Annotated in this window: 53 protein-coding genes and 1 other annotated feature (1 of these 54 running past the window's edge); of the genes, 1 reads left to right on the plus strand and 52 read right to left on the minus strand. The window is 42.7% G+C overall.

The genetic code is table 11. The features are described from left to right. Positions 1-130: 130 nt before the first annotated feature. The 5 genes from rpoZ to V7201_RS01650 all read right to left on the minus strand — a co-directional run bounded on the left by rpoZ (position 131) and on the right by V7201_RS01650 (position 5,164). Positions 131-355, minus strand: coding sequence for a DNA-directed RNA polymerase subunit omega (rpoZ, locus tag V7201_RS01630; protein ID WP_335375031.1), 225 nt, complete (start codon positions 353-355; stop codon positions 131-133). Continuing rightward, the gene (gene gmk / locus V7201_RS01635) at positions 356-970 is read right to left on the minus strand and encodes a guanylate kinase (RefSeq protein ID WP_335375032.1); all 615 of its coding nucleotides are present in this window, start codon (positions 968-970) and stop codon (positions 356-358) included. A 9-nt stretch (positions 971-979) separates the two neighbouring features. Beyond that, complete coding sequence (gene remA, locus V7201_RS01640; RefSeq protein WP_023614949.1) at positions 980-1,243, minus strand: extracellular matrix/biofilm regulator RemA; 264 nt, start codon at positions 1,241-1,243, stop codon at positions 980-982. Positions 1,244-1,299: 56 nt separating this feature from the next. Next, positions 1,300-2,175, minus strand: a complete 876-nt coding sequence (locus V7201_RS01645; protein ID WP_335375033.1) for a YicC/YloC family endoribonuclease — start codon at positions 2,173-2,175, stop codon at positions 1,300-1,302. 298 nt (positions 2,176-2,473) lie between these two features. After that, on the minus strand, positions 2,474-5,164 hold the full coding sequence (locus V7201_RS01650; protein WP_335375034.1) for a cation-translocating P-type ATPase: 2,691 nt from the start codon (positions 5,162-5,164) through the stop codon (positions 2,474-2,476). A 293-nt stretch (positions 5,165-5,457) separates the two neighbouring features. Here V7201_RS01650 and V7201_RS01655 point away from each other — a divergent pair, with 293 nt between their 5' ends. Then, positions 5,458-7,167, plus strand: a complete 1,710-nt coding sequence (locus V7201_RS01655) for an Rqc2 family fibronectin-binding protein (protein WP_335375035.1) — start codon at positions 5,458-5,460, stop codon at positions 7,165-7,167. Between the two features lie 56 nt (positions 7,168-7,223). Here the strand turns inward: V7201_RS01655 and pyrE are convergent, their stop codons facing one another. The 47 genes from pyrE to V7201_RS01890 all read right to left on the minus strand — a co-directional run. Next, the gene (gene pyrE / locus V7201_RS01660) at positions 7,224-7,862 is read right to left on the minus strand and encodes an orotate phosphoribosyltransferase (protein ID WP_335375036.1); all 639 of its coding nucleotides are present in this window, start codon (positions 7,860-7,862) and stop codon (positions 7,224-7,226) included. Next, on the minus strand, positions 7,859-8,575 hold the full coding sequence (pyrF, locus tag V7201_RS01665) for an orotidine-5'-phosphate decarboxylase (RefSeq protein WP_335375037.1): 717 nt from the start codon (positions 8,573-8,575) through the stop codon (positions 7,859-7,861). Before pyrF ends, pyrE begins: the two co-directional genes overlap by 4 nt. After that, positions 8,547-9,488: a dihydroorotate dehydrogenase gene (locus V7201_RS01670; protein WP_335375038.1), complete on the minus strand. Its 942-nt coding sequence runs from the start codon at positions 9,486-9,488 to the stop codon at positions 8,547-8,549. Before V7201_RS01670 ends, pyrF begins: the two co-directional genes overlap by 29 nt. Then, positions 9,485-10,258, minus strand: a complete 774-nt coding sequence (locus V7201_RS01675; RefSeq protein ID WP_335375039.1) for a dihydroorotate dehydrogenase electron transfer subunit — start codon at positions 10,256-10,258, stop codon at positions 9,485-9,487. Before V7201_RS01675 ends, V7201_RS01670 begins: the two co-directional genes overlap by 4 nt. Continuing rightward, on the minus strand, positions 10,255-13,467 hold the full coding sequence (carB, locus tag V7201_RS01680; RefSeq protein WP_335375040.1) for a carbamoyl-phosphate synthase large subunit: 3,213 nt from the start codon (positions 13,465-13,467) through the stop codon (positions 10,255-10,257). The genes V7201_RS01675 and carB overlap by 4 nt, the downstream gene beginning before the upstream one ends. Further along, a complete protein-coding gene (locus V7201_RS01685; RefSeq protein WP_335375041.1) occupies positions 13,454-14,551 on the minus strand; it encodes a carbamoyl phosphate synthase small subunit in 1,098 nt (365 codons plus the stop codon). The genes carB and V7201_RS01685 overlap by 14 nt, the downstream gene beginning before the upstream one ends. Then, the gene (locus V7201_RS01690) at positions 14,548-15,831 is read right to left on the minus strand and encodes a dihydroorotase (protein WP_335375042.1); all 1,284 of its coding nucleotides are present in this window, start codon (positions 15,829-15,831) and stop codon (positions 14,548-14,550) included. The genes V7201_RS01685 and V7201_RS01690 overlap by 4 nt, the downstream gene beginning before the upstream one ends. Next, positions 15,794-16,738 (minus strand): aspartate carbamoyltransferase catalytic subunit, encoded by a 945-nt coding sequence (locus V7201_RS01695; protein WP_335375043.1) that lies wholly within the window; start codon positions 16,736-16,738, stop codon positions 15,794-15,796. The genes V7201_RS01690 and V7201_RS01695 overlap by 38 nt, the downstream gene beginning before the upstream one ends. A gap of 180 nt (positions 16,739-16,918) precedes the next feature. Beyond that, the gene (locus tag V7201_RS01700; protein ID WP_335375044.1) at positions 16,919-18,238 is read right to left on the minus strand and encodes a solute carrier family 23 protein; all 1,320 of its coding nucleotides are present in this window, start codon (positions 18,236-18,238) and stop codon (positions 16,919-16,921) included. A 150-nt stretch (positions 18,239-18,388) separates the two neighbouring features. Further along, positions 18,389-18,931 (minus strand): bifunctional pyr operon transcriptional regulator/uracil phosphoribosyltransferase PyrR, encoded by a 543-nt coding sequence (pyrR, locus tag V7201_RS01705; protein ID WP_335375045.1) that lies wholly within the window; start codon positions 18,929-18,931, stop codon positions 18,389-18,391. A gap of 214 nt (positions 18,932-19,145) precedes the next feature. After that, a complete protein-coding gene (locus V7201_RS01710) occupies positions 19,146-20,057 on the minus strand; it encodes an RluA family pseudouridine synthase (RefSeq protein ID WP_335375046.1) in 912 nt (303 codons plus the stop codon). Then, positions 20,029-20,520, minus strand: coding sequence for a signal peptidase II (gene lspA, locus V7201_RS01715; protein WP_335375047.1), 492 nt, complete (start codon positions 20,518-20,520; stop codon positions 20,029-20,031). The genes V7201_RS01710 and lspA overlap by 29 nt, the downstream gene beginning before the upstream one ends. A gap of 420 nt (positions 20,521-20,940) precedes the next feature. Continuing rightward, a complete protein-coding gene (locus V7201_RS01720; RefSeq protein WP_335375048.1) occupies positions 20,941-21,228 on the minus strand; it encodes a TraR/DksA family transcriptional regulator in 288 nt (95 codons plus the stop codon). Between the two features lie 181 nt (positions 21,229-21,409). Beyond that, positions 21,410-24,169 carry an isoleucine--tRNA ligase gene (gene ileS, locus V7201_RS01725; RefSeq protein ID WP_335375049.1) on the minus strand — a complete coding sequence of 920 codons (2,760 nt, stop codon included), beginning with the start codon at positions 24,167-24,169 and terminating at the stop codon, positions 21,410-21,412. Between the two features lie 157 nt (positions 24,170-24,326). After that, positions 24,327-24,567 (minus strand) — a binding site (T-box leader). A 49-nt stretch (positions 24,568-24,616) separates the two neighbouring features. After that, the gene (locus V7201_RS01730; RefSeq protein ID WP_335375050.1) at positions 24,617-25,138 is read right to left on the minus strand and encodes a DivIVA domain-containing protein; all 522 of its coding nucleotides are present in this window, start codon (positions 25,136-25,138) and stop codon (positions 24,617-24,619) included. Between the two features lie 91 nt (positions 25,139-25,229). Beyond that, complete coding sequence (locus V7201_RS01735; protein WP_335375051.1) at positions 25,230-26,003, minus strand: RNA-binding protein; 774 nt, start codon at positions 26,001-26,003, stop codon at positions 25,230-25,232. 86 nt (positions 26,004-26,089) lie between these two features. Next, positions 26,090-26,350: a YggT family protein gene (locus tag V7201_RS01740; protein ID WP_335375052.1), complete on the minus strand. Its 261-nt coding sequence runs from the start codon at positions 26,348-26,350 to the stop codon at positions 26,090-26,092. A gap of 6 nt (positions 26,351-26,356) precedes the next feature. Next, a complete protein-coding gene (locus tag V7201_RS01745) occupies positions 26,357-26,797 on the minus strand; it encodes a cell division protein SepF (protein WP_335375053.1) in 441 nt (146 codons plus the stop codon). A gap of 1 nt (position 26,798) precedes the next feature. Further along, on the minus strand, positions 26,799-27,485 hold the full coding sequence (locus tag V7201_RS01750) for a YggS family pyridoxal phosphate-dependent enzyme (protein ID WP_335375054.1): 687 nt from the start codon (positions 27,483-27,485) through the stop codon (positions 26,799-26,801). Next, positions 27,486-28,313 carry a peptidoglycan editing factor PgeF gene (pgeF, locus tag V7201_RS01755; protein WP_335375055.1) on the minus strand — a complete coding sequence of 276 codons (828 nt, stop codon included), beginning with the start codon at positions 28,311-28,313 and terminating at the stop codon, positions 27,486-27,488. It lies immediately after the preceding gene. Between the two features lie 66 nt (positions 28,314-28,379). Beyond that, on the minus strand, positions 28,380-28,652 hold the full coding sequence (locus V7201_RS01760) for a YlmC/YmxH family sporulation protein (RefSeq protein WP_335375056.1): 273 nt from the start codon (positions 28,650-28,652) through the stop codon (positions 28,380-28,382). Between the two features lie 298 nt (positions 28,653-28,950). Then, positions 28,951-29,730, minus strand: coding sequence for an RNA polymerase sporulation sigma factor SigG (gene sigG / locus V7201_RS01765; RefSeq protein WP_335375057.1), 780 nt, complete (start codon positions 29,728-29,730; stop codon positions 28,951-28,953). A gap of 179 nt (positions 29,731-29,909) precedes the next feature. After that, positions 29,910-30,629, minus strand: coding sequence for an RNA polymerase sporulation sigma factor SigE (gene sigE, locus V7201_RS01770; RefSeq protein ID WP_207498508.1), 720 nt, complete (start codon positions 30,627-30,629; stop codon positions 29,910-29,912). A 44-nt stretch (positions 30,630-30,673) separates the two neighbouring features. Next, positions 30,674-31,612 carry a sigma-E processing peptidase SpoIIGA gene (spoIIGA, locus tag V7201_RS01775; protein ID WP_335375058.1) on the minus strand — a complete coding sequence of 313 codons (939 nt, stop codon included), beginning with the start codon at positions 31,610-31,612 and terminating at the stop codon, positions 30,674-30,676. Between the two features lie 357 nt (positions 31,613-31,969). Next, on the minus strand, positions 31,970-33,112 hold the full coding sequence (gene ftsZ / locus V7201_RS01780) for a cell division protein FtsZ (RefSeq protein ID WP_335375059.1): 1,143 nt from the start codon (positions 33,110-33,112) through the stop codon (positions 31,970-31,972). A 40-nt stretch (positions 33,113-33,152) separates the two neighbouring features. Then, positions 33,153-34,436 carry a cell division protein FtsA gene (gene ftsA, locus V7201_RS01785; protein ID WP_335375060.1) on the minus strand — a complete coding sequence of 428 codons (1,284 nt, stop codon included), beginning with the start codon at positions 34,434-34,436 and terminating at the stop codon, positions 33,153-33,155. Between the two features lie 135 nt (positions 34,437-34,571). Next, positions 34,572-34,922, minus strand: a complete 351-nt coding sequence (locus V7201_RS01790) for a small basic family protein (RefSeq protein ID WP_207498512.1) — start codon at positions 34,920-34,922, stop codon at positions 34,572-34,574. Further along, positions 34,922-35,656: a DUF881 domain-containing protein gene (locus V7201_RS01795; RefSeq protein ID WP_335375061.1), complete on the minus strand. Its 735-nt coding sequence runs from the start codon at positions 35,654-35,656 to the stop codon at positions 34,922-34,924. Before V7201_RS01795 ends, V7201_RS01790 begins: the two co-directional genes overlap by 1 nt. A gap of 148 nt (positions 35,657-35,804) precedes the next feature. Beyond that, positions 35,805-36,539 (minus strand): DUF881 domain-containing protein, encoded by a 735-nt coding sequence (locus tag V7201_RS01800; protein WP_335375062.1) that lies wholly within the window; start codon positions 36,537-36,539, stop codon positions 35,805-35,807. Continuing rightward, a complete protein-coding gene (locus V7201_RS01805; protein WP_335375063.1) occupies positions 36,487-37,278 on the minus strand; it encodes a cell division protein FtsQ/DivIB in 792 nt (263 codons plus the stop codon). Before V7201_RS01805 ends, V7201_RS01800 begins: the two co-directional genes overlap by 53 nt. 292 nt (positions 37,279-37,570) lie before the next feature. Further along, positions 37,571-38,479, minus strand: coding sequence for a UDP-N-acetylmuramate dehydrogenase (gene murB / locus V7201_RS01810; RefSeq protein WP_335375064.1), 909 nt, complete (start codon positions 38,477-38,479; stop codon positions 37,571-37,573). A gap of 61 nt (positions 38,480-38,540) precedes the next feature. Further along, positions 38,541-39,635, minus strand: a complete 1,095-nt coding sequence (gene murG, locus V7201_RS01815; RefSeq protein ID WP_335375065.1) for an undecaprenyldiphospho-muramoylpentapeptide beta-N-acetylglucosaminyltransferase — start codon at positions 39,633-39,635, stop codon at positions 38,541-38,543. A 322-nt stretch (positions 39,636-39,957) separates the two neighbouring features. Next, a complete protein-coding gene (gene spoVE, locus V7201_RS01820; protein WP_335375066.1) occupies positions 39,958-41,058 on the minus strand; it encodes a stage V sporulation protein E in 1,101 nt (366 codons plus the stop codon). Positions 41,059-41,159: 101 nt separating this feature from the next. Further along, entirely contained in the window at positions 41,160-42,512 is a 1,353-nt protein-coding gene (gene murD, locus V7201_RS01825) for a UDP-N-acetylmuramoyl-L-alanine--D-glutamate ligase (protein ID WP_335375067.1), read from the minus strand. Next, positions 42,513-43,487 (minus strand): phospho-N-acetylmuramoyl-pentapeptide-transferase, encoded by a 975-nt coding sequence (gene mraY / locus V7201_RS01830; protein WP_335375068.1) that lies wholly within the window; start codon positions 43,485-43,487, stop codon positions 42,513-42,515. A 1-nt stretch (position 43,488) separates the two neighbouring features. Continuing rightward, the gene (locus V7201_RS01835) at positions 43,489-43,938 is read right to left on the minus strand and encodes a hypothetical protein (protein ID WP_335375069.1); all 450 of its coding nucleotides are present in this window, start codon (positions 43,936-43,938) and stop codon (positions 43,489-43,491) included. Between the two features lies 1 nt (position 43,939). Then, positions 43,940-45,400 carry a UDP-N-acetylmuramoyl-L-alanyl-D-glutamate--2,6-diaminopimelate ligase gene (locus V7201_RS01840; RefSeq protein ID WP_335375070.1) on the minus strand — a complete coding sequence of 487 codons (1,461 nt, stop codon included), beginning with the start codon at positions 45,398-45,400 and terminating at the stop codon, positions 43,940-43,942. Positions 45,401-45,832: 432 nt separating this feature from the next. Continuing rightward, positions 45,833-47,746: a stage V sporulation protein D gene (locus V7201_RS01845; protein WP_335375071.1), complete on the minus strand. Its 1,914-nt coding sequence runs from the start codon at positions 47,744-47,746 to the stop codon at positions 45,833-45,835. Between the two features lie 209 nt (positions 47,747-47,955). Further along, complete coding sequence (locus V7201_RS01850) at positions 47,956-50,169, minus strand: penicillin-binding protein (protein WP_335375072.1); 2,214 nt, start codon at positions 50,167-50,169, stop codon at positions 47,956-47,958. Next, positions 50,169-50,528: a cell division protein FtsL gene (gene ftsL, locus V7201_RS01855; RefSeq protein WP_335375073.1), complete on the minus strand. Its 360-nt coding sequence runs from the start codon at positions 50,526-50,528 to the stop codon at positions 50,169-50,171. Before ftsL ends, V7201_RS01850 begins: the two co-directional genes overlap by 1 nt. A 149-nt stretch (positions 50,529-50,677) precedes the next feature. Beyond that, positions 50,678-51,616, minus strand: coding sequence for a 16S rRNA (cytosine(1402)-N(4))-methyltransferase RsmH (rsmH, locus tag V7201_RS01860; protein WP_335375102.1), 939 nt, complete (start codon positions 51,614-51,616; stop codon positions 50,678-50,680). 57 nt (positions 51,617-51,673) lie between these two features. Next, complete coding sequence (mraZ, locus tag V7201_RS01865) at positions 51,674-52,105, minus strand: division/cell wall cluster transcriptional repressor MraZ (protein ID WP_335375103.1); 432 nt, start codon at positions 52,103-52,105, stop codon at positions 51,674-51,676. A gap of 217 nt (positions 52,106-52,322) precedes the next feature. Then, entirely contained in the window at positions 52,323-53,957 is a 1,635-nt protein-coding gene (gene bshC / locus V7201_RS01870; RefSeq protein WP_335375074.1) for a bacillithiol biosynthesis cysteine-adding enzyme BshC, read from the minus strand. A 494-nt stretch (positions 53,958-54,451) separates the two neighbouring features. Continuing rightward, positions 54,452-54,841: a DUF3397 domain-containing protein gene (locus V7201_RS01875; protein WP_335375075.1), complete on the minus strand. Its 390-nt coding sequence runs from the start codon at positions 54,839-54,841 to the stop codon at positions 54,452-54,454. Then, entirely contained in the window at positions 54,841-55,737 is an 897-nt protein-coding gene (locus tag V7201_RS01880; RefSeq protein ID WP_335375076.1) for a 2-dehydropantoate 2-reductase, read from the minus strand. The genes V7201_RS01875 and V7201_RS01880 overlap by 1 nt, the downstream gene beginning before the upstream one ends. Before the next feature lie 249 nt (positions 55,738-55,986). Further along, positions 55,987-57,528 (minus strand): acyl-CoA carboxylase subunit beta, encoded by a 1,542-nt coding sequence (locus V7201_RS01885; protein WP_335375077.1) that lies wholly within the window; start codon positions 57,526-57,528, stop codon positions 55,987-55,989. Between the two features lie 21 nt (positions 57,529-57,549). Further along, on the minus strand, positions 57,550-57,671 hold the 3' portion of the coding sequence (locus tag V7201_RS01890; RefSeq protein WP_335375078.1) for an acetyl-CoA carboxylase biotin carboxyl carrier protein subunit. Its footprint extends 91 nt past the window's final position; 122 of the gene's 213 nt are visible here — the last part of the coding sequence; its start codon lies off the right edge, out of view — the gene reads right to left on this strand; it ends in the stop codon at positions 57,550-57,552.

A 57,671-nucleotide genomic window follows, 5' to 3' on the forward strand; every position in this document is an offset into this window, starting at 1 on the left:
CGAGGAGGCTCAGCGCCAGCCCCTAGAAGAATTTCCCCATGAAAAAGCCGGCAGTTGAAATCAACAGTCTTGTTTAACAGCGCCAAAAACAAAAAAATAACAACCCAATAAATAGGTTGTTATCGCGGAATTATTCGTTGATATTTAATTCTTCATGGCTTGCAGCTGTTTTGAAATGAAGCTTTTCAGCGTTGATTTCTTCAAGTGCCTTGCCAACGAACTTATGTGACACATACTTATCGATTTTCGGGTCCATGTGAACCTGCATGCTGCGTGCACGCTTTGCAGCGACTGACACCAAAGAATATTTTGAATCAATTTTTGTCATTAAAGAATCAATAGAAGGATAAAGCATTTAATCTACCTCCAGCATTTTTTTATAGCGATGTTGAACTCGTTCCCTGCGGCAGTGCTCTGCAACCACGATTGCTTTCACACGCTCAGCAGCACTTTCCACATGGTCGTTCTCAACAACATAATCATATAATTCCATCATTTCGATTTCTTCTCTAGCGGCTCTCATTCTGCCTTTAATGATATCCTCCGTCTCGGTTCCCCGCGTAACGATTCGGTTTTCAAGCTCTGAAAGGCTAGGCGGTGCAAGGAAAATGAACAAACCTTCGGGAAACTTCCTGCGGACCTGGCTTGCGCCCTGGACTTCAATCTCGAGGAAAACATCCTTCCCAGCATCAAGAGTTTCGCGGACATACTCGACAGGCGTTCCGTAATAATTACCGACAAACTCTGCAAATTCAAGCAGCTGGTCCTGCTTGATCATCTCTTCGAATTCTTCCCTTGATTTGAAGAAATAATCTACTCCATTTTTCTCACCTTCCCGCGGGATCCTGGTTGTAGCTGAAACGGAGTATTCAAAAGCTGTATCCGGCTGGGAAAACAATTCTTTCCGGACCGTTCCTTTCCCAACTCCTGATGGCCCTGAAAGAACAATTAACAATCCTTTTTCCTGCATTAAAAAGTCCTACCCTTCATCAATAATATCATCCCGGTCATTCAAACGGTGGGCAACTGTCTCTGGCTGTACCGCAGAGAGAATGACATGGTCGCTGTCCATTACGATAACAGCCCTGGTCCTTCTTCCATATGTAGCATCTATTAATGACCCTCGGTCACGCGCATCCTGAATGATCCTTTTAATCGGAGCGGATTCTGGACTTACGATTGAAATGATCCTGTTCGCTGAAACAATATTGCCGAAGCCTATATTTATAAGCTTTATTGCCATGATGGTCCCCCAATCATCAGTTATTTATTTTTGCCTTGCAAAGCTCATTCTAAACGCTATTCTATATTCTGCACTTGTTCTTTAACCTTTTCAAGGAGACTTTTCATTTCGACAACTTCTCTGGCAATTCTAGAATCATTGGCTTTGGATCCAATCGTGTTGACCTCGCGATTCATTTCCTGAAGCAGAAAATCAAGTTTTCTGCCAAGAGGTTCATTCGCCTTCATGATTTCTGTGAATTGGACAACATGGCTTTCAAGCCTGGTGATTTCTTCACTGATGTCGGCTTTGTCCGCAAAAAAAGCTACTTCAGTGAGAATCCGGTCTTCATCAGCCTGCCCATCAAAAAAATCAGCCATTTTCTTGCTCAGCCTGTCCCTGTATTGCTCTACGACGTCTGGAGCGAATTGTTTTACCTTGCTGAGATTGCCTTTTAACTGCTGGATGTATTGAGCAACATCTTTCTCTAGTGCCGCTCCTTCGAGCAGGCGCATCTGGACCAGCTGTGTTCCCGCGTCCTGGATCGCAGCCAATACAAGCTGTTCAAGCTCTTCATTCTCTGTCTCATTTTCTTCAATATGAATGATTTCGTCCCGGTTGACAAGGTCACGAAGCTCGATTTCACCGCCAATGCGGTAACGGTTTTTAATCTCAGATATTTGGTGGACTAATTCGTCCAGGGCTTGCCAGTCAATATGTACACTACGGCTTACTATGCCTTCACCTTCCAAAGTTACAAATACTTCGACTCTCCCTCTTTTTATGTGTTCGCCAAGTTTTTTCTTTATTTTTTCTTCTGTTTTCAGGAGCTGGCGAGGCATGCGTATATGGAACTCACAAAAACGGTGGTTCACCGTCTTCACCTCAACATTAACGCCGAACCTTTCCGACTCAGCCTTACTCCTTCCAAATCCAGTCATACTGACGACCATTCAAGACACATCCATTCTCTATAAAAAGTCGAGTTGATCCGTGAAGGTATTTTATTTTAAGTGATAATTTAATAACAAGGCTCTTTAAACAAGGCTGTTGATTTCGTTCCATTCGCTGAGTCCGCAGGACACTGTATAGCTTCCCCGAGTCAGACCGCGCACGATGAAAATGCGTTAGCATTTTCGTAGGAGTCTGCACGCCTTCCACTACAATCAACATATTAAAAATCAACATTCAGTTTTCACAGTGCCTAATAAAAAAAGAAAGGCAATAGAGCCTTCTCTATTACCTAACGGATTATATCATATTTCTTTTTGTTTTTCTTGCAAAAAATGTTCCGGCAAGCAAAAATGTAGGAACTGCAGATAATCCAATGATCAACAGCCAGTCAGCAGGCAGGATGGATACAGTATGGAAGATCGGCTGGAGCATTGGAGAGTATATGACCGCAAGAACCATAACAAGTGAAGATATTACTGACCATACAAGATATTTATTGCCAAATGGATTGCGGGCAAATACAGATTTTTCACTTCTGCAATCAAACACATGGATTAGCTGTGCCATCACGAGTGTGGCGAATGCAATTGTCTGGGCATAGGCAAGCTCTTCTGGATTTCTTCCGTAAACAACCATAAACGCGATCAGCGTCACTAAACCGATTAAGAATCCTCTTGAAACCACTTTCCAGCCTAACCCCCGGGCAAATACCCCTTCTTTTGGATGGCGGGGCGAGCGCTTCATCACATCTTCTTCGGGCTGGTCCAAACCAAGTGCCATAGCAGGCAGTCCGTCGGTCACGAGATTGACCCAAAGGATTTGAATCGGTACGAGGGGAAGTGGTAACCCCAAAATCATCGCGAATAACATGACCAGAATCTCCCCTACATTTGACGCAAGTAAATACCGGATGAACTTTCTAATATTTTCATAGATGTTCCGGCCTTCTTTGATCGCAGCTTTGATGGTTGCAAAGTTATCATCGAGCAGTACCAAGGATGATGCTTCTTTCGCTACATCTGTACCCGTGATCCCCATGGCTACTCCAATATCAGCAGCCTTAATCGCCGGGGCGTCATTGACCCCATCTCCGGTCATTGCCACAATATGTCCTCTATTTTGAAGAGCCTTAACGATTTTCAGCTTATGTTCTGGTGATACTCTAGCAAAAACAGAAACGTCATCTACAACATCTTCAAGCTCGGTAACTGACATCTCCGTCAGTGTCTTGCCATCAATGACTTTACTGTCCTTTGTCAGAATTCCAAGCTGTTTTGCAATTGCTTTTGCAGTGATTACATGGTCCCCGGTAATCATCACCGTTTTTATTCCTGCATCACGGCATTCTTTTACCGCCGTTTTAACCTCTGGTCGCGGCGGATCAATCATTCCCTGCAATCCGATGAATGTCAACCCTTTTTCAGCTTCATTTTCATGAAGGACCACTGTATTATCAGAAACAGGCTTGAATGCGATCGCAATCGTCCTCAATGCGTTTCCAGCGAGTTCATCAATCGCTGCCTGGACTTTGGACGTCATTTCCTTGGAAAGCAATTGCTGTCTTTGATCCCAAAGAATTGATTCACTCAATCCGATCAACACATCAGGGGCTCCTTTAACGACAGCGAACTTTCTTCCATTTTTGTCTTTAACAATCATACTCATCATTTTCCGCTTTGAATCAAATGGGAATTCATTAACAATTTCAAACTGATTCAGCAGGCTTGGCCTTCGATAGCCAGCTTTCATCGCTGCCACCAAAAGTGCCCCCTCGGTGGGATCGCCATCAATGGCATATTCATCATCTTTCTCAATGATTTCAGAATGATTGCAGATCATGCCAAACGTCAAAAGCTGCTGAAGTGATTTTTCAGACTGAGGATCAATGCTGCTTCCTTTGTGAAAGAATGAGCCTGTTGGTGAATATCCTACACCATCGACAGTCCAGGTTTTACCTCCGCTCCACAAATGTGTTACGGTCATTTTGTTTTGAGTCATCGTGCCTGTTTTATCCGAGCATATAACAGAAGCACAGCCAAGCGTTTCTACCGCAGGCAGTTTCCTGACAATGGCATTCTTCCTGATCATCCTCTGGACGCCAAGCGACAATGCAACGGTAACGATTGCCGGCAGTCCTTCTGGTATCGCTGCAACCGCCAAACTGACACCTGCAAGGAACATTGTGTATAAATCGTGCCCTTGGAGGACTCCGATCCCTACCACTAATAAAGTAAGGAATAAAGCAGCAGTTATCAGTATTTTCCCAAGCTGTTCAAGTCTCCGCTGCAATGGGGTTTCTTGGATTTCAGCTGTTTGCAGAAGATCGGCAATTTGGCCCATTGCTGTTTTCATTCCTGTAGCTACAACAACGCCAGTACCGCTTCCCCTTGTAACCATCGTACCCATGAAAGCCATATTTTCCATATCACCCAGACCTGGATTAGGAATTCTTAATGGGCTTGTATTCTTTTGAACCGGGACAGATTCACCCGTAAGCGCTGATTCTTCTATCTCCAGACTCCAGGACTCAATCAACCGGATATCTGCACCAATCCGGTCACCAGAGGTGAATTTCAATATGTCACCTGGCACTGTATCCTTAGATGGGATTTTAACCCATCCGCCATCCCTTAAAGCATGAACTTGCGGCGCTGACAATTCTTTAAGAGCATCTAGTGATTTTTCCGCTTTCCTTTCCTGAAAAAAGCCTAAAATGCCATTCACAAGCACAATTGCAATAATCGCGATGGCATCAACCATTTCACCGAGAAGGCCAGAGATCAAAGTGGCCGCCAGCAATACAAGTACCATGAAATCCTTGAACTGACTAAAGAATAATAACAGGGCTGATTGCTTTTCCCCTTCAGCTAATATATTAGACCCATGCTGCTCTCGTCTGCTTTTTACTTCCTTTTCATCCAATCCTTCTGTAAAATCTGTTCTTAAGGCGCTGGCAATTTCGTTTTCATTCATTTCATGGAACTTCATGGGGCCATCACACTTCCTCCTTCAAAATAGAACCTGTTTGTCCTCATATACAGAAATCATATTCAGCCCTGTCCTAAAAAATGCTAATATGGATAAGAAAAGCGGAAACAGAAGTACGTAGTAAAAGGAACGGCGACTAACTACGCCACCGGAGTTTCCAGGAGGCGAAATAGACAACCGGCCCATGGGCTAAGCGCTTGAGCTAGCCAACTTAAATTCTTTTAATAAGAAACACTCCACCGCCTTGCGAAATGGCGATGGAGCAAGACATAAACAAAAAGGATGTATTGCCAATGTCATTTGATGGATTGTTTACAAGAGCTATAACGAATGAACTTTCCTCCCTTCTAAAAGGAGGGCGTATCAATAAAATCCACCAGCCTTATAAAAATGAGATTATCCTGGCTGTCAGAGCGAACGGAGTGAACCATAAATTGCTGTTGTCCGCGCACCCGAGCTATGCCAGGGTCCAGCTTACAAATGAGCAATATGACAATCCCAATGAACCGCCAATGTTCTGCATGTTATTGCGGAAGCATCTCGAAGGCTCCATAATTGAAGATATTCAGCAATCTGGTCTTGACCGGATGATTATTTTTGAAGTAAAAGGAAGGAATGAACTCGGGGATGTATCTTACAAGCAGCTGATCGTAGAAATCATGGGCCGCCACAGCAATATCATCATTGTTGATAAGAACAGGAATGTCATTCTCGATAGCATCAAGCATATTTCCTTTGCGGTAAATACACATCGCGCCATTATGCCTGGTCAGGAATATATCATGCCTCCGCAACAGGACAAGTTAAATCCTTTGGAAGCAAATGGCGATGATGTTTTGAGAGCCATCGATTTCAACTCAGGCAATCTCGATAAACAGCTTGTTTCAAGATTTGCTGGAATATCGCCTATTTTAGCCAGGGAGATCGTCTTCAAGACAGGCCTTGCGAATCGGTTGACACTTCCAGAAACGTTTATCGCTGTTATGAATGATATAAAGAATCATATTTACAAGCCATCTATAACCTACGGAAATACGAAGGAAGCTTTTTATCTCCTTCCCCTCGAACATCTGAAAGGGGAAGTAAAAACTTACGATTCGTTAAGCAGCCTTCTTGACCGCTTTTATTTTGGCAAGGCTGAACGTGACCGGGTAAAACAGCAGGGAAATGATCTGGAACGGTTGATCATTAATGAAAAAGAAAAAAACGAGAAGAAAATCAAAAAGCTTGAGTCTACTTTGGAGGATGCAAAGAAGGCTGAGCAATTTCAGTTATATGGTGAACTGCTGACTGCAAATATTTTCATGGCTCAAAAAGGCATGAAGGAACTGACCGTGGTGAACTATTATGATGAAGATGGCGCAACAATTACCATCCCGCTTGAGCCAAGAAAAACACCATCAGAAAATGCACAAAAATATTTTACAAAATATCAAAAAGCCAAGAACTCTGTCAATATCGTTATCGAGCAAATCGAACTTGCTAAGGCGGAGGCCGCTTATTTCGATGCCCTTCTCCAGCAGGTAGAGGCAGCATCGCCAAAGGATATCGAGGAAATCAGAGAAGAGCTTGTGGAAGGCGGCTATATTCGGGCACGTCAGAAAAAATCATATAAAAACAAACAAAATCAAAAGCCAGTACTTGAGAAATATCAATCTTCAGATGGAACAGAAATCATTATCGGCAAAAACAATAAGCAAAACGATTATTTAACAAATAAGGCAGCCGCAAGAGATGATATTTGGCTCCATACAAAAGATATACCTGGATCACATGTTGTCATCCGGAGTAAGGAGCCTGCTGAAGAAACCATACTTGAAGCAGCACAGATTGCCGCCTATTTTAGCAAAGCTCGTAATTCAAGCTCTGTGCCAGTCGACTTCACAAAGGTCCGCCATGTGAAAAAACCGGCTGGAGCAAAGCCTGGTTTTGTGATTTATGACCAGCAGCAGACTGTGTACGTCACACCTGATGAAGATATGATTTTGAAATTAAAACAGTAAGATATGCAAAACCCGCCTTGAATTTTGTTCAGGCGGGTTTGTCATTTAAAGCTTTATTATCGTTTATTCATTGCTCCGCCCCACTCAGCAGGGTTCTTTCTCCACTCTGCCAAACTTTCCAAATTTTCTTTAGAGATAAGCCCTTTTTCCTCCGCTAAATTTGAAAGAGTCGTAAAGTCTGTCAGGGAATGGGCTGATATTCTTGCTGACTGCAATTGCTGCTTACCTTTTTCAAGCTCGTATGTAAAGATCGATACTACTCCGAGTACTTCACAACCTGCTTCACGTAATGCATCGACAGCTTCGATCACGCTGCCTCCTGTTGAAATCAGGTCTTCCACTACGACAACCTTCTGCCCTGCAGTAACCCTGCCTTCTATCTGGTTGCCCTTACCGTGCTCTTTCGCTTTAGAACGGACATAGCTCATTGGAAGGTCCATAAGTTCACTGACCCATGCTGCATGAGGAATTCCCGCTGTTGCTGTTCCTGCGATGACTTCTGCATCTTGAAAATGCTCTACTATCAGGTTTTTCAATCCATCAGCAACTTTCCTGCGAACTTCCGGGTATGATAGGGTCAGGCGGTTATCGCAATAGATTGGGGACTTTAAGCCAGACGACCATGTGAATGGTGAGTCTGGCTGTAAGCTAACGGCTTCAATTTCGAGCAAAGCTCCTGCTATCTCTTTTTTCATTTATAAACACCCTTCCATTCATTTTTGATCGTCAAATAGCTTTCAAGAGGATTGACAGACCTTGTAATTGGCCTGCCGACGACAATTGCCGATATGCCCTGTTCTCTGGCAAACTTCGGCGTTGCGACTCTCTTCTGGTCCTGCAGCTCATTGCTAGTCGGGCGGATCCCGGGTGTCACTGTCAAAAATTGTGACCCTAACCGGCTTTGAATCAATTGCGCCTCATGTGGAGAACAAACTACTCCATCAAGTCCAGAACTTTGAGCAAGTCTGGCATAGTTCATTACTGAATCTATCAGGGACACTCCAATCAGCTGTTCTTGGCTTACTTGAGCATCTGATGTACTAGTGAGTTGGGTGACAGCAATACAATGCGGCCGCTTTCTGCCTGCCTCAGTTCCTGCAACCAGTCCTTCCATAGCGGCAGCCATCATGGCTGAGCCGCCGGCCGCATGAACGTTTACCAAATCGCAGCCAAGTCTCGCTATAACCTTCATCGCACTTTTGACAGTATTGGGTATGTCGTGAAGTTTCAAGTCCAGAAATATTTTGTGGTTCAGCATTTTCAACTCTTCGATGATCGCTGGGCCTTCTGAGTAGAACAGTTCCATACCGACCTTCACAAAAAGCTGCTCTTGTTCAAATGGCTGAAGGAACTCCAGTACCTTAGCTTTATTCGGGAAATCAAGGGCGATAATAAGTGAGTCTCTCATTCTTCTTCCAGCTCCTCCCTGTCAATTCTGAAATATGGTCAACCCAAAGCTTTGTAAGTATTTCTGGTAATTCATCAATAATTTTCGGACAAATAAATGGATCAACAAAATTTTGCGTTCCAACTGCTGTAGCACTTGCCCCGGCCAGGAAAAATTCGACTACATCCTCTGCAGACTGAATTCCTCCCATTCCGATAATTGGAATTGATACATGCTGACTCACCTCATAAATCATCCTGATTGCCACTGGTTTAACGGCAGGACCTGACAACCCTCCGGTCTTATTTGCAAGAATTGGCTGGCCTGTCATTAAATCAATCCTCATACCAAGCAATGTGTTGATCATGGTAAGTCCGTCAGCACCGCCATCTTCTACTGCCCTGGCTATTTTCACAATATCGGCAACATTAGGAGACAGCTTCACATACACAGGAACATCTGACACATTCTTTACCTTTTTTGTGAGTGCCTTAGCCATATCGGGATCAGTCCCAAATGCAATCCCGCCTGTTTTAACATTCGGGCAGGAAATGTTTAATTCCAGAGCTTTTACATTTAGCGCTTTTGACAACTTTTCAGCTACAGCTATATAATCATCCTCTGTGGAACCTGCTATGTTCGCAATAATCGGGACTTCAAACTTCTCTAGCCATGACAATTCTTCGTCGTACACTTTATCTAATCCAGGGTTCTGCAGGCCAATTGCATTTAGCATTCCGCCAGAAGTCTCTGCTACCCTTGGAGTAGGATTGCCAAACCGAGGCTCGGGAGTCGTTGCTTTCACCATGATTGCCCCAAGCTTGCTTAGGTCGTATAACTGGCTGAATTCTTTCCCAAAACCAAAGCAGCCCGATGCAGGCATGATTGGATTTTTTAAATTCAAGCCAGGCAATTGAATGGCTAATGGATTCATATGACAACCTCCCCTGCCGCGAATACCGGACCATCGCTGCATACTTTTTTATATGAGAAGCCATTTGGATCTTCTTTCGTATGGCAAACACATGCGAAGCACGCCCCGATACCGCAGCCCATCCGTTCTTCTAGAGAAAGATAGATTTCAGGAGCATATTGTCCCGACTCTATTGCCCTCAGCATTGGAGTCGGGCCGCAGGCAAACACGATGTCTGCATGGATTTCTGACAGAATATCGGTTACATAACCCTGCGTTCCATATGATCCATCTACTGTCGCAACATAAACTTCCCCGTATTTAGCTAACTCTTTTTCATAAAAAACCGCACTAGCAGACTGGAATCCTATGATACTCATAACCGATACTCCATTTTGTGCAAGCTGTTTCGCAAGTTCGAACATCGGAGGCACTCCTACTCCTCCACCAACCAGGACTGCCGTGTCTCCCGGCCTCGCTTCATTTACAGGGAATCCATTTCCTAAAGGTCCAAGTACATCCACTTCTTCTCCAGCTCTTTTTTCAGCAAGCAGGGATGTGCCTTTTCCCTGCTTACGGTATATGATAGTGAATGTTCCGTTATCCTGATCGATTGCTGCAATGCTGATTGGCCTGCGAAGGAGCGGATCAAAACCATCCGCCACCTTTACATGGACAAATTGCCCTGGGTCAGACATCTCCGAAGTAATGGCACCTTTTAAAATTAATTCATAGATACTTTCAGCAATTTGCCTGTTACTTATAACCATGCACTTTTCTTGCCTGATCATGTAAGGACACCCACTTTACCCGCTTTCATTGGCGCTAGTGCCTCCGCTGAAAATGTCATTGATTCAATGACTTTGAGGATTGCTGCCGCTGTATCGAGTGAGGTTAAGCATGGCACACCATTTTCTACCGACTCACGGCGGATGCGGAAGCCATCCCTCTGAGGCTGTTTTCCTTTAGTCAGTGTATTGATTACAAACTGCGCTTCACCGCTGCGGATGACATCCAATAGGCTATGGCCTTCTGAACCAATTTTGCCTATCGTTTTAACTCGGACTCCCGCATTTTCCAGATAGTTTGCCGTTCCCTCTGTCGCCATCAATTGGTAGCCTATATTCGTGAACCTTTTGGCAAGTGACAATGCTTCTTCCTTATCCTTATCAGCAACCGTCAACAAAACTGTACCGAATTCCTGGATTTTCATTCCAGCAGCAATCATCCCTTTATAGAGAGCTTTTTCAAGTGTGCTGTCCTTACCCATCACTTCACCAGTCGATTTCATTTCAGGCCCAAGCGTAATGTCAACGCGACGCAATTTTTCAAAAGAGAACACCGGTACCTTAACAAACACTCCGTCTTGTTCCGGTACAATGCCTGAATCATAGCCCTGCTCTTTCAGGTTTTGTCCAAGTATCACTTTAGTTGCGATCCTTGCCATTGGCACGTTCGTGATTTTGCTTAGGAAGGGAACGGTGCGGCTTGAACGCGGGTTGACCTCAAGCACATAGACTTCATCATTGGTGATGACATACTGAATATTCAGCAGTCCGACGATATTCAAGCCTCTTGCAAGATCCATTGTGTAGGAAACAAGCTTTTGTTTCACATTTTCGCTTAGACTTTGAGGAGGGTATACACCGATAGAATCGCCCGAGTGTACTCCCGCTCTCTCGATATGCTCCATGATTCCCGGAATCAGCACTGTTTCACCATCTGATATCGCATCGACTTCTACTTCTTTTCCTGTTAGATAGCGGTCAATCAATACAGGGTATTCAGGATTAATTTTTACTGCGTTCTTCATGTAATGCAAGAGTTCGGATTCCTTATAGACAATTTCCATTGCCCTGCCGCCAAGCACATAAGAAGGGCGGACAAGTACCGGATAACCGATTTCAGCAGCGATTTTTGCTGCTTCTTCAACAGACATCGCTGTTTTCCCCTTTGGCAGAGGGATATTAAGGTTTGTAAGTGCATGTTCAAATTTATCGCGGTCCTCGGCACGATCAAGATCCTCAAGGCTCGTTCCAAGTATCTTTACGCCTCGCTCTACAAGCTTTGAAGCTAGATTGATCGCTGTTTGTCCGCCAAATTGAACAACCGCCCCGATTGGATTTTCCAGGTTAATGATATTCATAACATCCTCGATTGTCAGCGGTTCGAAATATAATTTATCCGAGATGCTGAAATCAGTGGATACTGTTTCGGGATTGTTATTTACAATGATTGCTTCATAGCCTGCTTCCTTGATAGCTTTTACAGAATGGACAGTTGCATAGTCAAACTCGATGCCCTGACCAATGCGGATTGGGCCAGATCCTAGAACAATCACGCTCGGCTTGTCGGTCACTACAGACTCATTTTCTTCTTCATAGGTGCTATAAAAATATGATGTTTCCGACTCAAATTCTGCCGCACACGTATCAACCATTTTAAAGACGGGAATCAGTCCATTCTTTAATCTCCATTGATAAACATCATTTTCGTCTACTTCCCATAGCTGGGAGATGACTTTATCTGAAAAACCTTTCTGTTTTGCTGTTCTCGCTGTCTCAATATCAAACGGGTTTTGAGTGATTACCTGCTCAAAATCTATTAATCTAGCTAATTTATGAAGGAAGAATAGGTCAATTTTGCTCCAGCTGTGCAGCGTTTCAAATGATATTCCTCTTCTGATTGCCTCTGCAAGGTAAAATAATCTTTCGTCCCCAGCTTTGCGAATTCTTTTTTCCAGCAGTTCATCATGAATGTCACTGCTATTTTTCAAAGAAAGATGTGTGACGTCCGCTTCAAGGGAACGGATTGCCTTTAAGAGTGATTCTTCGAAATTCCGGCCAATCGCCATTACTTCCCCAGTTGCTTTCATCTGGGTTCCAAGTGTACGGTTGGCAGATTCGAACTTATCGAATGGCCAGCGCGGGATTTTTGTTACCACATAGTCAAGCGCAGGCTCAAAACAAGCGTATGTTTTACCTGTAACTGGGTTCAGCATTTCATCAAGAGTCAACCCTACCGCAATCTTAGCTGCAAGCTTTGCGATGGGATATCCAGTTGCTTTTGATGCAAGGGCTGAAGAACGGCTGACACGTGGATTGACTTCGATAACATAATAATTAAAGCTGTCTGGATCAAGTGCTAGCTGAACGTTACAGCCACCCTCAATCTTTAGTGCCCTGATAATTTTCAAACTCGCGTTACGAAGCAGCTGATATTCTCTGTCACTTAATGTCTGGCTCGGTGCGACGACAATGGAGTCTCCTGTATGGACTCCGACTGGATCAAAGTTCTCCATATTGCAGACAACAATGGCATTGTCATTACTGTCCCGCATCACTTCATACTCAATTTCCTTGAATCCGGCAATGCTTTTTTCAAGTAAGCATTGACCTACTGGACTGTTTTTTATACCGCTAGTCACAATTTCAATCAGTTCTTTTTCATTGCTGCAGATTCCGCCGCCAGTTCCGCCCATAGTGAATGCAGGTCGGACAATGACCGGATATCCGATTTTTTCTACAAAAGCATATGCTTCTTCAAGGCTGTGGATGATATCACTGTCAGGAACAGGCTGGCCTAACTCATTCATCAGGTTTCTGAATAGCTCCCTGTCCTCGGCCTGGTTGATCGCGTCAAGTTTCGTGCCAAGGATTTCAACACCGCATTCTTCTAGCACTCCTGACTTTGCCAGTTCCACCGCCAGATTCAGTCCAGTCTGCCCTCCCAATGTTGGCAGGATGGCATCAGGACGTTCCTTGCGGATGATTCTTGATACAAACTCGAGAGTAAGCGGCTCGATGTACACAACATCGGCGATTTCAGTATCAGTCATGATTGTCGCTGGATTGGAATTGACGAGGATGACTTTATAGCCTTCTTCCCTCAAAGCGATGCACGCCTGAGTTCCGGCATAATCAAATTCTGCAGCCTGCCCGATGATGATTGGGCCTGACCCAATTACTAAAATACTGTTTACATCTTTACGCTTTGGCATTTGCGACAGCCTCCCTTTTCTCTGCTTCTACGATGTCTAAAAATTGATTGAATAATCCGTTTGCATCTTCTGGACCAGGAGACGCTTCCGGGTGGTACTGGACTGTAAATGCCGCAGCATTTTTATGCGAAAGTCCTTCTATTGTTCCGTCATTCAAGGCGATATGTGTGACTTCCAGCTCTGTCCCCATGACTGAATCTTCTTTTACGGTATAGCCATGGTTCTGCGATGTAAGAGCAATTTTTCCGGTATTTAAATCCTTGACCGGATGGTTAGAGCCGCGGTGACCAAACTTCATTTTCTCTGTGTCAGCTCCGCATGCCAGTGCGAATAGCTGATGTCCCAGGCAAATTCCGAACATCGGTATCTTGCCAATCAAGCCCTTGATCATTTCGATTGCTTCAGGAACATCCTTTGGATCCCCAGGGCCGTTAGAAAGCATTATGCCATCCGGGCTTAAACTAAGGATTTCCTGGGAAGTTGTGTTGTAAGGCACAACAATCACATCACAATTCCGATCATTCAATTCTCTTAAAATGCCGTGCTTCAGCCCAAAGTCAACCAGTACGATACGGTGCCCCCGGCCAGGGCTTGGGTACGGAGTTTTCGTTGATACTTGCCTTACCTGATCGTTTGGCAATGTTTTGCCTCTTAGTGAAGCAATAATATCTTCAGGATTTTCTTCTATTCCGCAAATCGTACCCTTTAATGTACCGTGCTGACGGATGATTTTCGTCAGTTTCCTAGTATCAATGCCTGCGATTGCAGGGATGTTCTTCATTTTCAAGTATGTGTCGAGCGGCAATTCAGATCGCCAGTTTGAAGGGAATTCAGCATTTTCTTTTACTACGAGTCCTTGGACAGCAGGACTGATCGACTCAAAGTCGTCACGGTTTATTCCGTAATTTCCAATCAACGGGTACGTAAGGGTAACAATCTGTCCGCAGTAAGATGGATCTGACAGTATTTCCTGATAGCCAGTCATGCCAGTGTTAAAAACAACCTCGCCTGCAGTCGATGCTTCACTTCCGAATCCTTCTCCAATAAATATCGTTCCATCCTCTAAAATCAGCTGTTTCTTCATGCTGTTACACATCCTTTATCCCAGACTATTTTTCCTTCGGCAATCGTTAATGTTGGCCATCCTTTACAGCTCCAGCCAGCAAATGGTGTGTTTTTTCCTTTTGATAAAAATTCATCTGGATTGATTTCTCTTTTCTCTTCCAGGTCGATCAATACTAAGTCCGCAGCTGCCCCGACCTTTACTTCACCGTACGTGAGCCCGAAAGCAGCTGCAGGTTTTACCGTCAAAAAGTCAATTAGCTGGTTCAGTGTAAGAATGTTTGTTTCTACTAAATGTGTATATAAGAGCGGGAATGCTGTTTCCAGTCCCACTATACCGAAGGGTGCAAGTTCTATGCCCTCTGCTTTTTCCTCGCTCGTATGTGGTGCATGGTCAGTGGCGATAAAATCAATCGTGCCATCGAGCAAACCCTCGATTAATGCTTCTTGATCCGCTTTCCCTCTCAATGGAGGATTCATTTTATAATTACCATCGTTTCCTGGTATGTCTTCTTCATTTAAAAGCAAATGATGCGGTGTGACCTCAGCAGTGACTTTAATGCCATATCTCTTAGCATCCCTTACAGCTCTGACCGATTCTTTTGTGCTGATATGGCATACGTGATAATGGCATCCCGCCTTTTCAGCGAGAAGGATATCCCTTGCAATATGTACGGACTCACAAACAGAAGGAATTCCGTTGAATCCTAGTTCTGCAGATTTCTTCCCTTCGTGCAGGGAGCCTTTATTAATTAATGTATTGTCTTCACAGTGAGCGACGACGGCCATGTCCAGCTCTGCTGCCCTTTTCATTGCCTCAAGCATCATTCCAGCTGACTGTACTCCTACTCCATCATCGGTTAATGCGAATGCTCCAGCGTCCTTTAATTCTGCAAAGTCTGTAAGTTCCTGTCCAAGCTCTCTGACCGTAATCGATGCATACGGCAGGACTCTGACTGAAGCCGTGTCCTTGATTTTTTCCTGCAGCCACTCCATCTGAGCTTTTGAATCAGGAACTGGCCTTGTGTTTGGCATGGCAGCTACGGTAGTGAAGCCGCCTTTTGCCGCGGCAAGTGTACCTGTAGCGATTGTTTCTTTCTTCTCACCGCCTGGTTCTCGTAAATGGACATGGAGATCAACAAATCCCGGAGCAATTAATTTTCCACCTGCATCGATGATTTGACTGGCATTGGTTGTCAGATTAACGCCTATATGTGCTATTTTCCCATCTTTTATTAAGATATCTATTGCTTCAAATCCGGTTTCAGTAAGCAATTTGCCATTTTTGATTAACATCGACATGTACGTTTCCCCCATTCCTATTTTCAAGTGCCCTTTTCAAGACTGCCATTCTTACATGAACTCCATTTTCCATTTGCTTAAAAATCCTTGATCTTGGGCTTTCAACCAATTCATCAGCGATTTCTACTCCGCGATTGACTGGCGCTGGATGAAGGATGATACTTCCAGGCTTCATCTTCTTTTCTCTTTCAATCGTTAAACCGAATCTTTTATGATAAGCTTCTTTTTCAAAAAGCGCAGTGCCATCATGCCTTTCATGCTGGACGCGAAGCAGCATTACTGCGTCTGCTTTCTGGATTGCCTCATCTGTTTCCATATAACAGCAGCCAGCAGGAAGCTCATTTTTCCCTATCCATTCTTTCGGTCCTGAAAAAATCACTTTGGCTCCCAGTCTTATTAGGGCATCAGCATTTGACCTTGCGACACGGCTGTGAAGGATATCGCCGATAATCGCCACTTTAAGGCCCGTGAACTTTCCAAACTCCTGCTGGATTGTCAATAAATCAAGCAATGATTGGGTTGGGTGATGCCCACGCCCGTCCCCGGCATTAATGATCGGTATTGAGATACCTTTTTCAAGTTCATTGAAATAACTGTCGGCGCTATGCCTGATGACCAGGGCGTCCAGGCCGATTGCTTCGAGCGTCCTGACCGTGTCATATAATGTTTCACCCTTTAGGACACTTGAGGTTTGAACCTCGAATGGTATCACTTCGAGACCTAGCTTCCTTTCTGCCATCTCGAAGCTGGATTTTGTCCTCGTGCTTGGCTCGAAAAACAAATTGCTGATAAATGTTTTTTTGGTGGGCTGCCATGATTGCCCTTTTGAAAATTCACTCGCTGACATTAAGATGTCCTCGATTTCTTTTATACTCAACTGTGAGGTCGTAAGAAGGTCCTTTTTCATTTTTATATCCTCCCGTTCAGCAAGAATCCCGATAAAAAAGCACCCTGTCATTTAAACAGGGTGCTTTGCCATGAACTTGCCGGCATAAAACCAGTTGATGCTGGTTTTATGTGTAGTCGAATAAGCCGGTTCGCTCATAACACCCTTCTAAGCCTCTCTGGACTTTATTAAAAGGTGATACTATGCTACATCGTTCTTTTTCTCAGTTTTTTTTTCTGCTTCAACTTCAAACATATCTTCTTCAATTTCCGGGCGGCCAGGCAGGATGATGTTCAACGCTACACCAATGATAGCTGCCAGCGCCATACCCTGAATTTGGAATTGCTCAGATACCTTTATGAATGCTCCGCCGATTCCGATTACAAGAATGACGGAAGAGATGATCAAGTTTCTCGTATTACCAAAATCAATTTTGCTGTCGACCAGCATCCTCAGACCAGATGAAGCGATGATTCCGAAAAGCAGGATGGATACGCCGCCCATGACTGGCGTTGGGATTGAGCTGATCAAGGCAGTGATTTTACCGACGAATCCGAAAACAGTTGCGATAACCGCTGCTCCTAGCAGCACATAGACACTGTACACCCTTGTGATTGCCAGGACACCGATATTTTCACCATATGTTGTTTTGGGCGGTCCGCCGATCAACCCAGAAATCATTGTTGCCATTCCGTCGCCAAGGATGGAGCGGTGAAGGCCTGGTTCTTTGATATAGTCACGGCCGACTACCTTGCTCAGGACAAGCTGATGGCCAATGTGTTCAGATAAAGTTACGATGGCTACAGGTACCATCAGGAGGATGATATCCAGGTTGATGCTTACTTTATAATCCACAAATGGGAAGATGAAGTCAGGCATTTCAAACCAGCCGGCATTTTGTACAATTGAGAAATCTACGATTCCAATTGCTAGTGAATAAACATACCCTACAATGATTCCAGCAAGGATTGGAACCATGCTCAGCATTCCTTTTGCGTATATTGAGAACACGATTGTTGCAGCAAGTGTTACAAGTGCTGCTGAGAAGTGAAGCAGGCTGTATTCTGTTGTGCCAGGGACGTTCATTGCCATGTTTACTGCTGTACCCGCAAGCGCAAGTCCAATAACGATGATGACTGGTCCGACTACTACTGGCGGCAATAATCTCATGATCCAGTGATAGCCAGCCTTTTTGATTATCAAGGCTACGATTCCGTAAACAAGACCCGCAAGGAAGGTTCCAACCATCGCCGATCCTGGTCCGCCAGCTGCTTTCGCTGCGATGATCGGCGCGATGAAAGCGAATGAAGAGCCAAGGTAAGCTGGGACTTGGAATTTGGTGATGATCAGGAATGCGATTGTTCCTAGTCCGCTTGAGATCAAGGCGATTGCCGGACTTAGGCCGACTAAATAAGGTACAAGGATTGTGGCGCCAAACATGGCGAATAAGTGCTGAAGACTTAATGTGAACCATTGAATGGGTGCTGGTCTATCTTTGATATCGAGTATTGGTTTGTTCATTGTTTTTCCCCCTTCGTTTTATGACACTATTTAAACAAAAAACCCTCTTTGCCAGAAGGTGCAAAGAGGGTATGGGTAAGAAAACCCGCACAAACCAACGCTTGTGCTCCCCCTTTTCAGCCTCTCTGGACTGTATTAAAAGGGCGCTATTTATTTTTCGTAAATGCTTACGCGTTCTTCTTCATCCACTTCCTGCAGTTCGACAACAATTTTTTCTGAGCTGGAAGTCGGAATGTTTTTTCCTACAAAATCAGCTCTGATCGGCAGCTCCCTATGGCCCCGGTCCACAAGCACCGCAAGCTGGATTGTCGCAGGGCGGCCAATGTCGATCAATGCATCCATTGCAGCGCGGACTGTCCTGCCTGTATACAGTACATCATCCACAAGAATAACCTTCTTATTCCCAATATCCACCGGGATGTCAGAACCTCTTACTTCTGGTTCAAGGTCATTTGTCTTCTTCGTCAGGTCATCGCGATAAAGTGTGATGTCCAGTTCTCCGACCGGCATTTCAGCTCCTTCAATCTCACGGATTCTATCTGCCAGCCTTCGGGCAATATAAATTCCTCTAGTGCGAATCCCAACTAGGACACAATCTTCAATTCCCTTGTTTCTCTCAATGATTTCATGGGCTATTCTCGTTAGTGCTCTTCTAATTCCCTGATTGTCTAACACAACTGCTTTTTCAGTCATTTGTTTTCACTCCTTCTCTCTTTACGGTTGAAAACGGATCTAAAAACCAAAAAACCCTCCTGCCTGTAAAGGCAAGAGGGTAAACGACGTTGTAAGTATGCAGCAGAACATCCAGTGATGACTGTTGCAAATCCGTTTCCTTCTCAGCCTCACGGGACTGTCTCTTAAAGGACTTATTAAACTATAGTCATCTTAAGATACTTGTAGAACTTTGTCAACGATTTTCTCTGAAATCATTTAAAAGCTCTTCGAAATATGATGGCAGCGGTGCCTCAAATTCGACGTACTCACCGGTTCTTGGGTGATTAAAGCCAAGGAGTCCCGCATGAAGAGCCTGTCCCCCAATATCAAGAGTCTTTTTAGGTCCGTATTTCGGGTCCCCAGCAAGCGGATATCCAATATATTTCATATGGACGCGAATTTGGTGAGTGCGGCCAGTCTCAAGCTGACATTCCACAAACGTGAAATCATTGAAACGCTCAAGTACGTTAAAATGAGTAACGGCATGCTTCCCATTATCAACGACCGTCATACTCTGGCGGTCTTTCGTATCCCTGCCAAGCGGAGCGTCGATCGTGCCAAAATCATGCTGGATGTTACCATGAACCAGCGCCTTATATTTCCTGGTTACAGTCTTGGCAACAAGCTGGTTCACCAGGCTTTCATGAGCTAAATCATTTTTGGCAACCATAAGCAAACCTGATGTATCCTTATCGATTCTGTGGACAATTCCCGGTCGCAGCACGCCATTAATCCCAGATAAATCCTTGCAATGTGCCATCAAGCCATTTACCAGTGTTCCTGTCATATGCCCTGGAGCAGGGTGAACAACCATTCCTTTAGGTTTGTTTACAACAAGGACATCCTGATCCTCATAAAAAATCTCTAAATTCATTTCTTCCGGTACAACATCCAATGCTTCAGGTTCTGGAATGCTGATTACAAGCCTGTCTTCCAAGCTGCATTTATAATTTGTTTTTACCGGAGCACCATTAACAAGGACATTGCCATCCTTGATCCATTGCTGCACCTGGCTTCTTGACCATTCCGGATCAAGCGTTGATACAACTTTATCTATTCTGTCACCAGCCTGAGTATCACTGATGATGTGTTCCATTTTCTCCATATGCTTTTCTTTTCGCCTCTCTCTCTTCCCTGATCATATCAATCATCAACAAACCTACACCAATAACAAGTGCAGAATCAGCTATATTGAAAATTGGGAAATCGTACCCGAAAATATATGTGTTAATGAAATCAACAACTTCTTTTCGGAACAGCCTGTCTAAAAAGTTCCCGATCGCTCCCCCCAGCATAAAGCCAAGTGAAACACCGAGCAGGAGCTTTCCTTTAGCTGCTTTCTGAATATAAATGACAAGGCCAACAATTACAACGATGGTTATAACATAAAAAAACCACATTTGCCCCTGCAGGATTCCCCATGCTGCACCACGATTGCGGTGAGAGGTGATGTAAAAAAAGTTTTCAATAACCTGGATGCTATCTCCAAGTTCCATGTTTTTAACGATCATCCATTTTGTCAGCTGGTCAAGCAAAATAACAAAAAGTGCAATTATGTAATAAAACACAAAGGTAACCTCCACATTCAGCAATTCATTACCTTTGCATTTTAGCACATATAAGACGAAAACGACAGATATTCTAGAGTACAGGTGTTGATTATAGTTGTTCACAAATCCTAATTTATATTCTTAAGGATCTGTTTAACAAGTCTGTTGATTTCTGTTCCAGGAGCTTCGCTTTCCGAGGGACTGGAGCTGAGCCTCCTCGTCGCTTCACTCCTGCGGGGTCTCACCTGACCAGCTGCGACAGCAGGACACTGATTTGCTTCCTCGAATCTGCCCACGCACGATGAAAATGCTTAAGCATTTTCGGAGGAGTCTTCGCACCCTCCACTACAATCAACAGCGTTTATAAATCAACATTTAGCTATAACAGAGCAATTAAAGCTGCAACTTGAAATCTTTCCCCTTATATGGGGGGCATTTTTAAGAATATAGCGGCTTTCGGCAATATTGTTCCAATTGGGCAATTTCATATGAAGATTTTGCTGTTGGTATACTTTGTAAAACCTCAGGCGGCAAAATCTCTCCAGATATTTCACATTTTCCATATTCACCATTTTCAATTTTCTGAAGCGCTGAATCGATATCATCAAGTTCAGCCTTGATATACTGTAAAATCCTTTCATTTGTGTTTTCAGAATTCAGGTACGCTAACAGTTCTGTTTTCGTTTCACGGAGTTCATTGTAAATGTAATCAAGATTACCTTCCATATATCTGCCCCCGTTCCTGTTTACAGCTATTATTTCCCCGCGCATAATGCTGACTCAGGAAAACTTTTTACATGTACTGCAGGAATTCCCGAAGGTGGAAGATATTTGTTTGTTCAAGGGATCAATTCACATTATCTAAAGATCGAAAAAAGCTCCGGGCAAGCCCGGAGCTTTCATCAATCTAATAATTTTCTTTTAACACAGTTGCACATCGTGGGCAAAGTGTTGGATGGTCCTCAACCTGGCCTACTTCAGGAGTGACAACCCAGCATCTTTCACAAGTTTCGCCTTCAGCTTTTGTTACCGAAATAGCAGCATTTTCAAGCTTAATCGCGTTTTCAGGTGCTTGATCGTAGCTGCCTGCCACTTCAAAGCCTGAAACGATGAATAGCTGGCTCAGATTTTCAGAAATGGAGTCCAGAAGCTCCTTAGTGTTGTCATTAACATATAAAGAAACCTTTGCTGTCAATGACTTGCCGATTACTTTTTCATTCCTTGCTTCTTCAAGTGCCTTGAGGACATCATCCCGAAGCTTCATGAATGCATTCCACTTTGTTTCAAGTGCCACTGCATTCGGAATTTCTTTGTATTCTGGCATATCTGTAAGCTGGACGCTTTCTTCTTTCGCGGATGGAATGAAGTTCCATACCTCATCTGCTGTATGAGAAAGAATTGGCGCAGTCAACTTAACTATTGCAAGGAGACTCTCGTGCAATACAGTCTGGATCGCACGTCGTTCTGCGTTGTCAGCAGCTTCGATATACAGTACATCCTTAGCGAAATCTAAGTAGAAAGCACTTAAATCAAGAGTGCAGAAATTGTTCACCGCATGGTAAACGCCTGCAAACTCATAATTATCATAAGCGTTCCGTACATATTTAATTAATTTATTTAGCTTCACCAGCATAAATTGGTCTACTTCACGAAGCTGCTCAAACGGCACAGCATCTGTTTGAGGGTTAAAATCTGCCAAATTGCCAAGTAAGAATCGGAAAGTATTGCGAATCTTTCTGTACACTTCAGCAACCTGTTTAAGGATGGCATCAGATACACGAACGTCTGACTGATAGTCAACAGACGCAACCCATAAGCGAAGGATATCGGCACCAAGTTGGTTCATGACCTTGGCAGGTACAACGACGTTGCCAATGGATTTACTCATTTTGCGTCCTTCGCCATCAAGAGCAAAACCATGGCTTAATACTCCCTTGTATGGCGCTTTGCCAGTGACCGCTACAGCTGTAGAAAGTGATGAATTAAACCACCCGCGATATTGGTCAGAGCCTTCAAGGTAAAGGTCTGCAGGACGCTGGAGATCATCTCGCTCTAAGAGCACTGCCTGATGTGAAGAACCTGAATCAAACCAAACATCCATGATGTCTGTTTCCTTTGTGAAAGTACCGTTAGGGCTTCCAGGGTGGCTAAAGCCTTCAGGAAGCAAGTCCTTTGCATCTTTTTCAAACCAGATATTTGAGCCTTGTTCACGGAATAAATTTGAAACATGGTCAATTGTTTCATCAGTGATGATCGCTTCGCCATTTTCTGCATAGAAAACCGGAATTGGAACACCCCATGCACGCTGTCTGGAAATACACCAGTCGCCGCGGTCGCGAACCATATTGAATAATCTTGTTTCTCCCCATGCTGGAACCCATTTCGTTTCCTCAACAGCCTGAAGCAGCTCCTTACGGAAATCTTTAATGGATGCGAACCACTGAGCAGTCGCACGGAAGATTACTGGCTTCTTCGTTCTCCAGTCATGCGGGTATGAATGTTTGATAAAAGAAAGTTTCAGCAACGCGCCAACTTCTTCAAGCTTTTCTGTGATCGGCTTGTTTGCTTCATCATAAAATAATCCTTCAAATCCTTCAGCTTCAGCAGTCATAACGCCTTTATCATCTACTGGGCATAGAACCTCCAGACCATACTTTTGACCAACGTAGAAGTCATCTTCCCCGTGGCCAGGCGCGGTGTGGACGCAGCCAGTTCCAGCATCTGTCGTAACGTGCTCCCCAAGCATAACGAGTGAATCTCTAGAATATAAAGGGTGGCTTGCAAGAATGCCTTCAAGCTCTTTACCGGTAACCTTTTTAAGAGTTACTGGATTTTCCCAGCCGATTTCGTTCGAAACCGCTTCAAGCAATTCTTCAGCAACAAGGAATTTCCTATCGTTTGCTTCAACTACAACGTATGAAAGGTCTGGGTGGACAGAGATTCCAAGGTTTGCAGGAATAGTCCATGGTGTTGTTGTCCAGATGATGATTTCAGTATCTTGGTCAAGAACTCCTTTTCCATCCTTCACCTTAAAGCCAACATAAATCGATGCAGAACGCTTATCCTGATATTCAATTTCAGCTTCAGCCAAAGCAGATTCACTTGAAGGAGACCAGTATACTGGCTTCTTACCTTTATAGATGTAGCCCTTCTTTGCCATCTCACCGAAAACCTTGATCTGTTGTGCTTCATATTCAGGCTTCAATGTGATGTATGGATTTTCCCAGTCTCCCCTGACACCAAGACGCTTAAATTGCTCGCGCTGGTTGTCGACCTGCTGGTAGGCATACTCTTCACAGAGCTTCCTAAACTCAGCGACAGTCATTTCTTTACGCTTTACACCTTTGTTGGTAAGCGCCTGTTCAATCGGCAAACCATGTGTATCCCACCCAGGAACATATGGTGAACAGAAACCGCTCATTGATTTGTAACGCACGATGAAATCTTTAAGGATTTTATTCAACGCGTGACCCATATGAATATCTCCGTTTGCGTATGGAGGGCCGTCATGCAGGATGAACAGCGGGCGGTCTGCCGTGTGTTTCTGCACTTTTTCGTAAATATTCATTTCTTCCCATTTTGCCTGGATTTCCGGTTCCCTGTTTGGAAGGTTTCCGCGCATTGGAAATTCGGTCTTCGGCATAAGCAACGTATCTTTGTACTCCATTAAATTAATCCTCCCTATTTTTTACCCTGGCAATCATGATCGCGATGTTAGGAAATGGCTGCATTAAACTTTCCTGTTGATTTAAGCTTCAATCAACAGGTGATAGACATTGTCCTTTAACACAGCCCAGAAAAATAAAAAAACCCCCTCATCCCTGAAAAGGGACGAGAAGGTTTATTCCCGCGGTACCACCCTAAATAGACAAGAATGAATCATTCTGTCCTCTTAGCATTCTTAACGCGAATGTTACGCCTGCGCTTACTTATTCTGATCGAATGTTCAGCTCGGAACTAAAGGGTGATTTTCAGGCTACTCGCTCGCAATGGGCTTCCACCTTCCCCATTTCGCTTTTTTGGCAAGCATTTGAACAGCCGTACTGTCCCTATCAACGTTTCTTTCATGTATTGCACTTTGTTATGAAATTATATGCGAAATGACCTGCTTGCGTCAAGCCAGTGAATCTTCTTCTTCTCTCTGAGCAGTCTTTAATTCAGTTGAATCAAGTTCGTATTCGAGTAAGTGATCCCAGTCATCTGTGTTCAGCATATCAAGCTGTGCTTCGATCAGCATCTTGAATCTGGTCCGGAATACCTTTGACTGCTTCTTCAGTTCCTCAATTTCCAACGCGATTTTACGTGCTTTGGATAGTGATTCATTGATGATTCTGTCAGCATTTTTCTCTGCTTCCTTTACGATCAGCTTAGCCTCTTTTTGCGCGTTGCGGCGAACTTCTTCTCCGGCTTCCTGGGCAATTACGATTGATTTATTAAGGGTTTCTTCAATATTCGTAAAATGGCCAAGCCTGGAATTCATTTCGTTGAGCCTTTCATCAAGCTCTTTTTTCTCACGGATAATAAGTTCATAATCTTTGATGACTTGATCAAGAAACTCATTTACTTCATCTTCATCATACCCGCGGAATCCCTTGTTGAATTCTTTGTTGTGTATATCTAACGGCGTTAAAGGCATGACGCCACCTCCCATTAAGTTATAATCCTATATGTACTTAAAGCAATGATTCGACAAAAAAACTAAAAATCCTTCTTTTATAACTATATAATTATTTTTTCCTTCCGGCAATAACTCGATATTTATCTTTTTTCGTTTTGCCTTCTATACTGATAATTTTCGCACGGCCAAATCCGCGCGCAGAAAGGACGTCACCTTCCCCACATTCAAAGGCCGTGTTTTCAATAGCCGTCCAGTTTACTTTCACATGGCCATGCTGGATCAAAAGCTGCGATTTCTGTCTAGAAAGATTGAAGAGGGATGACATAACCGTATCAAGCCGTAAGGAAGACACTGTCGCATTCATTTCATTCCATTCCTCTGCAGTCGCTATGGCTTCGCCAATATCCAGTTCTGTCAGGTTTATAGAAGCCCTTCCGACCGATTCAAGCTGCATTCTTATATAATCTGCAATTTCTTCAGCCGCAAAAAACTGAACGGTGTCGCCTTCAATGAGGATATCACCAAACTTCCCGCGCTTTAATCCGAGCGACATCAGGCTTCCAAGTACCTGGCGATGTTCGATGGTAATGAATTTCTTCGCATATTCAATTCCAAATAGCTTGATTTGAAAATCCTCCTGCTGGGCTTCCATATATTCTGGATATAGATAAGCCCGCTTTCGTTCAGATCCATTAGCACCGCCGAAAAGCTCCCATTTGACATCAGGATGTTTTCCAATGACGGTTGCTAGGATTTGCTGTTCTCTAGGATCGAGAAAGTCGGTTAATTTTGGCGCATAGCTCTGTTCCACGTATTCTTTCCAATTGATGACCTGGTCAATAAATTCACGTTCCTCAGGACGAAAATGCTGATAAATGTTCATTGTGATCTCCTTTGTTACAAAACCTTATATCCCCAAATAGAAAATAAACAGGGTCTGAAACAGACCCTGCAAAAATAGTCATATTTTTAAAACCAATGAGCCAGCTGATACAAGCCTGATATCGCGAACCTTAATACCAGGAAAGCAACAATCGGCGAAATATCGATCATACCAATTGATGGCACGATCCTGCGAAACGGCTCAAGAAATGGCTCACAAATTCGGGCTAAAAACTGACCAATCGCTGTCTCTCTTGCATTCGGGAACCATGACATGAAAATATAGATAATCAATGCCCACTGGTAAAGACTAATTAATTGCGCTAAGATACCAACTACAACATCCATTTACACCTACCACCTCGACTCTTGAATATCCCGCTCCTGCATCAGTTCAGAAATATTCCCTGTCACTTCCACATTATCCGGGGTACATAAAAAGATATTCATACCAATACGCTGAATATCACCACTGATCGCATAGACTGTTCCGCTAAGGAAATCTACAATACGCTTAGCCTGGTCATGTTCAATCCGCTGAAGGTTAACAACTACGGCTCGGCGATTTTTCAGGTGATCAGCGATTTCCTGCGCCTCCGCATACATCCTAGGCTCCATCAGGATTACTTTTGATGATTTTTGCACACTCTGGAGGCTTACAACATTTTGCTTTTGCTGAGCCGGCTGCTTACTTGGCTTAAATGGCTCCGCTTCCTCTTCGAGCATTTCCTCATCATTATAGTCATATTCATCTTCCAGGAAAAAAAATGTCTTAATTTTTGATTTTAAGCTCATATTATTGCACCTCCGATTCGTTACCTACCAGCGCAGTGCCGATGCGGACCATTGTAGAACCTTCTTCAACTGCGATTTGAAAATCATTTGACATTCCCATTGACAGCTCACTGCATGGAGCATACTCAAGGTTAAGGCCCTGGATTTCTCCCTGGAGCTTTTTAAGTGCTTTAAAACACTCTCTGATCACTAGCTCGTCCATTGTATTTGGAGCCATTGTCATTAATCCACTAACAAGGATGTTCGGGTAATCTTTCAAATCAGAGATGAATTCCGCTACCTGTTCAGGCATTAATCCGTGCTTGCTTTCCTCTCCAGATGCATTGACCTGAATGAGGCATTTTATTTTAGCGCTAGCACGCTTATCAATTTCCTTTGCAAGTGACAGTCTGTCAAGCGAGTGGATATATGTAACATGTTCTATAATATTTTTTACTTTTCTTGTTTGGAGCGTACCGATAAAATGCCAGACGGGCTTGTCCTCTAGAATGCTGATCTTTTCAAGGAGTCCCTCATCACGGTTTTCACCTAAATTGACAATACCTGCTTCAATGGCTTCCTGAGCCCGTTCCGCCGATACGTATTTAGTGACCGCGATTAACTTCACATCTTCCGGACTGCGATTGGCCTTTTGACAGGCTTCTGCTATTTGACTCTGGATAACCTCCAGATTTTTAGATACTTTCATTTATGGACGGCTATCCTCCTTCCACCCAATGTAGGCAATCATTCTGCCAGCATTGCCCTTATCCCGCCTGTGAGAATAAAAATGCTCACTGTGGCAGCTTGTGCAATAATCTGTGACAAATAAATTTTCACTTTTTACACCGGCCTTTAATAAAATCTGCCGGTTCACTTCCTTTAAATCGAGAGAATATTGACCTTCACTTACTTGATTATATGGTAAATTTTCGACACCTTCTAGTACATTTTTTACTAAAAGAATCACTCTCTCATCAACAATATAACATTTTTTGCATATTGATGGGCCAATTACTGCAGAAATTTTTTCTATTTTTGCCCCATTTTGCTGAAATTTGCTAATCATCTCAGCTCCAATACCGTTGACCGTGCCTTTCCAACCAGCATGGGCCACACCGATCAGCCTCTTGTCCGGCTCGATAAAATAAAGCGGTACACAGTCAGCATAGCAAAGTGTAAGCAATATTCCTGCCTCATTTGTTAAAAAACCATCTGTTCCGGAAAAAGAACTGGCATAGTCATCCGACCCTCTTCCTTTATCGTTTTTGGAGATCTTCACGATGTGAATTTCATGGGTTTGCTCTGCTCCAACCCAGCTTTCAAGTGGAAATTCAATCTTATTCGCCAGCAGGTTTCGATTCTGACATACAGCATCCTGCTGATCTCCAACATGAAATCCAAAGTTTAATCCCGAGAAAGCCTGCTCACTGACACCGCCATTTTTAGTCGTAAAACCCACTTCAAGGCCGGGATAACAGTCCATCCACTCTTTAATGGAAAAGTATTCTTTATCGGTTAAGATAAATGGTTCCATAAATTATACCTCTCGCTTTTTTTGTCTAGTTTATCATACCAAGGCCGTAACACAACAGTGATACGACTATTGTCCCCCTCCATCGTGTTCAATGTATTCTCCGCTGTCCCTGTAGCGGACAAGTATAACGTCTTCTCCGACTTTAAGAATGTTCTTCCATGGAATGATGACCTCGTCTTCTTTACCAAAAAAGCCCAGCACTTTACCTGAACTTCCAATGACCACCGCTTCAATTTTCCCTGTATTTAAATTGATTTCAAAATCTTCAATATTTCCGAGTCTTTTCCCATCAGAAACATTCACGACATCTTTCACCTGGAATTCAGTCACCTTAACCATTTAGATCCCCCCGGATATTACTTTTGGATTACTTGATAAATAGCTATTTTCAAAAAAATTTTATTTGTTCTGCCTGTTACACTAAGGCTTTTTTATACAGACTGTTGATTTCCACTCAGGAATTCGCTTTCCGTAGAGTCGATTAAACCTCCGCACCAATCAACTGTTGCTAATAATCAATAGTACCCTTTAACATAGCCAATTTAAAAAAGACCCTATATAAGATATATGAGCAGAAAAAGGATGTATGATTTATGGAGAAGCAATGGCAAAATAAAAAGCTGCCAGGGAGGCAGCTTTAGCTTTGGATATTTTTATTCATTTGTTTAATTGCCGCCTTCTCAAGCCGGGAAACTTGTGCCTGTGAGATTCCGATTTCATCGGCAACCTCCATTTGCGTTTTTCCCTGGAAAAACCTTTTCCTTAAAATCAGTTTTTCTCTTTCGTTCAGGCGTCTCATTCCTTCTTTTAGCGCTATTTCTTCAATCCAATGGATATCCTTGTTCCTCTCATCGCTTAACTGGTCCATGACAAAAATGGGGTCTCCACCATCGTTATAGATTGGTTCAAAAAGGGAAACTGGATCCTGGATTGCATCTAGCGCAAAAACAATTTCTTCATGAGGAACTTCAAGAACTTTTGCGATTTCTTCAGCAGTTGGCTCCCTTGATGCCTCACTCATCAGCCTTTCCCTTACCTGCAAAGCTTTATAGGCTATATCCCTTAACGAGCGTGAAACTCTGATTGGGTTATTATCTCTTAAATACCTTCTGATTTCGCCTATTATCATCGGAACGGCATATGTGGAAAATTTTACATTCTGTCCCAAATCAAAATTATCAATGGATTTCATAAGGCCTATACATCCGACCTGAAACAGATCGTCGACAAACTCGCCCCGGTTGTTAAAACGCTGGATTACACTTAAAACAAGCCTTAGGTTCCCATTCACAAGTTTTTCTCTAGCTGTGATGTCACCGCTTTGCATTTCTCTAAACAGTTTTCTCATTTCCTCGTTTTTCAGAACGGGAAGCTTTGATGTATCAACACCGCAAATTTCAACTTTGTTTCGTGTCAATCTTTTCCCTCCTCACAGGAGCTGCTGTCAAAATTCAGTATCTCCGCAGGAAGGAAAAATATGCACTATTTACCGGGTGCCTGGCAGACAAAAGGAAGAAAGCGCCAGTAAAACCCCAGATTATCAATGTTAAACAAGAAAAAAATTTTTTTTGAGTTGGATGCTAAAACTCTATATTGCTATACCATCTTATTGAATTCTTTTCGAAGGCGCTTAATGATTCTTTTTTCCAGACGTGAAATGTAAGACTGGGAGATGCCTAGCATATCAGCTACATCTTTTTGCGTCTTTTCTTCGCCGCTGCCAAGTCCGAAGCGCAATTCCATGATTTGCTTTTCTCGATCTGACAGCTGCTGGAGTGCTTTTACAAGCAACTTTTTATCAACATTCGATTCTAAGTCCTTCGTAATGATATCATCATCTGTTCCGAGAACGTCTGAAAGAAGAAGTTCATTCCCATCCCAGTCAATATTCAATGGCTCATCAAAAGACACTTCTGAGCGCAGTTTATTGTTCCTGCGCAGATACATTAAGATTTCATTCTCTATACATCTAGATGCATACGTAGCTAGTTTAATTTTCTTTTCAGGATTGAAGGTGTTGACTGCTTTAATCAGACCAATTGTTCCAATACTGATTAAATCTTCAATGTTAATGCCCGTGTTTTCAAATTTCCTGGCAATGTAAACAACCAGCCGCAGATTTCTCTCGATCAGGATAGACCTCGCAGCTTTGTCCCCATTTGGAAGTTTGTTCAGGAGTACTTCTTCCTCTTCTTTCGTTAAAGGAGGTGGCAATGCTTCGCTTCCGCCGATATAGTATATTTCATCTGTTTTCAAACCAAGTTTTATTAATAGTTTATACCAGTAATAGGATAACCGAAGCCGTAAATTTTTCATTGATTGTCCTCCTTCTAAATTATGTATTTCTGAGTATAGTAATATTAACTTACCTTTACGGTTGAATCAGCCTTTGCCATTCCTGCCATCATCTTTGGATGGATAATACACTGGAAGCTGCCATCTGCTGACAGTTCCTGGGCGGTAAACGAAATCAGCCCCTTTTCTGCAATATAAATATCGGTACCACTTGTGATCATAATGCTCTCAGGGTGAAAAGCTATGATTAATTGATGCTCTTGGCCAACCACCTTGCATGGAATGATTCTCATCTTATTTTCTAGCTCTTGAGAAAAATCCCCTGTCCCTGACAAAACACAGTCAGGATCCTCGGCAATTTTTCTGATTTCCTGTGGCATCTGTTCCATTACTTTAGCGATGGACAGGATCATCACCGGCATTTTAGAGATTGGATCATACAGCTGATTCCCGCTGTCTATCAAACCACGGATATTAAATGACATTCCCATGAACTGAACCTCAACATCTGCTAAAGACTCATATTGAATCTTGGTCATTTCAAACTGTTCTATATTCCTCCTGGAAAAATGCCATGCCAGCGGGAATCCTAATAGTACAAACAGCCAGCTAATCGGATCACCATAACCTTTTATATGATTAAGAGCAACATTTGAGGCGAGATCCATATCAAATTGGATAAAATAATGGACGCCCGTCAGCGTTCCTCCGAGCAAAAAGGTCGTTACATAGAATGTCATTAGAGCCTTAATGAAAAATCGCAATCTGTTATACCCAAACACTGACAGCACCATAAAGATCGAGAAAAATAATTTTCCGGCCGGGTGCCCCGCTGCTGCATGTAACGGAGTAATTGACAATATAATGAGCAATGAACCAATGAAGCCTCCTAGTGCAACTCGCCAAAGCTTTACCTGCCTTTTCAGGATCAAGGCGGTCAAATACAGGAGGAATGCGTCAATTAATAGATTCAGAGCCCATATAACATCAAGATAGATCTTCACCTTGCCTCCCCCAGTCCAAAACCAAAAACATTATTAAGGTGAATGTCCCTTCGCTGCCTGCTCTATCATTCCGTTACGAAAAAGTATATCGTCATTGCTTCATGAAGTGTGTCATATTATGTATACAAAACAACAGAGATTTTCACTTTTACATTCGGATTTTGTCAATTTTCAGATTATTAGCTATTAAAGTAGATTCCTACCCATCTTCGTAAAGAAAAACTTTTAACGAAGTTTTATTACAATAAAAAAACCGCCCCCTTTAGCGCACCACCGCACCGGGGGTCTGACCCCCACCGCTTTAAAGCGAAAAAGGCACAGCCTGTTGGCTGTGCCTTTTTACAATATATCTTGATATTAGCGTCTTCTGTTTCGGTTGCGCAGGAATGTTGGGATATCAAGTGCATCTTCGCCTTGTGGTGAAGGATTGCTCCTTGGAGCTTCCTGCTGGATTTCTTCACGCTTTGGCTGTTCACGCTTGATTGCACCGATTTGTGGCTTCTGCTGGCCCCCAAAGCTCGGTCTTGTTGGCTTAGGCTGAACGACTTCTTCATTGAAACCAGTTGCGATAACAGTGACAATGATTTCATCCTTTAGGTTCTCATTAATAACGGAACCGAAGATCATGTTAACATCCTGGTCTGAAGCTGATGCAACGATATCTGCAGCTTCCTGAACTTCATATAAGCTTAAGTTCGTTCCACCAGTAATATTCATAAGAACACCTTGTGCTCCATCAAGTGATGTTTCAAGCAATGGTGATGAAATTGCCTTTTTAGCTGCTTCAGTAGCACGGTTTTCACCAGCTGCTACACCAATACCCATCAAGGCAGAACCTTTATTGGACATAATTGTTTTAACATCAGCAAAGTCAAGGTTAATCAATCCTGGTGTTGCGATCAAATCGGAGATACCTTGTACACCTTGACGAAGAACATTATCCGCTTCACGGAATGCTTCAAGCATAGGAGTACTCTTATCAACGATTTCAAGCAAACGGTCGTTAGGAATGACGATCAGCGTATCTACCGCTTCCTTCATTGCGCCGATTCCACCGCCAGCTTGTCCTGCGCGCTTGCGTCCTTCAAATGTGAATGGACGTGTTACTACACCAACTGTAAGAGCGCCAAGATCTCTTGCGATCTGTGCGATTACAGGTGCAGCACCAGTTCCTGTTCCGCCACCCATTCCAGCAGTAACAAATACCATATCAGCGCCTTTAAGCACTTCTTCGATTTGTTCTTTGCTTTCTTCTGCAGCCTTTTTGCCAACCTCAGGATTAGCACCAGCGCCGAGTCCACGAGTGAGCTTTGCACCGATTTGCATTTTGATTTCAGCTTTGGAAAGATTTAATGCTTGTGCGTCTGTATTCACCGCAATAAATTCAACACCCTGTACGCCGTGTTCAATCATTCGGTTAACTGCATTATTTCCGCCGCCGCCAACACCGATAACTTTTATAGTAGCAAGTGAATCTAAATTAGTATCAAATTCCAACATGACAAATCCTCCTAATTCGTCGATTACCTGTTAGCCCTGATTATTCAAAAAAGTAGCCAAGAAATTTCTTCATTCTTGATGACACTTTTTCTTCAGGCTGTTTCTCAGGCTTCGATTTTGGATGCGGCTGTTTCTGAACTCTTTTTTCTTTTGGTTCTAACTCACTAAAAGCAGCTTCCATTTTCTTTCCTTTTAATTTTGCGTTCTTATAAGCAAATTGTATTAATCCAACTGCCGTTGTGTACTGTGGTTCCCTTACACCAATATAATCTGGAATTGCAATTCTCACACGGCTCTGGAAAATATCTTGGGCAAGCTCCAGAACACCCTGCATATTTGCTATTCCTCCAGTAAGGACAAATCCACCTGGAAGGTCCCTGATGTTCATGATTTTCAATTCGTCCTGAACCAAGGAAAATATCTCTTCCATCCTTGCTTCAATAATATCGGCAACTTCCAGCTGGTTGAACTGCTGCTGCTGGTCACTGCCAATGATTGGGACTTCGAAAAATTCATCTTCTGAAGCATGGTCATAAAAAGCATGTCCATGTTTAATTTTCAATTTATCCGCTTCTTCAGTTGTTGTACGGAGACCGATTGATAAGTCTTTTGTAATATGGTCCCCGCCTACAGGAATAACAGATGTTCCTCTTAAATGCCCGTTATCAAAAACAGCGACTGTTGTAGAACCACCGCCGATATCAATCATCGCGACACCCATATTTTTTTCGTCCTTGGAAAGGGCGAAAGCTCCAGCTGCAAGCGGCTGCAGGCCAATATCCAAAATTTCAAGGCCGGCCCGCTCTACACAGCGAAGTGTATTATGTAAGATGGTCTTAGAACCTGTAATAATCGTACCTTCCATTTCAAGCCTTACACCGATCATGCCTCTTGGATCATTGATCTCATCAAGGCCATCCACGATAAATTGCTTTGGAATCACGTCTATTATTTCTCTCTCTGGCGGGATTGAAACCACCTGTGCAGCGTCAATGACTCTCGCAACATCTTCATTCGTGATTTCGCGGTTATCACTTGATACTGCAACCACACCATGGCATGGCATGAGAGATACATGGTTCCCGGTGACTCCTACGATCACCTGGTTAATCTTCATACCTATCATTCTTTCAGCTTGCTCTACTGCCCGTTTAATAGAATGAACGGTTTCATCTATATCAACAATGGAGCCCTTTCTTAATCCTTCGGACTTCACATTGCCAACACCAATTATGTTTAAAGAGTCGTTGACCATTTCACCAATGATAACTTTCACACTGGATGTACCGATGTCAAGACTGACATATATATCATTGCTGTTCATTCTGTGGCACCTCCTTCAACAATTCCTAATGTTTGAACAACAATTTGTTGCCGCACTTCTAAGCGTTTCACTTTTAATTACATTACTTTATTCGTCACAATTAAATATTTCCCTTTTAAAATATCATTTTTTTTTCTACTTTTCACTGGTAGTGGACCATTTTGTTAATAATATCCGCCTAATCACAGCGATATTTTGAAACAGCCTTACCCCAAAGGCAAAAACTGCTGCTAAATACAAGTCTACACCAAGATGAACACCTAGAAAAGCTAAACTTGCTGCTAATACTATATTAAAAAAGAAACCTGATACAAAAACCTTTTCATCATAAATATTTTGAAGCTGGGCACGGATTCCTCCGAACAAAGTATCGAGGGCAGCAAGGATTGCGATCGACAAGTAATTCGAGTATTCATCCGGAATTTTTATATCGGTCAACAGCCCGATGATGACACCGATTATCAACCCCATTATTGGAAGCCACATTATCCGTTGCCTCCTCCTTTATCTTTATTAACGGGATCCATGTACCGAATCCTGATTGTATCCTGATAAGCAGGAACAACCAATTTGCTTTCAGGCCTGTTCACTTTTACTTCAAGGTTATCAATGAAGAAATCCTCGGCAACTGTCGAAACCTTCATGCGATTGTATAACTTTTCAGCTGTCTGGGCATTCCCGGCAATAACTTTGATTTCAATTGGAAAACGGTTCAGGGAGTGCCCATTTATTTTCGTCTCTCTGTTGATGTCACGAATGACCGTTGTATTGATAATCCTTTCTCCATCAACGGAGACATGCTGTGCACCATACATGTTCAACTCATTTAAAAGCCTTTTCAGCATGTCCGGAGAAACGGTCGGAACCTCGTCTCCATCCACAATCAAATTGAAAGCCGGGGCGATTGACAGGGTGATTCCTGGGCCTGTTATCTCCGTTAATCCAGCCTCTACCTTTAATTCATTCAATGTTTCACGGAGTACTTCTTCTTTGCTCTGCTGCCGCTCAGTTTCATACTTCGCGATTTTCTCTTCATTTGACCTGATTTCAAGAAGTAGCTTGGATTGAATTTCCTTCTCTTTCATTAAATCCTCTCGAAGCTGCCAGGTGTCCCTCGTGTCCCTGACTTCAGGTTCCCTTACGGTCTGAAACTGAATGGCGACCATCAATCCGATTATAGCGGCAATGATGCTAAAACTTAGATTTTTAGGGCGGCCCAAAAGTATTCACCTTGCTTTCTGTAAGGCTATATACGATGCCACTTCTGCTAAAATGCTGCTCGAAAATGGATCCCCCGTAAAAGCCTCTATAAACATTCATAAGCTTACATTAATTCGGTATTTTGGAAGCATGATGATCTTTTAGGCATCAATTCCCAAGAATCGGATCCATCTTGATATCATTCAGTTCTTCCATTGTAAAAACAATTTGATCGTTTACAAGCTGATCTTTTATCCCACCGGTAATATTTAATGCGGAAGAAAGAACATTGGGGTCTCCAATAGCAGTAATTTCAAAGGGGGCAGGATGCTGGTAGCCATCTACAGTAATGACAGGCCCGGTGCATAAGACATAGGAATTATGAGAAATTCTTTGCCCATTTACGGCGATAGCAGCTGCTCCTGAAATGTATAGCTCATTGATTACTTTGAAAACATGGTGCTCATGAACGAGATAGTTATTGATATTCTCTTCATCAGGATCATACTCTCCATCTGCGAGAGTGACTTTGACACCTTTACCGCTGACCTTCACCTTGCCAAGAAACATTCGGTATTTTTCAGCATCTTCTGCCATGTTAAAAAATACCTGTGCCTCTTTTGAAAGGTTTGTTTCAATTTTCCTTACCTTTTCCTGCTTAGCATTTAACTCTTTTTGCAGATCGCGGTTTTTCTCTTCCTGATCAATTAATTCGTTCCTCAGGTTCAAATGCTGCTCCCACTGCTTGTTTGTCAAGCCTTTGCCATTGTTAGATTCATTCTGTGTAACACGGAATGAAAAAGCGACCATAAAGCCAAGCACAAGGGAAACGAGCGAAAGGATCACACGATTACTGTTCACTTTCTTTTTCAATTTCAACTTCCTCAGCTTCCTCTGCTTCATATGCTTTAAAATAAGAGCCCACCTCGAGGTCGATCACACCCTTTTTATCAGGGTCGAGCTGGCTGACAATAGAAGGATAATGTGCCATTTTTTCTGAAAAAGTCCTCAGGCTGGCATTCACTTCAAAACCATCATTCATATAGAGCTTTATTAGGAACTTATCCGTCTTGTCCGGTTTTGAATGAATTTCCGAAATCGAATTAATCACCACTCCGGGAAGTGCCTCGAGTGAATCAATCATTTCATCCAAAACTTTCCCTTCCTTAAAGCCAATTAAAATTGGTGCATTGACGGGAATTTCATCGATTTGCTTTTCACTAAGAATATGGCCATTTTCAAGGACCGGATAAAAATTCTTGCCTTTTGATATGTAAGCAAGACGGTTGAATTCTTCAAGCTCAATCGCAACAGTATTAGGAAGCTTGACTTTGACTGATGCGTTCTTGATCTCCTGGATCTTCTCCAGTTTTTTTTCAATTTCTTCCCTGTTTATCTGCCATACATTAGTTTGAAGTGAAATCCCGCTCTCCTCAACAATTTGATCATAGGTATAAGATTCATTGCCAGACACTGTAATGCTTTTCACCTTGCTGAGCGGAGATTGAAAATAGATTACACCGGCAATCAATACAAAAAACAAAGCCAGCAGCATAATTAGCCTGCGATTTGCTTTCTTGCGTCTTTGATGTTTTAGTTTTGGAATTCGGTCTTCTATTGAGACGATTTTCCCCTTGTCCATTTTCAATCCCCTCTTTACCGGCTGTACCCATTCCATAAAAGACTAACATCTTTGATCGTAATTTTGCAGGTTAAAGCCCTGAAATGTCGCAAAATATTATTAAAGGATTCCTGTATAGTCATCGTATATAATAAAATTTGTAATAACGATTCCGCCAGGCTTTGTGCATTTTCACATGCACAAAAAGAGAAACCAACGGCACGAAGAAAATCATGCCGTATTCCTACATGGTTTGCATCTAATCTAATGAAATATTATATCACAGAATTTGACAGCTTAAAGCTATTTCCTGCTATTTTCGGCCGATTATTTCTACCTCTGTCTCCATTTTCACTCCATGTAAATCAAGGACAGTATCTTTTACATGCTGAATGAGGCCTAGCACATCCTCAGCCTTTGCATTCCCTGTGTTTACAATGAAGTTGCCATGCAGCTCAGATATTTGAGCTCCACCGATGCGATGGCCTTTCAGACCCGATTTCTCAATTAGATTGCCAGCATAATTAGGAAGCGGGTTTCTGAAAACACTTCCGCAGCTTGGATAATTATAAGGCTGTGTTTCTTTGCGGTAATCTTTATTTTTTTGCAATTCGCCTACAATTTCTTCTTTATTGCCTTCCTTTAAATGAAATATAGCAGCAACCACGATACCAGGGCGTTCTTTCTGAAGCACAGAGGTTCTATAAGAGAATTTCATCTCTTCATTTGTAAGCCACTCCAGTGTGCCATCATCAAATAACACATAAGCCTTCTCAAGTATTTTTGAAACATCCGAACCATGGGCGCCAGCGTTCATATAAACAGCACCGCCAATAGAACCTGGAATGCCACCCGCAAATTCCAGGCCTGACAGGCCTTTGCGGCTAATCGTGATCGCGAAGTTTACAAGTGACATTCCTCCACCGGCTGTCACTCTGTTGCCCTCAATTTTCAGCTCATCCAAACCAGTTCCAAGCTTAATAACAGCCCCTTCAATTCCTTTATCCGAAACCAGAAGGTTAGATCCCCTGCCGATTACCGTCCACTTCACTCCGGAGTTTTTGATTACATCAATTGATTTTTTTAAATTCTCTATTGTTGAAGGCTCAATAAGTATGTCGGCAGGTCCGCCAATTTTCATTGTTGTATGGTTTGCCAGCGGCTCGTTTTCCTTAACTGAGCCGATGTTCAATTCTCTAAGTTTGTCAGCTAGATCCTTCATATTTACCTCCCTTTCAGGCATCAATCATTTTGACCATTTTATGCAGCCGCAAGCTTGCAGGCTACTTTTTCGCTAAGTCCCCCATCAAGCGGTGAAGTCTTTCAGCGGCGTCAGGTATGCCCAATTTTTTTGCAGCTTTCTTCATATCGGCCAATCTCTCATCATTCCCTAATATTTGGTCAATATTCTCAACCAATTTAGGGCCGGTCAAATCTTTTTCTAGCAGCAAGCGAGCTGCTCCATTTTCGCTTAAAGCTCGAGCATTTTTCTCCTGATGGTTATCCGTAACATACGGGCTCGGAATCAGGATGCTGGGTATGCCTAAAGATGTAAGTTCCGCAAGTGTAGTCGCTCCTGCACGGGAAACCGTTAGATCAACGCCAGCAAGTACTTCAGGCATATTATGGATAAATGGTTTTATTATCACATTTTCTGGATTTCCAACAAGATCAACTTCTTTTTGTACTTCATCAAAATGAACGTCACCGGTAACGTATAAAACCTGATATGGCTTGCCACTTAATTCTGTTAAGCTTTTGACGACCGCTTCATTAATAGGTCTTGCTCCCCTGCTGCCGCCAAAAATCAGCACAGTTGGCACCTTCAGCTTCAAGCCGGTTGACAACCTGCCCCTAATTCCATCCTGCCCTAACACTTCTGATGCTCTAGGATTACCTGTAAGCACCACCTTTTGTTTTGGAAAAAACTCTCTTGCTTCCTCGAAGCAAATCGCAATTTTATCTACATATCGGCTCAAGAATTTATTAGTCAGCCCAGGAACGCTGTTTTGTTCATGGATAATTGTAGGTATCCCCATTTTCGCGGCCGCATAGACAACTGGTCCGCATACGTAGCCCCCAGTGCCAATGACGACATCTGGCTTGAAGTCTTTAAGCATTTTTTTGCTGTCTCTGACTCCCTTGAGAAAGCGCAAAATCGTTTTAACATTCTCGAATGATATTTTTCTTTTGAAACCTGTGATATGTATGGATTTGAAAGGAATATCTTCCCTGGGCACTAACTTGCTCTCGAGCCCTTTTTCAGTTCCTATGTAGAGAAACTCAACATTTTTATTTTTCTTTTGTATCTCTCTGACCAGTGCGAGCGCAGGGTAAATATGCCCACCTGTACCGCCGCCGCTAACTGCAATCTTCATTTTCCACACCTCAGCAAAAAATCTCTTATTTCTCTATATTCTTGTGGCAAGCCTTTATAAAAAGGCACTTCACGGTTTTACCCTATTCTACTATATTCTAAACTTTAGAACGGATTTTAAAGATATTGTCATTTAAATGTAATATAGCATGAACAGGATGATAATCCTATATTAATCCATTGGCCACGCAACCTTTTTTTACAAAATTCCAGGTGTTCGGTATTCATTGATATTTAGCATAAAGTGCAATCATTATACATCCATTTAAAACGTAAAAACTGCGTACCACAAATAAAAGACCCTGCTGGCAGGGTCTTAATCTTTAGTATCTGGAATGGCGGCTGATGTTAAGCAAAACACCGACAGCCATAAGCATCAGAGTAAGGGATGAACCTCCATAACTGAGGAATGGTAGTGTGATTCCTGTTACCGGCATCAATCCAGTTACAACTCCAATGTTGATCATGACCTGAATGGCAATCATCGCAATAATTCCTGTGGCAAGGAAGGTTCCGAATAGGTCTGGGGCTCCAAGCGCAATCCTTATTCCTCGCCAAAGTAACAAGGAGAACAGCAGAAGGATGAATGATCCACCGATAAAACCAAGCTCCTCGGCCAGTATGGCAAAAATAAAGTCTGTTTGCGGTTCTGGCAGATAAAAGAACTTTTGCCTGCTCTGCCCCAATCCCAGACCAAACAATCCGCCAGGTCCGATCGCGTACAGCGACTGAATCATTTGGAAACCACTTCCGAGCGGGTCCTGCCACGGATCAAGGAATGAAGTGATCCGTTTCATTCTGTAAGGTGCAGAGATGATCAAACCAACGAAACCGGCAACACCTATAAGCCCTAGACCCACGAAATGACTAATTCTTGCCCCTGCAATAAAAATCATTACGACTGAAGTACCTACCATAACAGTGCCCGTTCCTAAATCCGGCTGCAGCATAATCAAACCGAACGCTACGAAAACAAGTCCTAAAGAAGGAAAAAGTCCATTCTTCAGAGTAGTGATTGCTTTTTGGTTTTCAGAAAGAAATTTGGCCAGGAACGCAATCATCGCAATCTTCATGAATTCAGAAGGCTGAACTGAAAATGCCCCGACGCCAATCCAGCTTCTTGATCCATTGCGCACGTTGCCGATTCCAGGGATCAGTACTAGAATCAACATAACAAAACAAACAATCACTATTACCTTCGCCCAAGTCCTCCAGGTCCAGTAATCAATATTCATTATGAAAAACATGGCTATGATTCCGACTCCGGCAAAAAGCATTTGGCGTTTGGCAAAAAAGAATGAATCGTTAAACTTATAATCCGCCCAGACCGCACTTGCACTATAGACCATAATCAAGCCTACTGCCAAGAGCGTAAAAGTAACAATCATCAGAAAAATGTCTGGAGTGGTTTTTTTCATTGGCAATGCAATACACCTCGGCTGTATGATTTAGGGCTCATATACCGCTTCCCATCCAGCCTGCAACAGGCCAAGGCAACCTGAGTCATGATGTTCGAGACAAGCCCTTACTTAAGCTTATGCACGGCCTCGATAAACATGTCTCCCCTGACCTCAAAAGTTTTGTATTGATCCCAGCTCGCACAGGCAGGCGAAAGTAAAATAACATCGCCAGGTTCTGAATGTTCAAACGCCACAGGAACGGCCTTTTCAACATTATCGACCCGCAAAATCGTTTTTATTCCTGCCTCCTGCCCAGCCTGTCCAACTTTCTCGGCTGTCTGGCCAAAAGTGATCAATACTTTTACATTTTTTAACGATGGAACAAGTTCATCAAATGAATTGCCTCTGTCAAGCCCGCCAGCAAGCAAAACGATAGGTGAATTGAATGCTGCAAGGGCATTTTCAGTCGCTAAAATGTTAGTAGCTTTTGAATCATTATAAAACTTTCTGTCTTCCAAATTGGCAACATATTGCAGCCTGTGGCGAACGCCAGCAAAGGTAGTAAGAACTTTGTATATTGCTTTTTTATCAGCACCTGAAAGTATAGTAGCAGCTACTGCAGATAAAATATTCTCTAGATTATGCTTACCTGGCAGCACAATATCCTTTGTTTCAATAATTTGTTCGCCATTAAAACAAACCCAGCCATCCTTCACATATGCACCATGATCCATCACCCTTTTCGTTGAAAAAGGCACGATTTGCGCACGAGAATTTCTGGCAATTTTCATTACTTCATCCTGATCAGCATTTACGATTAAATAATCTTCTTCAGTCTGGTTTTTTGTAATCCTTGCTTTTGCTTCTACATACTCAGATTTCGTGCCATGATAATCAAGATGGGCATCATACAAATTTGTTATGATGGCAATCCTCGGCTTGAACTGATCTATCCCCATAAGCTGGAAGGATGATAGTTCAATAACGATTGTATTATCGGGAGCTGCTTCCTGAGCAACACCTGAAGCAACCGTACCGATATTACCCGCAATCAGCGGTTTTTTATTTCCTTCATTCAACATTTCATAGATAAGAGTAGTAGTCGTTGTCTTCCCATTCGTTCCTGTGATTCCCACTAAAGGAGCCTCCGAAACCTGGTATGCGAGTTCCACTTCTGTAATGATTGGGATTTGTTTCTCGATTGCTTTTTGAATCATAGGGTTAAAGTAAGGAATGCCTGGATTTTTCACGACAAGTTCAAAGCCTTCATCCATCAGTTCGATTGGGTGGCTTCCGCAGACAACCTTGATTCCCTGCTCCAATAGTCCTTGAGCCTCTGGATTTTCAGATAGTGGCTTACTGTCATTGACTGTTACAAATGCTCCCAGTTTATGTAGAAGAGAAGCTGCGCTTACTCCACTCTTGGCCAGGCCAAGTACAAGAATTTTTTTATGTTGATAAGTTTTGATATGTTTCATCTAGATCCACACCTCAATGTAAATTCCAAGAATAGCGAAAAGAAGACCTACTGTCCAGAATGTCACAACAACACGCCATTCAGACCAGCCTATCAGCTCATAATGATGATGAAGCGGGCTCATCCTGAAAATTCTCTTTCCTGTTGTCTTAAATGAGATTACCTGAAGGATAACAGACAAAGTTTCAATTACGAAAATGCCTCCAACAATGATCAAAATAATCTCAAGCTTTGCCAGGATAGCAACAGTTGCAATCGCTCCGCCTAGTGCAAGAGAACCTGTATCTCCCATGAACACTTTAGCAGGATGAGCATTGAATACAAGAAAGCCTAAAACTGCGCCGACCACGGCTACTGAAAAAATTGAAAGTTCATATTGTGATTGATTCCACGCAAGTACGGCGAATGCTCCAAATGCAATCGCAGCCGTTCCAGACACCAGCCCGTCAAGCCCGTCCGTCAAGTTAACAGCATTTGAAAAACCAACCATCCAAAAGATGATGAATAATACATAACCCCAGCCAAGATCAAAAGAATAGTCTGTAAGCGGGATATTGACTATAGTAGAAAATTCACTTTGCTTAAAAATAAAATAAAAAATGACAGAAATAATGATTTGACCAAGCAGCTTTTGTTTTGAAGTGAGTCCAAGATTCCGTTTCATGACCACTTTGATAAAGTCATCCATGAAGCCGAGCAGGCCAAATCCTAATGTTACGAATAATAATAAGTAGGTTTCAACGGTAGGCTGCGAAAACTTGCCAGTCATGACAAGAGTTGTCACGGTTATCGAAAGCAGAATCATGATTCCGCCCATGGTTGGCGTACCTGTTTTTTTCTGGTGTGATTTCGGCCCTTCTTCCCTGATGCTCTGGCCGAATTTTAGCCTTCTTAAAAACGGAATAAAAACTGGAGAAAGCAAAACCGTAATAAGGAAGCCCATTAAAATTGTGAAAAAGATAACTTGCTCCAGCATTCTATTCCTCACCTGCCTTAGTCTGTACGCGGCCGAATTTATTGATGTTTTCAGCCATCACAGCTATATCATATGTTGAATCTTTTTCATTAAGAAGTCCTTTATGTTCAAAAATGACTTTTGTACTGTCGTTTAATTCTTCATGTTGTGTTAAATAGTCTAAGTATGATTTCATGATTTTCTCTAAGCCTTTCAGTATGTTTTCTGCATAAAATAATGGAAAATGATTTGGTGCATAACCTGGAACAGGCACGTTCTCAGGCCAGACAGCTGCTATGGCACCGTTAGAAATTGCTTCTTGAAGTGATCCCGAGTCCTCTGAAACCGGGACAAACAGTCCTTTTGGCTGTTTAGCGCCAGCTATGCAGCTTACAGTGAAAAATTGGATTGCATCATCTTTGATTCCAGAAGTCTTGGGAAACAGACCTGAAACATCCTGATATGTCAGCATATTACCTCTCCTCTATTGCCTCGCGTGCTACAATTCTGTCATCAAAATCAAATGTCCGGTCACCTATTTGCTGGTATGTTTCATGGCCCTTCCCGGCAATCATGATCACATCTCCAGCAGACGCTCTGCTTACTGCGTATCGGATTGCTTCCTTCCGATCGAGGATGGCAGTATAGACCTCTCCTTTTACTCCTTCTTCCATATCCTTGATAATTTGTCCAGGATCCTCACTTCGAGGATTGTCAGAAGTAAAGATTGCGTCTGTAGCGTATTCACAAGCAATCTTAGCCATCAAAGGCCGTTTTGTCCGGTCACGGTCGCCGCCGCAGCCAACAATGCAGAACACCCTTTTTTGCGCAAACTGCTGAACCGTCTTTAGTACGTTTTCAAGACTGTCTGGTGTATGGGCATAGTCGACGATTACGGAAAAATCCTGGCCGGCATCAACAACCTCAAAACGGCCGGAAACACCTTTAACGCTTTCTACAGCGGAAATAATTTTTTCTAATGGCAATCCAGATACCAATGCGGCTCCAATGCTCGCGAGTACATTATAAATACTGAATTTCCCAATCAGCTGGATATTTACGCGGCGGATACCAAAAGGGCTGACTAAATCAAAGGATGTTCCACTCGCAGACATCGAGATATTCGTTGCCTGAAGGTCAGCATGGTTGTCTATTCCATAAGTTAGAATATGTGCTGTTGTCAGAGTGGCAAACTCCTCACTCGCAGGATCATCTGCATTCAGGACGGCAAACTTAGGGTAAGCATGGTTAAATGCATTTCCTAGCTGTGAAAAAAGCAGACCTTTCGCCTTCTTGTATTCCTCCATCGTTTTATGATAGTCAAGATGGTCCTGTGTCAGATTTGTAAATACCGCAACATTATAATCCGTCCCGTGAACCCTGCCATAAACAAGGGCGTGAGATGATACTTCCATAACAGCCGTTTGTACCTGTTCATCGACCATCTTATTAAACGTCTTTTGGAGTGTAAGGCTTTCAGGAGTTGTATTTTTCGCCTCAAAAACCTGATCGCCGATTTTAGTGTACATCGTACCAATTAACCCTGTTTTCTGTTCTGCATCAGTAAAAATCTTTTCGATTATAAGACTTGTCGTAGTCTTCCCGTTTGTACCAGTTATTCCAATCAGATGGAGCTTGTGGCTTGGCTGGCCGTAAAAAGCATCAGCAAGCACTGCCATAGCCCTCACAGTATCCTTAACTACAATGACAGGCACATTCAATGGGAGCTCTCTTTCTGCCAGTACTGCGGATGCTCCATTTTTAACAGCGGAGCCAGCAAAATCGTGACCATCCACTGTATAGCCTTTTACACATATGAATAAACTTCCTGGCGTCACTCTGCGGTTATCATTTTCAATCGAAGTAATTTCGGGATTTTCTCCCTTGTAATCCACGAATGGGTGCAAATAACCAATCAATTCGTGTAATTTCATATTTATCAAATCCTCTCAAACAACATGGCGACTCTTATTTTACATGATTAGGCTAAATTTAGCCATTGTTGAGACGAAAAGTCCAAGTCCTTTTTTACAAGGTAATTTTCGTAAAACTAGTTTGCTATTGATCAATAAGATTCGTCATACTTGGCTGTTGGTTCTCTCTTCAGATTCTAGTTTTCCGCGAGCACTAAAGTAGCGTCCCCTTCACAGCGCGTTTGCAAGTTCATATGAACCATCGATTGCCCCATTTGAACTTTTCTCTCTTTACTCCCTTTTCCCGCCTCATTTTGCAATAGGATTGGGAATAACAAAAAGGGGACTTCTTATCGCATTTATCACCTGATTAAATACAATTTTCACAATACATGCAAAAGTGGGCGGCGGATTTTCATCCTCTCGCCGCCCGTTAAAACTAATACTCTTTGATTAATTGTTCATATAGATCCGGATTGTCGAGCCTTCTTTAATTTTAACCCCAGGAGACGGAAGCTGTTTCACAACCTTATCGCCTTGTCCAGCTACATCCAGCTTTAAATTGACAAGTTGCTGCTGAAGCTCTTTCTTTGTTAATCCAATTAAATCCGGCACCTCGACCATAGGAGTATCAAGCCATGTCAATTCCTTCTCAATTTGGCCTTTTCGTGGTGGCACTTCCATAGCCCGCAAGCTATCTTCCATGATATCACCTACGATTGGGGCAGCTACGACTCCTCCGAATTGGACCGTGCCTTTCGGATTATCAACTGCCACGTAAACTACGATTTGCGGATTATCTGCTGGTGCAAATCCTATAAAGGAAACAATGTGGTTATTCTCGAGATATCTTCCGTTCTGAGCCTTCTGTGCTGTTCCAGTCTTCCCCCCCACTCGGTACGAATCCACAAATGCATTCTTACCTGAGCCTCTTGCTACTACACTTTCAAGTGCATGCCTGATTTCTTTTGATGTTTCCTCAGAAATCACCCTTCTCTTTGCTTCAGGTGTTTTCTTCATCACAATCTCCCCTGTAATCGGATCGATTAGTTCTTTGGCAATATATGGGGTATAAAGAATTCCTCCATTCACTGCCGCTGCCACAGCAGCAACCTGCTGGATCGGTGTAACCGATACCCCCTGACCAAACGCTGTTGTTGCCTGTTCGACCGGTCCTACCCTGTCAATATTAAACATAATCCCTTTTCCTTCACCCTGTAGGTCGATTCCAGTTTTTTGCCCGAAGCCGAAGTCCTTCACATATTTAAATAGTTTTTCTTTTCCCAATCTCTCGCCCAGTTCTACGAAACCCGGGTTGCATGAGTTCTCAACGACTTCAAGAAATGATTGGCTGCCGTGCCCGCCTTTTTTCCAACAGCGGATTCTTGCCCCAGCAACCTCCACAAAACCCGGATCATGGAAATGATCTTTTTCAAGGTCAACTTTTCCTTCTTCGAGAGCCGCAGCCAATGTAACAATTTTAAATGTGGAACCCGGCTCATATGTACTCCAGACAGGAAGGTTCCGGTTATATACTTCTGGCGCTACATTCCTGAAGTTCGCCGGATCAAAGTCCGGCCTGCTCGACATAGCCAGTATTTCGCCATTTGTAGGATTCATCGCAATCGCAATAATCCCGTCCGGGTTATATTTTGCCTGAGCTATGTCAAGCTCCCTTTCTACGATAGTTTGGACTTTGCTGTCGATTGTCAGCTTAAGGTCCAATCCATCAACAGGAGGTTCATAATCATCCGCCATATCATTCATTCGCTGACCCTTTGCATTTGCATAAAATTGCACGGAACCCTTTGTTCCTTTCAGCTGCTTATCATAATATAGCTCCAACCCCATCAGTCCCTGATTATCAACTCCTGCAAAACCTAGTACGTGAGAGAGATAGCTCCCGAAAGGATAATGCCGTTTTGAATCCTCGCCGATGTAAATTCCTTTCAGGTTCATTGCCCTGATTTCTTTAGCCTTCTCATGCGAGATTTTCCTTCCTTCAGGAATCCTTTCAATCATCGATTTTTTCGTGATATGCTGATAAGCCTTTTCCTTTGACATATTCAGTGCCGCAGCCAATTTTTCTGCAACCATTGCAGGGTCTTCAATCTGGCGAGGTACAGCATAGACGGTAGGTGCACTGATATTTGTTGCCAGTGCAACGCCATTCCTGTCCATTATTTCACCACGCTGAGGTTCAAATGGCACGTTCCTGCTCCAGGAGTCCTTCGCCTTCCCTGTCAAAAAATCACCAAGCATGAATTGCACATACCCAAGGCGTACATCTATGATAAAAAACACTAGAATCCCAATTAACAAAACCAGCGCCAATCGTTTTCTGACGGTAACGTTGGAAACACGCATAAAATGAACGAACCTCCTTTTTCTATTAAGACTGAAGCAGTTAAAATTCTATGGACAATCTGTTTCACTCGTTCAAATATATGCTTGTACTTTTTTGAATATAACAAGAAGTCAGAGACAAGCTTGATAGACAGATGAAAATATAGGTTTTGAGGTGGAAATTATGGTAATTGAGATATATACCCATAAAAAAAGAAGAAACAGAGGGGTCAGTCACCGACTTCCTCTGTTCCTTCTTTTTTATCTTCTTTTTTTAACGATTTTTCGAATTGCTCGAGCGGAGTTTCAAGCGAGACAATCAAGTCTTCACCTTTGTTAATTGGCGAACCAGGTTTGAGGTTCTGCTTTATGACATAACCACTGCCCGCCTTATTCAATTTCACATCGGATATTTGCGCAAGCTTCATGACGTCCCTTAATGACCAGCCTGTCATATCAGGATATGTTTGAGCTCCTGAAGTCTTGATTATGATTTTTTCACCTTCCAAAGCCACTGTATCTGCTTTTGGAAGCTGCTCTTCAACTTGGTTCCCAGTACCGATAATGATGGTTTTAAAGCCATTAGATACCAATAGTTTGCTAGCTTCAGTTGCATCCATGCCTTTAATATCAGGTACTGAGCTAGATTCCGCTTTTTCCTGAGAAGCTGGCTTGATGTTTAAATATTGGAGACTGCTTTTCATGACTGATTTAAATATCATCGAAGTCGGGATCGAGCCTTTGAAATAATGATCGATTTCCGGCTGCTGCACTGCTACATATACAATAAGTTTTGGATCGTCTTTCGGTGCCATTCCAAGGAAAGAAAACAGATAATCGTTAGCACCATCTAGGTATTTACCATTTTTAGTGATATTCGCTGTCCCGGTTTTACCTGCCACCTTATATCCTTCAATCGCATATGATTTTCCGGTTCCATGTTCCGCTGTCACAACAGTTTCCAGAACATCACGGACTTCTTTCGCTGTTTCAGCAGAAATTGGCTGACCCACTACTTTTGGTTCACTTTGTTTAATGATTTCACCAGTATTGGAGTCGACCACTTTATCAACGACTTGCGGCTTCATCATTTTCCCGTCGTTAGCTACAGCAGTGGCTGCCTGAATCATCTGGATAGGCGTAATGGTAGTTCCTTGCCCATAAGATGTAGTCATTTTTTCAATTGGCCATTTATATACAATTTTCCCTACTGCCTCGTTCGGAAGGTCAATGCCGGTTGGTTTTTCAAAGCCGAAATCTGTTAAATACTGACGGAACACTTCAGTACCAATTTTTTCGTTTACCAATTTGGCAACCGCAACGTTTGAGGATCGCTGAATTCCTTCAAGAAAGGAAATTGTTCCCCAGCCTTCCCCATTGTTGTGGTCATGGATTCTTCCTGATTTTTCTGTTACCCTGTAAGATCCCGATTTATAAAGCTCACCGGGGTTCCATTTCTTCTCTTCGACCGCTGCCGCAAGCGTAAATATTTTCATCGTAGACCCTGGTTCGATAGGTGTTTCTACAACCTCATTGTGCCAGCTTTTATCCAGACCTTCCCTTGTGGTCGGATGGAAGGTCGGGCGCTGCGCCATCGCTAAAATATCGCCTGTCTTTGGGTCTGCAACGATTGCGATGATTTTTTTAGGCTTATACTCTTCCTGAACACGGCTGACTGCATCCTCAACGAATGTCTGTATTTTCTTATCGATCGTTAAATAGACATTATCCCCATCATGTGCAGGAGTAATCTTTTTATTGCTGTCAGGCAACAGGAATCCCCATAAATCACTTTCAAATGAAAGAGATCCATTCTTGCCTGTAAGCTCATCATTTAAGGTTTTTTCCACTCCAAGCCTGCCAGTGGAGATGGACTTTCCATCTTCCTTTTCTTCTTTTTCAACATATCCTACTAAGTGCGAAGAAAATATGCCATTTGGATAAAACCTCTTTGAATCTCTTAAAAACGTAATTCCAGGAAGTTTCAATTCTTCTATTTCTCTTTTAGTCTGATGAGAAATGTCTCGTCCAGCCTTGCCGAATTCAACCTGGAATACCCCTTTTTTTGTAAGTCGTTTATAAATTTCAGACTCGCTCATATCAAGGTACTTCGCAAGCTTGCTCGCTGTTTTGTCCGGATCGACTACGTGTTTCGGTTTCTTCTTATTCGTTGTTACAGAATCATCGAGAATCGCGACAAGCGTATAAGCTGTTGTATCCTCAGCAACCACTTCGCCTTTACGGTCGAAAATAGTCCCCCTGACCGCTTCAATGACTTTTTCATTAGAATATTTTTGCTGAGCTTTGGCAGCAAGGGCTTGTCCATGCACTTCACCCGTAACCTGGATTGATACAAATCTAAAAATCAAGATAAAAAAGAGCAGGCTGAATATTACGAATAATACCGCTGCTCCTGCATTCATATTGGGTTGTTTTTTCATCATCAGTTTTCAACACCCTTAACATTGTCTTCATTCAATGTTAAACCAAGCTTTTCAGTTACTTTCTTAATCCGTTCATAGGTACTTAATTCGCTAACCTGGACTTCAAGATCACTGTTAACTTTTTGCTGCTCCTCGATATTGCCTTCGATAACCTGGATATCTTTGTTGACTTCATAAATAGCTGCCTGTTTTGATACCATGAATGTTGCGCCAAAGCATACCATCACTCCGAAAACAAACATCATGATCTTTTCGCCAGGCGTCAGTATCGAATTTCTTTTTGCCGGGGCTTTTACCGGTGCTTGAACAGTGCGCTGCTGCTGTTCCTGCTGCAATTTCCTTGCCAGATTGCTCATCATTTTCCCTCCTGAGAATTTTTTTATATATTGGCTGTTTCCACATGGTGAATCCCATAAAACTCCTCTCACTCGAGAGGCTTCTACAGGGAATGCCAGATTTATAATGGAAAATCAAAAGATGCTAAAATCTCTATTGACCTTAACACAGCCTATTTTTTTAATTTTTCTGCGATACGAAGTTTTGCTGACCTTGCTCGATTATTGAATTCAAGCTCTTCATCTGACGGCAGGATTGGTTTCCTAGTAATCAGTTTTAATTTCGGCTGGAATTCTTCTGGAATGATAGGCAGTCCATGAGGAAGCTCCGGTGTTTCACTCGCTTTTTTAAGGGTTACCTTACAGATCCTGTCTTCAAGGGAGTGGAAGGTGATGACACTGATCCTGCCGCCAACGGCAATCAAGTCTATAGCCTGCTCAAGCGATTTCTCGAATACACCTAGCTCGTCATTTACGGCAATCCTTACAGCCTGGAATACCCGTTTTGCAGGATGGCCGCCTTTTCTTCTGGCAGGTGCGGGTATGGCATCTTTAATCAGTTCCACGAGTTCTCCAGTGGATTCAATCGGTTTTGTTTCCCGTGCTGCTTCGATCTTCCTGGCTATCTGCTTTGAAAATTTCTCCTCCCCATATTGAAAGAAGATTTTGACCAATTTTTCATAAGGCCAATCGTTGATCACATCATAAGCTGACAATGGCGCGTCCTGGTCCATCCGCATATCAAGCGGCGCATCATGGTGGTAGCTGAAGCCTCGTTCTGGAGTATCAAGCTGTGGTGACGAAACACCTAAATCATATAGAACGCCATCCACTTCCGTCACACCAAGTTTTTCAAGTTCCTCTTGCAAATAAAGAAAATTACTTTTAATGATTGTAAGTCTGTCACCGTAGCTTGCCAGTTTTTCTTTTGCATTTGCGATTGCAATATCATCCTGGTCAAATGCATAGAGCTTTCCTTTTTCCGAAAGCTTGGACAAAATTAATTCACTGTGGCCGGCACCACCGAGAGTACAATCCACATATGTACCATCTGGCTTGATATTAAGCCCGTCTACTGTTTCTTCCAGTAAAACTGTTGTATGTTTGAACATCATGATCCACCTTTCCAATCGAGGAGCAGGTAATATTATATCAGAATAATGTTACCCTTAAATATCAAATCCAATCATATTTTCCGCAATTTCAGCAAAAGATTCCTCAGATTCTGAGAAATATTCTTCCCAAATTGCCTTGCTCCAAATTTCAATTCGATTGGAAACCCCTAAAATCACACACTCTTTATCAAGCTTTGCATACTGCATGAGAGGGGAAGGGATATTTACTCTCCCCTGTTTGTCAATTTCACTCTCGGTAGCACCTGAAAAGAAGAAACGGGTAAATGCCCGCGCATCTTTTTTGGTCAGCGGAAGGCCTTTAAGCTTGTCTTCAATAACTGACCACTCAGAAACGGGATAGCCAAACAAACACTGATCGAGTCCACGCGTAAGAATGAACATTTCTCCCAGGTTATCACGGACCTTGGCAGGGATGATCAAACGGCCTTTACTATCAATATTATGATGATATTCGCCCATGAACATGCCACTACCCCCACTTTCTAAATACAATGTACCACATTCCCCCACTTTTCACCACCTTATTTTAAATATTCTCTCCCCTGTTTGGATTTCCTTCTAAAAAGTATCTTTTTTCATAATTTCTTATCACTTTTTAAGCATCTAATTGTTTTAGTTTTGAGGTACAATTTAATGATATTCGCATAAAAAAAGCTCCACCCAGATTGGGTGGAGCTTTAGCTTACATTTTGATTATTTTATGAGAGCCATCGAATTCATATTGGAGCCCTAGCAAATCCGAGACAAAATTTAAACCGTACTTATTTAAATAATAAAAAGGATTCCACACTCGTTCCTGTGGAGAGCCACCTGGCCTTAATGCATTTTCCACCCTTGTGAATTTCTTCAGGATGTGGTCATGCTTGCGGCAGACTGCTTCGACGATTTTTCCCTCCATAAAGCTAATTTGCTTCATCAAGATTTGTTCGTTCTTTTCAAGCAGCGGCATCAGCACCGGATCGATTGTTTTCGATTTTTCTCTGACAAGCGTATATTGCTTAGCAAGTGAGACTTTAACATTTTCAAAAAGCTCTTCAACTTCACGGTCTTTCAGTGACTCAATAAATTTCAATTCATGCCTGTTTGTTCCAGAAATGAGCACTTCCTTAAGGTCAAGGTTCAGTTCCTTCAAATCTGTCTCGATGGAACGCTCCAGGATGGTGATATTCAGCCTTGGCACCAATGGAGGCATCTTTAAGCCGAAGTGTTCGAATACAAGCTTTAATTCAGCCCAATAAGCAATCTCGCCCGGCCCGCCAATGAAGGCAAGAGTCGGAAAAAGCCATTCCTGCATCAGCGGTCTTGTAACGACATTGTTGCTAAGCTTTTCAGGAAATTCATTTGCAATCTCCTGCAATTCATCAAAAGAGAAGCTTACCTCTCCATTTTTTCCGGTAAACCCGCCAGTTTCTGGGTCAAACTGGAGCAATATCCTCTCATTTGCCTCTTCATCGTAATAGAAGAGATTGGCTGCATTTTCATTTATATCGATCATATTGGGATATCCCGCAGCTTCTGTCTGATGCTGCTGTTTAAGAACTGCAGCGGTGATTTCCTGTTGGCTGTTCATCTGTTGCATAAAATACTCTTTTTCAAGCTTCCGCAATTCCTTGTTCCCTGAATCAACAATCAACAAGCCTGAATCCTTGAAAAGCTCCATGATGATCGAAGCAAAAAAATCTACAAACGATTCAGCTGTTTTCAATGAGTCCAATGCAAATGCCAAAACTTCTTTTGTATGCTTTGTTTCACCGTAGGTTTCAATAATCTCCTCAACCCATGAATAACACAAATCCTTATTGATGCAGACTTCGGAAATCATTTTCTTTTCTAGATTCTTTTCTGGGTATATCCACTTTTCCTGTTTATTGTTATTCATAACATAAACATGATTTACTTCCTGATAATCATGATCTTCTCCTGCAATCCAAAAGACCGGAACAACTGGAACGCCAAGTTCAGCTTCTTTTTGTTCTGCAAGCTTAAGTATAGAAATGACTTTGTGGATCGTATATAGCGGTCCTGTCAGAATGCCAGCCTGCTGTCCTCCGATGACTGCCACGCTATTCTCCTGACGAAGCTTCTCAATATTAGCACCGATTTTATCAGAATGGGCATAACGTGACATGAATGATTGTATATGGTCAGCCAGCTCATTTCTCATGAATGTTCTATTTTTGAGTTCATCTAACCGATGAACATATTCATCATCATTTTTAAAATTATAATGAAAGAAGCTCTGGAGTTCAGTGCTTCCAGCAAGGTAATCTGTCGCAAACCGGTTCGCAGCCGGAAGAGAGAGATTCAACATCTCCATTTACGTGTACTTCCTTTCTCGTCAACAATTTTCACTGTTATGAGTATAGCATTGTTTGAAATGAAAAGAAAAAAACTTTGCCTTGCGAAAGTTCTAAAATCAGAATTATTTTTGTTTGCTTAAAACAAGGCTCTGTTGAACAACTCTGTTGATTTCCCTTCCAGGCGCTTCGCTTTCCGCGGGGCTGGCGCGCTGAACCCGCAGGACATTGAATATCTTCCTCGAATCAGCCCACGGATGTTGGAATTGCGTAGCATTTTCGGAGGAGTCCGCGCGCCTTCCACTACAATCAACAGGTATGGAAATCAAAAATCAGCTTAAACAGAGCCTAAAATAAAAAGCGCTGGACCATCTCACTGCAACGTAAGCGATCCAACACTAAGTTATTCTTAGTCTGTTATTGTATTATCATTATTGTTTGCAAATGCCGATTTGACTCCCTCAGATCTTCACGGAAAGCTGCTCCCCAAAGCGAATTAAGAGCGAAAAAAAGCCTAGACAAACAACAATGTCAGCCTTTGGAATAAGCCAAATAATACAAGAAAGACATAAGCGGAAAAAAACAGCAAAAAGTTAAATCGCCAGAACCCTTTGAACACTTTGGGCAACACGATTTCCTCCTTGTACTTCCAATGGATCAGGACAAAGATTGCCGCCAGCCCGAACAAGACAAGCAATATCAGCCACAAAAAGGATCTTCCCCATATTGTAATGATCAAAAAATGGACGGACAGCACTAACAATAGAGTACTGAAATCAATTGCAAGATTGACTGACCGCCGATGGTTTCCTGAAATTTGCTTGCTGATAATGAACACCGCTAAGTAACCAATCATTGGGACTGTGATCAATGTGGCAACGAATGCGGAGAAAATTCCCGGCATTATGCCCCCTCCCTTTCGTGCTCCTTCCCCTTGATGCAATCATAATAATTATGTATTAATGGAGCTTTTATATTTTTCCTTGCAGCTTCTTCCAGCAGATAGCCGAGGATGGCATCTATTTCTGTCGTCCTGCCATTCTCCAGATCTTTATACATGGATGAATGATTTTCGGCTGTTTTTTTACAAACGCTCAATAAGTTCTCGAAATAGTCTTCTTTGTTATGTAATTCAAGCACTTGCGCACATTCCTCGAAAAGCTTTACAAAGATTTCCTTGTAATAATGATTCCTGATCAACTCTCCATTCTTCACTTTAAGGATTGCTGTCAATGGGTTGATGACGGAATTGACTACCAGTTTTTTGATCAGCATGCGCTCATAATCATCTTCAAGAATTAACGGGAAATCCGAGTCAAGCGAAGCGGATAATTCTCTTAAAAGATTTTCACTTCCCTTGTATAACGCAGCCCGAGTCACTCCGGCACCATTATGGATTACGGTATTGCCATTTGACCTCACGGCACCATGTTCCACAGAACCTACAAATATAGGCAGGACAGTCAAATCCTTGAGCAGTTTGATATGGCCATAACCATTTTGAAGGAATAGGAGGCTCCCCACTGTCTTTGCAGTTAATATTGGCATTATTACTGGCAGCTGGTATTGTTTTACAGCAATAATCGCCATATCTTCAGTTCCCCGCCAATCATGGAGTGGGGCAGCAAATATATTATGGGTCGTCCTCTTTTCGTCATTTTTTATCCTATGTAATCCATGAGTATTAATTAAATCTGCTTGTTGCTGTGTCCGGGTGTACAAATTGACTTCATGCTTCACGCTTAGGTAAGAAGAGAACAGCAAGCCCAACGAGCCGCCCCCGATAATTGCTATTTTCATAAAAACCCTTCTGCTCCCTCCCGTGTAAGACCTTTACATGTAAAAAAATACAATTATGAAACTAAAACCTATTAAAGCGCCTGTTATTTCGGCTTTATATACAATGAGCCTTAAAGGACTTAGTCATATTTTATCAGAAATAATGCTTTATTTGGAAGAAGTGTTTAGAAAAGTCTATGAATATTTATAACATATATTCGATGAGGCAAAAAAATGAAACGGAGGCCCTTCTAGGGACCTCCGCAAGTATTATACTGGATATACTGGATGCTTCCTGACACTGAATACCATATCTTTTGTTTCATATAGTTTAAATCTTTCAATCAGGGCATTTCGTAAATCGGAAGCTGCGACTATATCATCAACAATTAGTTCCGAAGCCAATTTGTAAATATCGATACTCTCTTTATATTCCTGATGCTTCTCCTGCACAAAAGCAATCTTTTCCTTAGGATCCGCAATTTCATTAATCTTATTTGAATATACCGCGTTTACAGCAGCTTCGGGACCCATAACAGCGATCTGGGCTGTAGGCAAAGCTATGCAGCAATCTGGTTCAAATGCCGGGCCGGCCATGGCATATAGCCCTGCTCCATAAGCTTTCCTTACAATTACAGATATTTTTGGAACTGTCGCAGAGCTCATTGCAGCAATCAGCTTTGCGCCATGGCGGATAATTCCTGCACGTTCTACCTTTGTCCCAATCATGAATCCTGGTACATCAGCAAGGAATAGCAATGGAATATGGAATGCATCGCAAAGCTGGATGAATTTAGCGCCCTTGTCGGCCGAATCCACAAACAGGACTCCACCCTTCACCTTAGGCTGGTTGGCAATGATTCCGATTGCCCTGCCGTCTATCCTGGCAAGTCCAGTGATCAGTTCAGGGGCAAAAAGCTTCTTGATTTCAAAAAAGCTTCCTTCATCGATCAGCGCCTCAATTCCTTCGTACATATCAAAAGGAGCGTTCTGGTTTACAGGCACAATCTCCTCAAGGCTCCTGCCTCCTTTTGGAGCGACTCCCTCAATCAACTTTGTCTTCGATTGGAAATTGGCAGGAAAATAGCTCAAATACTTCTTGGCTGCTTCAATCGCTTCTTGCTCACTGTACACGAGCATGTCACCAACACCACTGACCGAGCAATGCATGCGGGCGCCACCCATTTCTTCCAGTGTAACTTTTTCGCCAATTACTTTTTCCGCCATCCTTGGTGAACCAAGATACATGGAGGCATTTTGATCAACCATGATCACGATGTCACAGAAGGCTGGTATATAGGCACCGCCTGCAGCTGACGGCCCGAAAAGCAGGCAAATTTGTGGAATAACGCCGGAAAGCTTTACCTGATTGTAAAAGATTTTGCCCGCTCCGCGTCTGTTAGGAAACATATCAAGCTGGTCCGTAATCCTTGCACCAGCGGAATCAACAAGATACAGCAAAGGCACCTTAAGCTTTTCTGCTGTTTCCTGGATCCTGATAATTTTTTCTACCGTTCTGGCTCCCCATGATCCAGCCTTAACAGTAGAGTCGTTTGCCATAACACAGACTGTCTGGCCACTGATCTTGCCGATTGCAGTGACAACTCCATCCGCCGGAAGATCACCTGCCAGGTAGTTGGCAAACTTTCCGTCTTCTTCGTAAACGGCCCCATCGAATAAAAGATTTAGGCGTTCACGTACAAAAAGCTTATTCTGCCCGGCATTCTTTTCATGATACTTCGGATGCCCGCCGGCTTCTATTTGTTTGATCTTTTCTTCTAATGTTTCAGAGAGAACCTTAGCAGTAGTCATTTTCACCCTCCTCAAAACTTATTATTCTAATACAAGCAGTACGTCGCCTTCGTTTACAAAATCGCCAATGTTCACTTTGATTTCTGCTACCGTTCCTGCTCCAAGGCTTTCAACCGGGATCTCCATTTTCATCGATTCCAGCA

The organism is Bacillus sp. JJ1122 (assembly GCF_036964885.1).
Lineage (GTDB): Bacteria > Bacillota > Bacilli > Bacillales > Cytobacillaceae > Mesobacillus.

Coding starts and splice junctions, on each gene's coding strand:
- rpoZ (WP_335375031.1), bottom strand. CDS start 355: ATGCTTTATCCTTCTATTGATTCTTTAATGACAAAAATTGATTCAAAA.
- gmk (WP_335375032.1), bottom strand. CDS start 970: ATGCAGGAAAAAGGATTGTTAATTGTTCTTTCAGGGCCATCAGGAGTT.
- remA (WP_023614949.1), bottom strand. CDS start 1,243: ATGGCAATAAAGCTTATAAATATAGGCTTCGGCAATATTGTTTCAGCG.
- V7201_RS01645 (WP_335375033.1), bottom strand. CDS start 2,175: ATGGTCGTCAGTATGACTGGATTTGGAAGGAGTAAGGCTGAGTCGGAA.
- V7201_RS01650 (WP_335375034.1), bottom strand. CDS start 5,164: ATGAAGTTCCATGAAATGAATGAAAACGAAATTGCCAGCGCCTTAAGA.
- V7201_RS01655 (WP_335375035.1), top strand. CDS start 5,458: ATGTCATTTGATGGATTGTTTACAAGAGCTATAACGAATGAACTTTCC.
- pyrE (WP_335375036.1), bottom strand. CDS start 7,862: ATGAAAAAAGAGATAGCAGGAGCTTTGCTCGAAATTGAAGCCGTTAGC.
- pyrF (WP_335375037.1), bottom strand. CDS start 8,575: ATGAGAGACTCACTTATTATCGCCCTTGATTTCCCGAATAAAGCTAAG.
- V7201_RS01670 (WP_335375038.1), bottom strand. CDS start 9,488: ATGAATCCATTAGCCATTCAATTGCCTGGCTTGAATTTAAAAAATCCA.
- V7201_RS01675 (WP_335375039.1), bottom strand. CDS start 10,258: ATGATCAGGCAAGAAAAGTGCATGGTTATAAGTAACAGGCAAATTGCT.
- carB (WP_335375040.1), bottom strand. CDS start 13,467: ATGCCAAAGCGTAAAGATGTAAACAGTATTTTAGTAATTGGGTCAGGC.
- V7201_RS01685 (WP_335375041.1), bottom strand. CDS start 14,551: ATGAAGAAACAGCTGATTTTAGAGGATGGAACGATATTTATTGGAGAA.
- V7201_RS01690 (WP_335375042.1), bottom strand. CDS start 15,831: ATGTCGATGTTAATCAAAAATGGCAAATTGCTTACTGAAACCGGATTT.
- V7201_RS01695 (WP_335375043.1), bottom strand. CDS start 16,738: ATGAAAAAGGACCTTCTTACGACCTCACAGTTGAGTATAAAAGAAATC.
- V7201_RS01700 (WP_335375044.1), bottom strand. CDS start 18,238: ATGAACAAACCAATACTCGATATCAAAGATAGACCAGCACCCATTCAA.
- pyrR (WP_335375045.1), bottom strand. CDS start 18,931: ATGACTGAAAAAGCAGTTGTGTTAGACAATCAGGGAATTAGAAGAGCA.
- V7201_RS01710 (WP_335375046.1), bottom strand. CDS start 20,057: ATGGAGAAAATGGAACACATCATCAGTGATACTCAGGCTGGTGACAGA.
- V7201_RS01720 (WP_335375048.1), bottom strand. CDS start 21,228: ATGGAAGGTAATCTTGATTACATTTACAATGAACTCCGTGAAACGAAA.
- ileS (WP_335375049.1), bottom strand. CDS start 24,169: ATGGAGTACAAAGATACGTTGCTTATGCCGAAGACCGAATTTCCAATG.
- V7201_RS01730 (WP_335375050.1), bottom strand. CDS start 25,138: ATGCCTTTAACGCCGTTAGATATACACAACAAAGAATTCAACAAGGGA.
- V7201_RS01735 (WP_335375051.1), bottom strand. CDS start 26,003: ATGAACATTTATCAGCATTTTCGTCCTGAGGAACGTGAATTTATTGAC.
- V7201_RS01740 (WP_335375052.1), bottom strand. CDS start 26,350: ATGGATGTTGTAGTTGGTATCTTAGCGCAATTAATTAGTCTTTACCAG.
- V7201_RS01745 (WP_335375053.1), bottom strand. CDS start 26,797: ATGAGCTTAAAATCAAAAATTAAGACATTTTTTTTCCTGGAAGATGAA.
- V7201_RS01750 (WP_335375054.1), bottom strand. CDS start 27,485: ATGAAAGTATCTAAAAATCTGGAGGTTATCCAGAGTCAAATAGCAGAA.
- pgeF (WP_335375055.1), bottom strand. CDS start 28,313: ATGGAACCATTTATCTTAACCGATAAAGAATACTTTTCCATTAAAGAG.
- V7201_RS01760 (WP_335375056.1), bottom strand. CDS start 28,652: ATGGTTAAGGTGACTGAATTCCAGGTGAAAGATGTCGTGAATGTTTCT.
- sigE (WP_207498508.1), bottom strand. CDS start 30,629: ATGAAAAATTTACGGCTTCGGTTATCCTATTACTGGTATAAACTATTA.
- ftsZ (WP_335375059.1), bottom strand. CDS start 33,112: ATGTTGGAATTTGATACTAATTTAGATTCACTTGCTACTATAAAAGTT.
- ftsA (WP_335375060.1), bottom strand. CDS start 34,436: ATGAACAGCAATGATATATATGTCAGTCTTGACATCGGTACATCCAGT.
- V7201_RS01790 (WP_207498512.1), bottom strand. CDS start 34,922: ATGTGGCTTCCAATAATGGGGTTGATAATCGGTGTCATCATCGGGCTG.
- V7201_RS01800 (WP_335375062.1), bottom strand. CDS start 36,539: ATGAAGCAGAGGAAGCTGAGGAAGTTGAAATTGAAAAAGAAAGTGAAC.
- V7201_RS01805 (WP_335375063.1), bottom strand. CDS start 37,278: ATGGACAAGGGGAAAATCGTCTCAATAGAAGACCGAATTCCAAAACTA.
- murB (WP_335375064.1), bottom strand. CDS start 38,479: ATGAAGGATCTAGCTGACAAACTTAGAGAATTGAACATCGGCTCAGTT.
- murG (WP_335375065.1), bottom strand. CDS start 39,635: ATGAAGATTGCAGTTAGCGGCGGCGGTACAGGTGGGCATATTTACCCT.
- murD (WP_335375067.1), bottom strand. CDS start 42,512: ATGAAACATATCAAAACTTATCAACATAAAAAAATTCTTGTACTTGGC.
- mraY (WP_335375068.1), bottom strand. CDS start 43,487: ATGCTGGAGCAAGTTATCTTTTTCACAATTTTAATGGGCTTCCTTATT.
- V7201_RS01835 (WP_335375069.1), bottom strand. CDS start 43,938: ATGCTGACATATCAGGATGTTTCAGGTCTGTTTCCCAAGACTTCTGGA.
- V7201_RS01840 (WP_335375070.1), bottom strand. CDS start 45,400: ATGAAATTACACGAATTGATTGGTTATTTGCACCCATTCGTGGATTAC.
- V7201_RS01845 (WP_335375071.1), bottom strand. CDS start 47,746: ATGCGTGTTTCCAACGTTACCGTCAGAAAACGATTGGCGCTGGTTTTG.
- V7201_RS01850 (WP_335375072.1), bottom strand. CDS start 50,169: ATGATGAAAAAACAACCCAATATGAATGCAGGAGCAGCGGTATTATTC.
- ftsL (WP_335375073.1), bottom strand. CDS start 50,528: ATGATGAGCAATCTGGCAAGGAAATTGCAGCAGGAACAGCAGCAGCGC.
- rsmH (WP_335375102.1), bottom strand. CDS start 51,616: ATGTTCAAACATACAACAGTTTTACTGGAAGAAACAGTAGACGGGCTT.
- mraZ (WP_335375103.1), bottom strand. CDS start 52,105: ATGTTCATGGGCGAATATCATCATAATATTGATAGTAAAGGCCGTTTG.
- bshC (WP_335375074.1), bottom strand. CDS start 53,957: ATGGAGATGTTGAATCTCTCTCTTCCGGCTGCGAACCGGTTTGCGACA.
- V7201_RS01875 (WP_335375075.1), bottom strand. CDS start 54,841: ATGCCGGGAATTTTCTCCGCATTCGTTGCCACATTGATCACAGTCCCA.
- V7201_RS01880 (WP_335375076.1), bottom strand. CDS start 55,737: ATGAAAATAGCAATTATCGGGGGCGGCTCGTTGGGCTTGCTGTTCTCT.
- V7201_RS01885 (WP_335375077.1), bottom strand. CDS start 57,528: ATGACTACTGCTAAGGTTCTCTCTGAAACATTAGAAGAAAAGATCAAA.